The sequence below is a fragment of the Cupriavidus malaysiensis genome (assembly GCF_001854325.1).
Lineage (GTDB): Bacteria > Pseudomonadota > Gammaproteobacteria > Burkholderiales > Burkholderiaceae > Cupriavidus > Cupriavidus malaysiensis.
Window position 1 is genome coordinate 113,204 of record NZ_CP017755.1, and the last position, 55,709, is coordinate 168,912.

The following is a 55,709-nucleotide window of genomic DNA, read 5'->3' on the forward strand; positions in this document are numbered from 1 at the left end:
CGCGGCGAGGCGATCGGCAACGATCAGGCCCGCGTGCGCATGCAACACAACACCGACTACACCAACAGCCGCGGCGACGTGCATGGCGGCGCCATCGCCACCCTGCTCGACTGCGCGCTGTCGTGCGCGGCACGCTCGCACGATCCGGCCCGCTATGGCGTGGTCACCGTCGACCTGACCGTGCATTTCATCGCGCCGGGCCGCGGCGATGTCATCGGACTCGGCTTCTGCGAACGGCGCGGCCGCGCGCTCAGCTTCGTGCGCGGCGAGGTCCGCGACGAGGCCGGCGAGCTGCTGGCGCTGGCCACCGGCACCTTCAAGCTGGTCGAGCGCGCCGCCTGACGGCAGCGCCCGGTCGACCCGCCAACCCATCCGCCGCATCGAGGAACTCACAACATGAATGCTGCACCCGCTGCTTCCGCCGCCATGCCCGGCGCGCTTGCCGGCATCCGCGTGGTCGACCTGTCGCGCATCCTGGGCGGCCCGTACTGCGGGCAGATCCTGGGCGACCACGGCGCCGACGTGCTCAAGATCGAACCGCCGCAGGGCGACGACACCCGTACCTGGGGCCCCCCGTTCAAGGATGGCGTGGCGTCTTACTACTTCGGCCTCAACCGCAACAAGCGCGTGATGACGCTGGACCTGACCCAGCCCGCGGGGCGCGAGGCGCTGCTCGCGCTGCTGGCCGACGCCGACGTGCTGATCGAGAACTTCAAGACCGGCACCATGGAGAAATGGGGCCTGGGCTATGACACGCTGTCGCGGCGCTTCCCGCAACTGGTGCACTGCCGCGTCTCCGGCTTCGGCGCGGACGGCCCGCTCGGCGGCCTGCCCGGCTACGATGCCGCCATCCAGGCCATGACCGGCATCATGAGCATCAACGGCGAGGCCGATGGCGAGCCGCTGCGCGCGGGCCTGCCGGTGGTCGACATGGTCACCGGCCTGAACGCCGCGCTGGGCGTGCTGCTGGCGCTGCAGGAGCGCGGGCGCAGCGGCCGCGGCCAGTTCGTCGAGGCGGCGCTGTACGACTCTGGCCTGTCGCTGCTGCACCCGCATGCCGCCAACTGGTTCATGAACGGCAAGACGCCGGGCCGCACCGGCAATGCGCATCCGAACATCTATCCCTACGACACGGTCGCCACCGCTACCGACCCGATCTTCCTGGCGGTAGGCAACGACCGCCAGTTCCGCATCCTGTGCGAGCACCTGGGCGTGCCGGCACTGGCCGACGACGAACGCTACGCCACCGCCGGCGCGCGCTCGGTCAACCGCGCCGCGCTGAAGGTGGAGCTGGAGCAGCGCATGGCCGGCCGGGACGGCAAGGCCCTGGCCGACACGCTGGTGGCCGCAGGCGTGCCGTGCGCGCCGGTGCTGTCGGTGCCGGATGCGCTGAAGCACCCGCACACCGCGCACCGCGGCATGGTGGTGGAGATGGAAGGCGGCTATACGGGCCTGGGCGCGCCGGTCAAGCTGAGCCGCACGCCGGCCACGTACCGGCATGTGCCGCTGACACCGGGCGAGACGTTCCTGCCGCGGGAGGAATAGGCGGGATGGGATGCGGTCGCGCTGGACGCAGCCACCAGACACGCCAACGCCGTGGGCCAAGCATGGTGTCTTGGCTCCCTCGCCCCGCATGGGGAGAGGGCGGGGGAGAGGGGTGGTTTAGCAAGGCGCCACGCCCAGCGAAGCCAACGGTGTGATCCAGCACGCGAGCACGGAAACGAAGCCGATGGTGTCATCCCACCCGCCACGGTCAGCCAGCGCCTGCCCTCACCCCCGGCCCCTCTCCCGCAAGCGGGAGAGCGGAGCGGCGCGGCCCGGCGCGGCGCGAGCGCGGCCGCGCCGGGCCATGCCGCTTCGAACTCCGGATTCCCTAGCCCGGAATCATCCCCGTCAGCCAGTAGGCCTGCACCATCGTGATGAGGCCCACGATCACCGCGAACAGCAGGCTTTGCTTGACCGTGAAGCGGAACAGCTCTGACTCCTTGCCGACCAGCCCGGTGGCCGCGCAGGCCACGGCGATCGATTGCGGCGAGATCATCTTGCCGGTCACGCCGCCGGTGGTGTTGGCGGCCACCAGCAGCGTGTCGTGCACGCCGATCTGGTGGGCGGTGGTGCTCTGCAGCGAGCAGAACAGCGCGTTGGACGAGGTGTCCGATCCGGTCAGGAACACGCCCAGCCAGCCCAGGAAGGGCGAGAAGAAGGGGAAGGCCGCGCCGGTGCCGGCCAGCAGCAGGGCCAGCGTGGATGACATGCCCGAGTAGTTGGCGACGAAGGCGAAGGCCAGCACCAGGCCGATCGACAGGATGGGGCGGCGCAGTTCCAGCAGGGTCTCGCCGAAGGTGGCCAGCAGCGCGCCGGGCTTCATGCGCAGCAGGACGGCCGATACCAGCGCCGTCAGCAGGATGGCGGTGCCCACGGCCGACAGCAGGTCGAGCTTCAGCACGGCTTCGTAGGGCTTGGGCGAGGCGACGATCGGCGCTGCCTTCAGCACCATCTGGTCCAGCCCGGCGATCTTGAACTTCAGCACCGTGCCGGCCAGCGCGCCGTTGGCGGCGAACAGGGCCTTGAACGGCGCCAGGCTCCACACCGTGACCACGGCGGTCAGGATCAGGAAGGGCGACCACGCGCGCAGCGTCTGGCCGGCGCTATAGGGCGAAGGCGTGCGCGGTCGCGCCGCCTTGCCGCCCAGGCCGCCACCGAAGCCCGCCAGCGCCGCGGCACCGCCGCCGACGCCGACGGTGCCGCCGGCTGCCTGCCGCGCGCTGCGCGGTTGCCACACCTTGAGAAAGGCCGCCAGCGACACCAGGCTGACCAGTGCCGAGGTGATGTCCGGCAGTTCCGGCCCGATATGGTTGGAGGTGAAGTACTGCGTCACGGCGAAGCTGCCGCCGGTGACCAGCGCCGCCGGCCAGGTTTCCTTCACGCCCTTGGCGCCGTCCATCATGAACACCAGCCAGAACGGCACCGCCAGCGACAGCAGCGGCAGCTGGCGGCCGGCCATGGCGCCGATGTGCATGGCATCGATGCCGGTCACCTGGCCGGCGACGATGATGGGGATGCCCATGGCGCCGAAGGCCACCGGCGCGGTATTGGCGATCAGGCACAGGCCGGCGGCGTACAACGGGTTGAAGCCCAGGCCCACCAGCAGCGCGGCGGTGATTGCCACCGGCGCGCCGAAGCCCGCCGCGCCTTCGAGAAAGGCGCCGAAGGCGAAGCCGATCAGCAGCATCTGCAACCGCTGGTCGTCGGTGATGGCCAGCACCGAGGCGCGGATCACGTCGAACTGCCCGGTCTTGACCACGATCTTGTAGAGGAACACCGCCGTCACGATGATCCAGGCGATCGGCCACAGGCCGTAGGCGAAGCCGAAGCCGGCCGCCGCCAGCGCCTGCTGCGCCGGCATGCCGTAGGCGAACACCGCCACGGCGAGCGCCAGCAGCAGCGTGATGGCCGCCGCCACATGGCCCTTCAGGCGCAGCACGGTCAGTGCGAGAAAGAAGAACAGGATGGGAACGGCGGCCGCCAGCGCCGACAGCCAGAGGCTGCCGAGCGGCGTGTAGAGCTGGGTCCAGGGTTGCACAGTAGTCTCCTGAGGGATGGCGATGGATTGGTGGTGGTTGTTTTTGGGGGGCGGTGGCTTTGGCTGCCGTTGTCTTGTCTGGAGCAATCGCTTTGCCGGCGTCTCGTGCCGATCTCGTGTCGGTCCTGTCCTTGCGCGTCGCATCGCGTGCCCGCTTGTTTGCTCCCCTCTCCCGCTTGCGGGAGAGGGGTTGGGGGAGAGGGCAGGCAGGCGCCAGAACGACGGCACTCACTTCGCGCGAGCGCCCGCCCTCTCCCCCGGCCCCTCTCCCACCGGCGTGGGAGAGGGGAGCAAGCCATTGGCTACGCGCGCGGCTTCAGCCCTACTCCGCCTGCCCGCGCTCGCGCAGCAGGTCGGCCAGGCTGCGCTCGGCCGGCACCAGCGGCGCGCGATGCCGCGTCCAGCCCATCTGCTGCGCGGGCGCCAGCGCGCGCAGCCGCGTGGCGGCCCAGCGGAACAGGCGGTAGCGCGACGGATGGGCGAAGGCGCCGCTCCAGAAGCGCCAGATCAGGTGTTCGCCGCGGCGGTACTTCGCGCCCTGGCCGCGCAGCGGGTGTGCCACCTGCTCGTGCGGGTCGCGGTTGGCCTCGGTGCGCAGCCGTACCAGCAGTTGCGGGATCGGGATACGCACCGGGCACACCTCGCCGCAGGCGCCGCACAGGCTCGATGCGGTGGGCAGGTCGGCGGTGGCCTCCAGTCCGAGCAGGTGGGGCGAGATGATCTTGCCGATCGGGCCCGGGTAGGTGGTGCCGTAGGCATGGCCGCCGATGCGCGTGTAGACCGGGCAGTGGTTCATGCAGGCGCCGCAGCGGATGCATTGCAGCGTGGCGCGCAGCTGCGCGTCGGCGTAGGCCTGGCTGCGGCCGTTGTCGAGCAGCACCAGGTGCAGTTCGCGCGGGCCGTCCAGCTCGCCGGCGCGGCGCGGGCCGGAGATCAGGTTGAAGTAGGTGGTGATGGCCTGGCCGGTGGCCGAGCGCGTGAGCAGGCTCGACAGCGGCACGATGTGCTCCAGCCTGGCCACCACCTTTTCCATGCCCATGATGGCGATGTGCACGTCGGGCACGGTGGTGGACAGGCGGCCGTTGCCTTCGTTCTCCACCAGCCACAACGTGCCGGTATCGGCGGCGGCGAAGTTGACCCCCGACAGCCCGATGTCGGCCTCGACGAAGGCCTGGCGCAGCGCGCGCCGGCCCGTCTGGATCAGCTCGTCGACATCCTCTGTGTAGGGCGTGCCGGGAATGTGCTGCGCGAACAGTTCGGCGATATCGCCGCGCGTCTTGTGGATGGCCGGCATGACGATGTGCGAGGGCTTCTCGCCGGCGAGCTGGACGATGTACTCGCCCATGTCGGACTCGATGCAGTCCACGCCGCGCTCGGCCAGGTAATGGTTCAGCTCCATTTCCTCGCTCGCCATCGACTTGCCCTTGATCACACGGCGCGCGCCGCGCGCCTGGGCGATGCCGTGGATGATGGCGTTGGCCTCGTCGGCGGTCTCGGCCCAGTGGACCTGCACGCCGGCGGCGGCCAGCTTCGCCTCGAGTTGCACCAGCAGCTCGGGCAGCCGCGCCAGCGCGTGCTGGCGCACGGCTTCGCCGAGGTCGCGCAGCTGCTCCAGTTCCTCGCCGTCGGGGAACTGCACGGCGCGCTTGCCTTGCAGGAAGTCCATGGCGCCGCGGAAGCTGGCGCGCAGCTTGTCGTCCTCCAGCGCGGCGCGGGCGCGCGCCTTGAAGTCGGCGGCGGGCACGAATTGCATGGGGCGGGCGTTCATTGCGGCTCTCCTTGCGGCGTGGCCGGCGCGGGGGCCTCGTCGACGATCCACACCCACAGCCGGCGCGGGCCGTGCGCGCCGTAGGCCAGGGTCTGCTGGATGTCGGAGGTCTTGGATGGACCCGACACCATCACCAGGTTGGTCGGCATGCCATCGGCCCAGCGCTCGGCCTGCACGGCCGCGTGCAGGTCGGCATGCAGGGTGCGGGCATGGACCAGGGCCACGTGCAGCGGCGGTACCAGCGAGACCGTGCGCGGACTGCCGGCGTCGGGCGCCAGCACCAGCGTGCCGGTGGCGGCGAGGGCGGAGCGCGCGACGGTGAAGCCGGCGTCGATGGTGTCGAACAGCTCGGCCTTCCAGGCTTCGAGCGGCTGCTTGTAGGCGCGGGCCTGCACCGAGGGCGGCAGCGCGCGCGCCAGGGCGGCGCCTTCGCTGCCGGCCGGGTCGAGCAGCAGGCGGCGCACGCCGGCCTCGGCCAGCCGGGTCGCCAGCTGCCCGGGCCAGGAGACGGCGTCGCTGCGCCAGACCTCGGCATGCGAGGCTTCCAGCGCGCGCTGCAGGGTGTCGGCCAGCGCGGCAGTGGATGGTGCCAACGCGGGCCGGCGCGCGGCGTAGTGGGCGTCGATGCGCCGGCTCAGTGCCTGTGCGCCTGCCGCATCTGCCGTAGCTGGCGCCGCGCCGGCCTGGGCCTCGGCGCGGGCCGCGCGCAGGCGGCCGAGCATGCGCTCGCGCGCGCCCTGGCCGGGCTGGGCGTTGCGGGTGGGAGCGGGGGCGCTCATGCCTGCCCCTCCCCGCCGGTGCGGCGCCACAGGAAGCTGGCCAGGTGCTCCACCGGCAGCGGCGCGCCCTGGTGAACGGCGGCATGGCCGATATTGAGCAGGCAGCCGCAGTCGGCCGAGACCAGCCGTTCGCAGCCGGTGGCGCAGGCCGAGGCGATCTTGTCCTGGACCATGGCGCCGGAGATATCGGGGTGCTTGAGCGAGAAGGTGCCGCCGAAGCCGCAGCACTCGCTTTCGCGGGCGTGCTCGACGCGGGTCACGCCCGGCAGCGCGTCGACCATGGCCACGCCGTGCTCGCGCGTACCCATTTCTCGACGGGCTCCGCAGGAGGTGTGCAGCACCACCCGCTCGTGCGGCTGGCCGGCCGGCGCGCGTGCCGCCAGGTCGAGCTTCAGCACATGCAGCAGGAATTCGGTGAGTTCGAACACGCGCTCGGCGAGCGCGCGCGCCTTGGGACCGAGCGCCGGGTCGTCTTCGAACAGCCGCGGCCAGTGGTGGCGCATCATGCCGGCGCAGGAGCCGGAGGGCACCACGATGGGCCAGGGTTCGGCGAACAGGTCGAGCTGGGCGCGCGCCACGGCGCGGGCCTCCTCGGGATTGCCGCTGCTGTAGGCGGGCTGGCCGCAGCAGCTCTGCTGGCGCGGATAGTGGACGGTCAGGCCCTCGCGCTCGAGCAGCCGGACCGCATCGAGCCCGGCCTGCGGCACGAACAAGTCGACCAGGCAGGTGGCGAACAGGTAGACCTGCGCCGGGGCGGCGGGATATTGCCGATGAATCATGTCTCGCTCCGCAAGGCTTGGGCTGCGCCTTTGTCTGAGGGTGGGGACGCCGGCACGCCGGCGCGGCGGACTGCTGCGCGGCGTGTTTGGGCGCATAATTCACGCTTCCGCGCGCCAGTTCAAATTGGTTGGACCAGAGGCAGCGCAGGCGCAGGGGACCAGGGGGAAGCGATGCAGGGAGCGGGGAACGGACCATGGCGGGGATGAGCCCGGCCGGCGGCGCGCGCGGGCGGGTCGAGGCGGTCATGCGCCGCATGGAGACCGCCCTGCTGGACGGCACCTGGGCGCCGGGCACGCGGCTGCCCGCCGAGCGCCAGCTCGCCGAGCAGTACGCGGTGGCGCGCAACACCGTGCGCGAAGCGATCCAGCGGCTGGCCGCGCGCGGCCTGCTGCAGAGCCGGCGCGGCGCCGGCGTCTACGTCACCGACCAGCTGCGCGCCGGCATCGCCTCGCCGTGGGGCCAACTGGTGGCGGACCACCCCGCGCTGCGCGACGACATCCTGGAGTTCCGCCGCGTGCTCGAAGGCGCCACCGCCTATTTCGCCGCGCTGCGCGCCGACGCCGGCGACATCGCGCGCATCCGCGCGCTGCTGCGGGAACTGGAGCGCACCCGCGCCGAGGACGACAAGGCCGCCGAGGCCGATGCCGACGCGCGCCTGCACGACGCCATCGCCCAGGCCTCGCACAACACCATGTTCCTGCACCTGCATACCAGCGTGATCGGCATGCTGCGCGAACACATCACCATCAATGGCACCGGCCTGCGCGAGCAGGACGCCGCCGCCTCCGGGCAACTGCTGCTGCAGCACCGCACGCTGTGCGAGGCGATCTGCGCGCGCCGCCCCGAAGAGGCGCGCACGGCCATGCAGACCCATATCGATTTCGTGCGCAGCCACGTCGAGCGGGACGGCGGCTGAGGCCCGCCGGCCATTTCGCCGGGGGCGATGCGAGCGGAATTGGTCCAACCGCTGGCGCCGCGCGGCGTATGCGCCGCGGGCCCGGCGGCCGATGCCGCCTCAGACCAGCTCGACGGCGGCCAGTTCGCGCTTCAGGTAGGCGTAGAAGATCGGGCCGGCGATCACGCCCGGGATGCCGTACAGGGTTTCCATCAGCAGCATCACGGTCAGCAGTTCCCACGCCGCGGCCTGGATGCGCGCACCGATGATGCGGGCGTTGAGGAAGTACTCCAGCTTGTGGATCACCACCAGGTAGAACAGGGACAGCACGGCGATCGGCAGGGATACCGACAGCGAGGAAACCACGATCGCGGTATTGGAGATCAGGTTGCCCAGCACCGGCAGCAGGCCGACCACGAAGGTGATGACCACCAGCGTCTTGCCCAGCGGCAGGTGCACGCCGAACAGCGGCAGCACCAGCAGCACGTAGGCCGCCGTCATCACCGTGTTGATCAGGGAGATCTGCACCTGCGCGAAGATGAACTGGGCGAAGGCGCGCTGCAGCATGCGCGCCCGCTCCACCAGCGCGGCCGCCAGCGGGCGCCGGTTGGGCTTGGAGATGGCGCGGTAGAGCGCGACCATGGCGCCGATCACGCAGCCCACCAGGATGTGCACCAGCGTGCGCAGCACCTCGGCCCCCAGCTTCTGCGCCATCTGCGCGTGCTCGCGCAGCCAGTGGATCAGCGTGTTGGCCAGCTCTTCCACGCCGCGCGGCAGGGCATCGCTGATCCAGGGCGGCAACTGCCCGCGCGAGCGGTCGATGATGTCGGCCACGTGGTCGAGCAGTCCGTCCAGGGTCCTGCCCTCGCCGCCGATGAAGCGGGCCAGCGCCCAGCCCGCCAGCCCCAGCGCCAGCAGCAGCAGGGTGCTGAGGATGGCGACGGCGAGCGCGTCGTGCTTCTGGTGCAGGCGGGTCAGTTTCGGCGCCAGCACGTCGACCAGCGAATACAGCAGCAGTCCCGACAGCAGCGCCGCCACCAGGTTGGCCTGCAGCACCATCCAGAGCGCCAGCGCGCTGAGCGCGTAGGCGACCGTGCCGACATGGGCCCAGGCCGGCAGCGGGGTGCGCGGCGATGGGGTGGGATCGGGTTCCGTCATGCGTTCTCCAAATGGGGATGGGGTACCGATGTGCCGGCACCGTCTCTCTGCAACGATTGTCGGTGGCGCCGGAGCCGAAGGCAAGGCCGCCCGGCTGGCGCCGCGGGTCGGGTTTGCGCGATGATGTGGCTAGTCCACTGCAGGAGCCGATGTGCCAGCCCAGACACTGCCTGCCCCCGCCCTGTCCTGCGACGCCGTCCGGCCCGGCGCGATGGCCGCGCCGCGCGGAGGCTGAGCGCCATGGCCTTCACCCGCACCGTGGGCCTCGAGCGCCACGTCTTCGCCGACCTCAAGACCCTGCTGGCCAAGGCCGGTCCGGCGCGCTCCGGCGACAGCCTGGCCGGCGTGGCCGCCGCCAGCGAGGCCGAGCGCATGGCCGCGCGCCTGGCGCTGGCCGACCTGCCGCTCGCGCATTTCCTGGCCGAGGCCGTGGTGCCCTACGAGGACGACGAAGTCACCCGCCTGATCATGGACAGCCACGACCGCGCGGCATTCCGCGAAATCGCCTCGCTGACGGTGGGAGACTTCCGCAACTGGCTGCTGCGGCACGAGACCGACGCTGCCGTGCTGGCGCGCGTGGCGCCGGCCATCACGCCGGAGATGGCGGCGGCGGCCAGCAAGCTGATGCGCAACCAGGACCTGGTCTCGGTGGCGCGCAAGTGCCGCGTGGTGACCCGCTTCCGCAATACCATCGGCCTGCCCGGCCGGCTGTCGGTGCGCCTGCAGCCCAACCACCCGACCGACGATCCGAAGGGCATCGCCGCCGCCATCGTCGACGGCCTGCTGTATGGCTGCGGCGACGCCACCATCGGCATCAACCCGGCCTCCGACAGCCTGCCCGCCATCGTGGCCCTGCTGCGCCTGGTCGACGCGCTGCGCCAGCGCTTCGACATTCCCACCCAGTCCTGCGTGCTGACCCACGTCACCCACACGCTGCGCGCCATCGAGCAGGGCGCGCCGGTGGACCTGGTGTTCCAGTCGGTGGCCGGCAGCCAGCGCGCCAATGCCGCCTTCGGCATCGACCTCGCGCTGCTGGCCGAGGCGCGCGCGGCGGCGCGCGCGCTGGGGCGCGGCACGGTGGGCGACAACCTGATGTACTTCGAGACCGGGCAGGGCAGCGCGCTGTCGGCCAATGCGCACCACGGCGTCGACCAGCAGACCATGGAGGCGCGCGCCTATGCGGTGGCGCGCGCGTTCTCGCCGCTGCTGGTCAACACCGTGGTCGGCTTCATCGGGCCGGAGTATCTGTATGACGGCAAGCAGATCATCCGCGCCGGGCTGGAGGATCACTTCTGCGGCAAGCTGCTGGGCCTGCCGATGGGCTGCGACGTCTGCTATACCAACCATGCCGAGGCCGACCAGGACGACGTCGACACGCTGCTGACGCTGTTCGGCGTGGCCGGCATCCACTTCATCATGGGTGTGCCGGGCGCCGACGACATCATGCTCAACTACCAGAGCACGTCCTTCCACGACGCCCTCTACCTGCGCGAGACGCTGGGCCTGCGGCCGGCGCCCGAGTTCGAGGCCTGGCTGCAACGCATGGGCCTGGCCGATGGCAGCGGCCGCCTGCTGCCGCCGGGCAGCCGCCAGCCGTTGCTGCGGCTGGCGCATGAGCTGTGAAAGGCGCTGCGAAGCTGCCCCGATGCGCCCCGATGCGCCATGACAAGCCCCGAGAGGAGCCCACCGTGACCACGTCTTCCCCGTCCGATATCCCGCCTGCCGGCGCAAGCGTACCCATTTCTGCGTCCGCCCCGGAGCCGGGAGCCGCCGGGTCCGGGGCCGCGCCGGACGAAGCCTGGCAGCGCCTGCGCGCCTTCACGCCGGCCCGCATCGCGCTCGGCCGCGCCGGCCACAGCCAGACCACGGACACCGTGCTGGCCTTCGGGCTGGCGCATGCGCAGGCGCGCGACGCGGTGCACGCGCCGCTGGCGCGCGCGGCCATCGGGCAGGCGCTGGAGGCCGCCGGCTTCGCCCGCCTCGACGCGCACAGCGCCGCGGCCGACCGCCAGCAGTACCTGCGCCGCCCCGACCTGGGCCGCCGCCTCGACCCGGCCAGCCGCGCCCGGCTGGCGGCGGCACGCGCCGTGCCGGGGCCCGACGTGGTCTTCGTGATCGCCGACGGCCTGTCCGCCGTCGCCGCCGAGCGCCATGCGCTGCCCCTGCTGCAGGCCGTGCGGCCGCTGCTGCCCGGCTGGCGCTTCGGGCCGGTGGTGGTGGCCGAGCAGGCACGCGTGGCGCTGGGCGATGAGATCGGCGCAGAAATGGGTACGCTTCAGGTCGTGATGCTGATCGGCGAGCGTCCCGGCCTCAGTTCGCCGGACAGCCTCGGCATCTACCTGACCCATGGTCCGCGCGTCGGCCGCACCGATGCCGAGCGCAACTGCATCTCCAATGTGCGCCCGCAGGGGCTGTCCTACGCCGAGGCGGCGGCGCGGCTGGCCTTCCTGCTGCGGGGCGCGCTGGCGCTGGGGCGCTCTGGCGTGGACCTGAAGGATGACAGCGGGCCGGCCCTGCCGCCGCCCGGCCAGAGCTGAGCCGGGCCGGGCGGGCGCGCCGCGCTTCAGTGCCCGGGTCCGGGCGCCGCGTCCGCCGCCTTGCGGACCTTGGCCACCTGGCTGGCGCTGACCGCCGGGGCATGGTTGCCCCAGCTCGCGCGCACGAAGGTCAGCACGTCCGCCACGTCCTGGTCGCTCAGGCGCTCGTCGAAGGCCGGCATGGTGAAGCGGGTCGGCGCCGACACCGTGGCCGGCATGGCGCCGCCGCGCAGCACGATGTGGATCAGCGAGGTGGGATCGGCCGAATGGACGGTCGAACTCAGCGCCAGCGCGGGGAAGGTCTGGGCATAGCCCTTGCCGCTGCTGCGGTGGCATGCCGCGCAGTTGTTGAGGTAGGTGAGCGCGCCGTTGCTGCGGTCGGTGCCGGTGCGCAGCGCCTCATGCGCGGTGCCGTCGTACACCGGGGCCTGGGTCCCGGCCCGGACCGGCGCCAGCGACTTCAGATAGGCCGCGATCGCCGCCAGGTCCGCATCCGTCATGTGCTGGGTGCTGTGCTGCACCACGTCGGCCATGCCGCCGAAGGCGGCGCTGTGGTCGTTGCGCCCGCTGCGGAGCAGGGCCACGATGTCGGCCTCGCTCCAGCGGCCGAGGCCGTCGCCGGCGTCGCTTCGCAGGTTCTTGGCGAGGAAGCCGTCGACCACGGCGCCCGACAGGAAGGCGCGGTTGTCGCCGCCGAGCGCCTTTTCCTGCAAGGCGAAGCCGCGCGGCGTGTGGCAGGCGCCGCAGTGCCCCAGGCCTTCGACCAGATAGCGTCCACGCCGGATCGGATCGTGGTCGGCGGCGGCCGCATCCTTCACGGCTGCCACCGGCGTCGGCGCGAACAGCTTGCGCCAGGCCGCGAGCGGCCATCGCATCGAGAGCGGCCAGCGGATGTCCGGCTTGCGGTTGGGCTGGCTGACCGGCTGCACGCCGTGCATGAAGTAGGCGTAGAGCGCCTGCACGTCGTCGGGGCTTACCTTGGCGTACGAGGGGTAGGGCATGGCCGGGTACAGCGTCGAGCCGTCCTTGCCGATGCCGTGGCGCACGGCCCGGTCGAAGTCTTCCAGGCTGTAGCGGCCGATGCCGGTGTCCGGGTCGGGGGTGATATTGCTCGAGTAGATGGCACCGATTGGCGAGGCCAGCGGCAGGCCGCCGGCGAACGGCTTGCCCTTGGGCGCCGAGTGGCAGGCCGCGCAGTCGGCCGCGCGGGCCAGGTACTCGCCTTGCCGGATCTGCCGTGCCTGTGCTTCATCGCCGGCGCCGGGCGCGGCCAAGGCTGCCGATGTTGCCAGGGCGGCCAGCAGCAGTACTGAGGCCGGCGCATGGACGGTTCGGTATGACATGCTCATCGTCTCCTTACGCCTGCACCAGGGGGCCCGGCTGCTTCAGGTATTGCTCGCGGATGGCCTTGGCGGACCAGTAGGCCAGCGCCGCGACCAGGCCGGTGGGGTTGTAGCCCATGTTCTGCGGAAAGGCGGAGGCGCCCATCACGAACACATTGGAAACGTCCCAGCTCTGCAGATAGCGGTTGACCACGCTGGTGGCGGGATCGCTGCCCATGATGGCGCCGCCGGTGGTATGCGTGGACTGGTAGGCGCGCGTGTCGTAGTGCATGCCCGGCTTGCGGATGGCGCGGAACACCTGCTCGGCCTGCATGGCATGGCCGACTTCCTCCATGCGGTCGCCCATGTAGGCGAGCATGGCGTACTCGTTGGCGTGCCAGTCGAAGGTCATGCGCAGCAGCGGCAGCCCATGGGCGTCGCGGTAGGTAGGATCGAGGTCGAGGCAGGCATCGCGGTAGGCCATCACCGAGCCGGAGATACCGATGGAAAGCAGGCGCTGGTAGGCGTCGGCGACGCCGGCCTTCCAGGCGCTGCCCCAGGCCGGCACGCCGGGCACGGTCGGCGCCTGCTTGATCGGCCGGCCGCCGTAGCGTACGTGGCGGATGCTGGCGCCGCCGAGGAAACCGAGCGGCCCGTGATCGAACTGGTCGCCGTTGAGATCGTCCAGCGCCACGCCACCTGCGCCGGTGCCGACGAAGGGATTGAGCTGCGTTCCCTTGGGCAGCAGCACATCGATCGAGCCATTCATCTGGTAGGCGTAGTTCTTCCCGACCACGCCCTCGCCGCTGCGCGGGTCGTAGGGCTTGCCGATGCCGGAAAGCAGCAGCAGCCGTACGTTGTGCATCTGGAAGGCGGCGACGATGACGAGGTCGGCCGGCTGCTCGATCTCGCGTCCCTGCGCGTCGACATAGGTCACGCCGGTGGCGCGCTTGCCGTCGCGGCTGAGATTGACCTTGGTGACGTAGGCGTGCGTGCGCAGCGCGAAGTTCGGCTTGCGCTGCAGTACCGGCAGGATCGTGGTCTGCGGCGAGGCCTTCGAATACATGTAGCAGCCGAAGTTCTCGCAGAAACCGCAGAAGTTGCAGGGCCCCAGGCGCACGCCGTAGGGGTTGGTGTAGGGCTGCGAGCAGTTCGCCGCCGGCGCGGGATAGGGGTTGAAGCCCGCTTCGCGCGCCGCCTTCTCGAACAGCAGGGCGCCGTAGCTGTTCTGCAGCGGCGGCGTCGGGTACTCGCTGGTACGCCGGCCTTCCTTCGGGTTGCCGCCCGGCTGGATGTGCCCGTTGAGGTTGCCGGCCTTGCCCGAGGTGCCGAACACCTTCTCGGCGAAGTCGAAGTGCGGCTCGAGTTCGTCGTAGCCGACGCCGAAGTCCTGGATCGTCATGCCGGCCGGGAGGAAGCGCTTGCCGTAGCGTTCCTCGTAGTGGCTGCGCAGCCGGAGCTCTTCGGGCAGCACGCGGTAGTGCATGCCGTTCCAGTGGAAGCCGGCGCCGCCGACGCCGTTGCCGAGCAGGAAGGAACCATGCTGCCGGTAGGGCACGGCGACGTCGCCGAGGCCATGGCGGATCGTCACCGTCTCGCGTGCCAGCTCCTGGAACAGCTTGCCGCGCACGGCGTACTCGAGTTCGTCGACGACCTTCGGGTACTGGGCGTCGGTAGGGGTGTCGCGCATGGCGCCGCGCTCGAGCGCCAGCACGTTGAGCCCGGCCTCGGTCAGTTCCTGGGCGAGGATTGCGCCGGTCCAGCCGAAGCCGACGATGACGGCGTCGACCTTGTCATTCTGGATCGCCATGGTTCAGCCTTGCTTGCCGGAGATGGACACCGGTCCGTACGGGTACCGGGTATTGGGCTGGTCGATCCAGTCGGCGAAATCGGCGCGGGCGCCGGGAAAGCCCACCAGCTTCCAGCCGGCCATGTCATGGTTGCCGCCGTGGATCGGATCGGACAGGAAGCCCTCCTTGGCATTGGCCAGCAGCTGGGAGAAGACGGTTCGTGCAGGCACGGCCTCGAGTTCCACCTTGCCATGCTCCATGTCCGCCAGCACCTGCTCCTGCCTGGCGTGGTCCAGGTCGGCGAAGGGCTTGCCGAAGGTCTTGCGGCAATGGCCGTCGCACGCGGCGATGCCGTGGCGGTAGACCTCACGCGGGGTCAGGCTGAGCTGATAGCCCATCTCGGGGGGCTGGCCGGGATGGAACGGTCCCTGCATGTACCACAGCTTGCCGTGGCCGTAGGGCAGCTCCATCTGCCTGTCGACGAACTCGGGAACCCGCGCCTGCACGGCACCCGGGCCGAGCTCGTCGGCGGGGATCAGCCGGTCGAGGGCGGCATGCAGGAAGCGCCATTCGGCGGCGGTGAAATACTTCGGTTCGTAGGCCGCGCCGGCGGCGGCTTCCTGGCGGACGCATCCGGCCTGCGAGACTGCCGTGCCGGTGGCGACCGCGGCAGCAGGCACGATGGCCAGCACCTGGCGCAGGAAGCGCCGGCGTGGCGCTTTTTCCTGGGACATGGGTACTCCGATCTGGTGGGGGACGAGGAGGCGCGCGACGAGCAGCGAGGCAATGTCGCGCGTATGAATAAGGTGGGGATGATGCGGGAGACGTCCCTGGCGGGGACTAGGAATGTTCTCTTGCCATCAGAGAACTGGATGCAATTTCTGTCAGAAGCGATCGGATCCCGCCGGCCCGGCAGGGGGGCGGGCCGGTGCAGGCAGGGAGGGGAACCCGCTGCCGGTGCCGCGCTGGCCTGCGCGTTCCCCGCGCTCGGCAAGCTGCGCGGCTTCGCTTCAGCCGGCGTCGAACACCCGCCCTGGATTGAGGATGCCGCGCGGGTCCAGCGCCTGCTTGAGCGTGCGCATCAGGGCCAGCTCGGCCGGCGTGCGCGAGTGGTGCAGGTAGGGCTTCTTGTGCAGGCCGATGCCGTGCTCGGCCGAGATGCTGCCGGCGAATTCGCCGACCACGCCATAGACCAGGGCCTCGATCTCCGCCTCGGGAAAGCTTGCCGCGGTGGCGCCGGGCAGGTGCACGCTGACATGCAGGTTGCTGTCGCCGACGTGGCCGAAGTTGACCAGCTCGGCCTGCGGCCAGGCGGCCAGCACGCGGGCGCGCAGGCTGTCGGCGAAGGTGCCGATGGACCCGATCGGCAGGCTGACGTCGAAGGCGGCGTTGGGAGCCCAGCGTTGCGGGAACTCGGCCACGGCGTCGCGCAGCGCCCACAAGGCATCGGCCTCCTTCTGGCTGGTGGCCAGCGCGGCGTCGGCGATCAGGCCGGCTTCCAGCGCGGCTTCGAGCAGGGCTTCGAAGGCGGCGCCGTCCTGGGCGGCATCGTCGCCCTGCAGGTCGAGCAGCACGTAGAAGGGGTGGCCGGCCGGCAGCGGGGCGCGCATGCCGGGCACGCGGCCGGTGACGATGCCGTAGTAGTCCGCCCACATGACTTCGAAGGCGGACAGCCGTCCCGACAACCGCCGCTGCGCCAGGCGCAGCAGCGCGACCACATCCTCGTAGCGTGCCAGCGCGCACAGCGCCGTCTGCGTGCAGGCCGGCAGCGGCGCCAGCCGCAGCACCGCGCGCGTGATGACGCCGAGCGTACCTTCGCTGCCGACGAAGAGCTGGCGCAGGTCGTAGCCGGCGTTGTTCTTCTGCATCTTGTTGAGGGCGCTGAGCACGGTGCCGTCGGCCAGCACCGCCTCGAGCCCGAGCACCTGCTCGCGCGCCATGCCGTAGCGGATCACGCGGTTGCCGCCGGCATTGGTGGCGAGGTTGCCGCCGATCTGGCAGCTGCCGCGCGCGCCCAGGTCCAGCGCGAGCAGCCAGCCGGCCTCGCGCGCTGCCTCCTGCGCGGCCTGCAGCGTGGTGCCGGCGCGCACGGTCATGGTGCCGGCCTGGGGATCGATTGCCTCCACGCCGCGCAGGCGTTCGAGCGATAGCACCAGTTCGCCGCCGCGCGGCGTGGCGCCGGCCGCCAGCCCGGTCAGGCCACCCTGCGGCACCACCGGCTGGCCGTAGCGATGGCAGGCGGCCAGCACGGCCGCCACTTCGCCGGTGTCGCGCGGCCGCGCCACCGCGAGTGGCGGCTGTGGATCGAGCGGGGCGTACCAGTCCTTGCGGAAACGCATCTCGATGTCGGCACCGGCCTGCAGGCCGGCGGGGTCGAGGCGGTCCCGCAAGGCCTGCAGCAGCGAGGCGCGGTCGGAGGACATGAGAGTGCTGGGCATGGCGGGCATGGTCGAGGTGGCAGCGGAGGTGGCCGCGCGCCCGGGATGGTCCCATGGCGCGCAGGACGGTCGCAGATGCTAGGCCGCCGCGGTGGTCCGGTTAAGAGCCAATCGGCGCCGGCCGCATGGCGCCACCTCGGGGTGCCGGCCTGGGGCCGCCCTCAGGCCCCGCTCCAGGCCTCCCGGTTGATGGTGGCGGCGCCCAGCACCGGGCGCGGCCGCTGCGTGCGCGCCAGGTGTTCCAGCGCGGGTTCGATCACCTCGGCGAGCTTGTGGAAGGCGGGGCCGATGGTTTCCTCGGGCACGCAGGCGTAGCCCAGCAGCAGGCCCTGCTGCGGTGTCGAGGTATCGCTGTAGTAGCGCGACAGCGGGCGCGCGGACAGCCCCTGGGTGCGGGCCGCCATGCTGATGCCGAGGTCGTCGGTGCCCGCCGGCAGGTGCATCACCATGTGCAGGCCGGCCTCGTGCGTGGAGGTCGGCCAGTCGGCGCCGAAGCGGGTGGCGATGGCCTCGCGCAACAGGCCCTGGCGCTGGGCATAGCGCTGGCGCATGCGGCGGATGTGGGTCGCGTAGTGTCCTTCCTCGATGAATTCGGCCAGCACCGCCTGCTGCACCAGCTGGCCTTCGCGGAAGAGCTCGGACTGGGCGGTGGCGAAGTGCGGGGCGAGCGGCTTGGGCAGCACCATGAAGCCCATGCGCAGGCCCGGGAACAGCGTCTTGGAGAAGGTGCCCATGTAGATCACGCGGTCGTGCTCGTCCAGGCCCTGCAGCGAGGCCAGCGGCCGTCCCTCGAAGCGGAACTCGCTGTCGTAGTCGTCCTCCACCAGCCAGGCGCCGCGCTGGCGCGCGTACTCCAGCAGCATGCGCCGCCGCGGCAGGCTCATCACCATGCCGAGCGGGTACTGGTGCGAGGGCGTGACGAAGATGAAGCGCGGCGGGTCCTGCAGCATGGCGGCATCGGGCGCGATGCCTTCCTGGTCGACCGGTACCGGCAGCGTTTCGATGCCGGCGTTGGTGAGCAGGCTGCGCGTGCCCCAGTAGCCGGGGTCCTCCATCCACGCCTTGTCGCCCGGGTCGGCCAGCAGCCGCCCGATCAGGTCGATGGCCTGGTGGATACCCGTGGTGAGGATGATCTGGTCGGGCTCGCAGCGTACCGAGCGCACCAGGCGCAGGTGTTCGGCCAGCACGCGCTTGAGCGGCAGGTAGCCACCGTTGTGCGCATACGTCAGCAGCTCGGGGCGCGGCGCGCGCCAGACCTTGTTGAGCAGCCGCGCCCAGACCGCGTGCGGGAACAGCGAGACATCGGGCACGCCGGCGACGAAGGCACCCCATTGGCGATCGGATGCACTGGCGTGGGACACGAGATGCTGGCCGCGCCGGGAAAGGGTGAATCGGTTTGGATTTTGCTGCACTGCGGGCACTGGCGTGGTGCCACTTTGCGCCTTACCGTGGTGCAGTGCACTGTGGTCGGGAAAACTATGCGACACGAAGGTGCCACTTCCCGTCGAGGCCGTGACATAGCCCTCGGCGAGCAGTTGCTCATAGGCATAGAGCACGGTGTTGCGCGAGACCCCGACTTCCTTCGCCAGCATGCGCGAAGCGGGCAGCTTGCTGCCCGCCACCAGCGTTCCGGCAAGGATTTCCTGCCGGATGATGTCGTAGAGCTGGCGGTTCATATGCGCCCCGTTTTTATCCACGGCGCCGCCCGCCGGCCGTTCCAGACGCTGCAGCAGCAGTTCCGACAGAATCGTTTCCTTCAAAGTGGCACCTGATGAAATCGGAAATATGGACCTACCTATGGTACCAACCTTGCGTTAATTTTCCAGCGACTTGTTCCTTGCCGTCGCCTGGCGACGGTCCCTCTGATCTTCCCGGGCCTGGCCCGGACAGCCAGTGGAGTCCCCCATGCAAGACGCTGCCAGCCACGCGCCCGCGAGTGCCGTGACGCTGCCCACCGAAGCCATCGCGGCCGCCGTGCGGGCGCTCACGCCGTACATGATCGAGACCCTGTCGCAGCTGGTGGCGGCGCCCAGTCCCTCGGGGCAGGAGCAGCCGGCGGTGGCCGTGATGGAGCGCGCCTTGCAGGACCTGGGGCTGGAGCCGGAGCGCATCTACCTGAACTCCGATTCGCTCAAGCACCTGCCGCTGTTCTCGCCGCCCTGCTGTCCCGACGGCGGCCGCTACAACCTGCTGGCGGCCTACCGCCCGCCCGTGCCGGGCGGCCGCTCGGTGCTGTTCAACGGCCACCTCGACGTGGTCCCGACCGGTCCGGACGCGATGTGGCGCCAGTCGCCCTACGCGCCTTTCGTCGAGGACGGCTGGCTGTACGGCCGCGGTGCCGGCGACATGAAGGCCGGCATCGTGTGCGCGCTGGCCGCCTTCAAGGCGCTGGACGCGCTGGGCGCGCGCCCGGCGGGCGCGGTCGGCTTCAATGCGGTGCTGGAGGAAGAGAACACCGGCAATGGCGCGCTGGCCACGGTGGCGGCGCTGCGCAGCGCGGTGGGCGCGGGCAAGCTGGCGTCCTTCGACACGGTGGTGATCCCCGAGCCGCTGGGCGAGTGCCTGATGAGCGCGCAGATGGGCGTGTTCTGGATGTTCGTCGAGCTGACCGGGCGCCCGGCGCACGCGGCCTACATGACGTCGGGCGTCAATCCGGTCGAGGCCGGCATCGCCGTGATGGCCGGCCTGCGCGAGCTGGAAGCCGAGTGGAACCTGCCGCAGAACCGTCCCGCCGCCTATCGCGAGCATGCCCACCCGATCAACTTCAACCTCGGCCAGATCCATGGCGGCGAGTGGAATTCCTCGGTGCCGTGCACCTGCACGCTGGGCGTGCGCATCGGCTTCTATCCGGACATGGACGTGAACGATGCCAAGGCGCGGGTCGAGGCCTGCATCCGCGCCACGCTGGCGCGCCTGGACAGCAACCTCGACCTTGCCATCCGCTATGAGGGCTTCCACGCGCCGGGCTGCGAGTTCGATCTCGACACGCCCAGCATGGCCGCGCTGGGCGAGGCCCACCGCAAGGTCCACGGCGAGCCGGTGCGGCGCCAGGCCACCACGGCCACCACCGATGCGCGCCACTTCAAGCTGATGCTGGAGACCCCCGTGACCTGCTACGGCCCGGAGGCACGCAACATCCACGGCATCGACGAATCCGTCTCCATCGACAGCATGGTGCGCGTGACCACCACGCTGGCGCAGTTCATCCACGACTGGTGCGGCGTCGAGCCCGCCGGCGTGGCCGGCTGAGGCGCCCCTGAGGCGCTCCTGAGGCGCCCGATGGCGAGCCTTGCCGTCACGCGGGGCCGGGCGGGCATGTCCCGCCGCGGCTTTACCCGGATTCCGACGACTCCGACGACTTCCACGCACCCACTCAGAGGGAACTGAACGATGACATTCCATTCACCACTGCTGAAGCAGCGGCTGGGCGCGCGCCTGGCCTCGATGGCGCTGGCGCTGGCCGGCATCGGTTTCGCCGCGCTGGCGCTGCCGGCCGGCAACGCCGCCGCCCAGACCGTCGGCGGCACGTTGTCCGGCATCGTGCAACCCGAGCCGCCCACGCTGATCAGCGCGATGAACTCGCAGGCGCCGACGCAGTACGTGGCCGGCAAGATCTACCAGAGCCTGCTGACCTACGGCCCCGACCTGAAGCCGCGCCCCGAGCTGGCCAGGTCCTGGAAGATCTCGCCCGATGGCCTGACCTACACCTTCGAGCTGCAGAGCGGCGTGAAGTGGCACGACGGCAAGCCCTTCACCTCGGCCGACGTGGTGTTCTCGGTCGACAAGATGCTGCGCGAGGTGCAGCTGCGCGCGCGCGCCATCATCAACAAGTACATGGAGTCGATCCGCGCGGTCAACGACACCACCGTCGAGATCAAGCTCAAGGAGCCGTTCCCGCCCTTCATCTCGATGTTCGAGGCCGGCACCATGCCGATCATGCCCAAGCACCTCTACGAGGGCACCGACTACCGCAACAACCCGGCCAACCAGAAGCCGGTCGGCACCGGTCCCTTCATGTTCAAGGAGTGGAAGAAGGGCGCCTATATCAAGCTGGTGAAGAACCCCAACTACTGGAAGAAGGGCAAGCCCTACCTCGACGAGCTGGTGTTCTACGTGATCCCGGACTCCGCCTCGCGCGCGGTCGCCTTCGAGAAGGGCGACGTGCAGGTGCTGCGCGGCGGCGACGTCGACAACGTCGACGTCAAGCGGCTGCGCGCCCTGCCCAACGTGGACTACACCACCAAGGGCTGGGAGATGTTCGCGCCGATGTCCAACCTGCTGATGAACACGCGCAAGCCGCCCTTCAACAACGTCAAGGTGCGCCAGGCGGTGATGCATGCGCTCAACCGCAAGCTGATCGTCGACAACATCTTCTTCGGCATGGGCAAGCCGGCGGTGAGCCCGTTCTCGTCGACCACGCTGTTCTTCGACAAGAACATGCCGGCCTACGACTTCAACCTGAAGAAGGCGCGCGAGCTGATCAAGGAGTCGGGCGTCAACGTGGGCCAGTACCCGGTCAAGATCCTGTCGTCGTCCTACGGCGCCAACTGGGACCGTCTCGATGAGTACATGAAGCAGATGCTCGAGCAGCTCGGCTTCAAGGTCAGCATCGAATCGGCCGACGCCGGCACCTGGTCCAGCCGCGTCAGCAACTGGGACTTCGACCTGACCGCCACCTACACCTACCAGTACGGCGATCCGGCGCTGGGCGTGGAGCGCCTCTATGTGACGCGCAATATCGTCAAGGGCACGCCGTTCGCCAACGTGCAGGGCTACAGCAACCCGCAGGCCGATGAACTGTGGGCCAAGGCCGGCGCCACCATGGACCCGGCCGAGCGGCAGAAGATGTACAGCCAGGTGCAGCAGATCCTGACCACCGACGTCGCCGCCGGCAACCTGTTCGAGATCGAGTTCCCCACGCTCTACCGCAAGAACGTGAAGAACCTGGTGACGACCGCGATCGGCCTGAACGAGTCCTTCGACAACGTCTCGATCGAAAAGAACTGAGCGCGGGACGCGCGCGCGGTCACCGCTGCGCGCCTGACCCGCCTCCTCGCCGGGCCGGCTGCGGCCGCGCCCGGCGCGAACGGCAGGTGTCCGCCGTCGCCCCGCCTCGTGCCGGGGCACGGCGGGCACGGGCCAGACCTTGCCGCGTGGAGTGAGCCGTGAACTTCCTCTCCTTCCTTTCCGCCCGCCTTGCCAAGGCCATCGTGGTCGTGCTCGGCGTGGTGATCATCAATTTCTTCCTGATCCGCATGGCGCCGGGCGATCCCGCCACCGTGCTGGCCGGTGAAGCGGGCGCGGGCGACGCCGCCTTCGTCGGGCAGCTGCGCGAGCAGTTCGGCCTGGACAAGCCGGTGCTGACCCAGCTCGGCATCTACCTGAAGGGCGTGGCCACGCTCGACCTCGGCTACTCCTACCGCAACCACCTGCCGGTGCTCGACCTGATCCTGGACCGGCTGCCCGCCACCTTCCTGCTGATGAGCGGGGCCTTCCTCTTCTCCATCGTGATGGGCGTGATGCTGGGCGTGGTGGCGGCGCGCACCCGCTACGAGAACCGAAGGCGCTGGGTCGACAGCGCGGTCATGTCCGGCGCGCTGCTGCTGTACGCGACGCCACTGTTCTGGCTGTCGCTGATGGCCATCATCCTGTTCTCGGTGGTGCTGGGCTGGTTGCCGGCCTTCGGCATGGAAAGCGTGGGCGCGGGCTACACCGGGCTGGCGCGCGCCAGGGACGTGGCCCTGCACATGGTGCTGCCGACCATCTCGCTGGGCTGCTTCTTCATGGCCGTGTACGTGCGCCTGACGCGCGCCTCGATGCTGGAGGTGATGGGCATGGACTTCGTCAAGACCGCGCGCGCCAAGGGCGTGCCGGCCGGCCGCGTGGTGCGCGTGCACGTGCTGCGCAACGCGCTGCTGCCGGTGGTGACCTTCGCCGGCATCCAGCTCGGCCAGATGGCCGGCGGCGCGGTGCTGACCGAGACCGTGTTCTCCTGGCCCGGCATCGGCCGGCTGATGTTCGATGCCCTGCTGCAGCGCGACTACCAGCTGCTGCTCGGCATCTTCTTCGTCACCTCGGCGCTGGTGGTGTTCTTCAACCTGCTGACCGACATCCTCTATCGATTCATCGACCCGCGCATCGCCGTGGGTGCCAAGGGAGCCGCGGCATGAAATCCTTCCTGCTTCGCTACAGCCGCAACTACGGCGCGGTGGCGGGCCTGCTCGTGCTGCTGGCGGTGATCGCGCTGGCCGTGCTGGCGCCGCTGGTCTACGAGGACTCGCCCTGGCTGATGGTGGCCGAGCCGCTGACGCGGCCCTTCACCGATGGGGCCTATCCGTTCGGCACCGACATGCTGGGCCGCGACATCACCGCCGGGCTGGTCTACGGCGCGCGCGTCTCGCTGCTGGTGGGCGTGATCTCCACCGGCGTGGCGCTGGTGTTCGGCATCCTGATCGGCTCGGTGGCGGGCTACTGCGGCGGCCGCGTCGACGATGTGCTGATGCGCTTCACGGAGTTCTTCCAGACCATCCCGCAGCTCGCCATGGCGGTGGTGATCGTGGCCATCTTCAACCCGACCATCTATTCCATCGTCGGCGCCATCTCGGTGGTGTCGTGGCCGCCGGTGGCGCGCCTGGTGCGCGGCGAATTCCTCACGCTGAAGCAGCGCGAGTTCGTGCAGGCCGCGGTGGTGATCGGGCAGAAGCCGCTGCGCATCATCTTCACGCAGATCCTGCCCAATGCCATGTCGCCCATCATCGTCTCGGCTTCCTTCATGGTGGCCACCGCCATCCTGACCGAGTCGGCGCTGGCCTTCCTGGGCCTGGGCGACCGCAACATGATGAGCTGGGGCTTCATGATCGGCGCGGCGCGCACCATGATCCGCGAGGCCTGGTGGATGAGCGTGTGGCCCGGCGTGGCCATCCTGCTGACGGTGCTGTCGATCAACCTGATCGGCGAGGGCCTGAACGACGCCATGAACCCCCAGCTGCGCCGCCGCGGCGAGTAGGAGACCCACGCCATGCATCTGATGCAAGCCAATCCAGGCGCCAACCCGGCCACGCGCGACGGCGCGGCGCCGCTGCTGTCGATCCGCGACCTGTCCATCGCCCTGCCCGCGGGCGGCGACCGGCCCTACGCGGTGCGCGACGTGTCCTACGACCTGCACGCGGGCGAGATCCTCTGCATCGTCGGCGAGTCGGGCTCCGGCAAGTCGATGAGCGCCAACGCCATCATGGGACTGCTGCCGTCCTACCTGAAGCCGGAGCGCGGCCGCATCCTGTTCGAGGGGCGCGACCTGCTGGCGCAGGACGAGGCCACGCTGCTGGGCATGCGCGGCAAGGACATGGCCATGGTGTTCCAGGAGCCGCTGTCGGCGCTCAATCCGGTGATGACCATCGGCGAGCAGATCGCCGAGGTGATGCGCGTGCACCATGCCTATCCGGGCGAAGCCTGCCAGCGCCGCGTGCTGGAACTGCTGGAGTTCGTCGGCCTGCCCGATCCGGCCGCGCTGGTGCACAGCTACCCCTTCCGCCTGTCGGGCGGCCAGCGCCAGCGCGTGGTGATCGCCATGGCGCTGGCGCTGGAGCCCAAGCTGCTGATCGCCGACGAACCCACCACCGCGCTCGATGTCACCACGCAGGCGCAGATCCTGGCGCTGATCCAGCGCATCCAGGCCGAGAAGGGCATGGGCGTGATGTTCGTCACCCACGACTTCGGCGTGGTGGCCGAGATCGCCGACCGCGTCGCGGTGATGGAGAAGGGCGTGCTGGTCGAGGCCGGGCCTGCGGCCCAGGTGCTGAACCATCCGCAGCACCCCTATACGCGGCGCCTGATCGCGGCGGTGCCGCACGGCCGCGCCGGCGACGGTGCCGAGGCGCGGCGCAAGGAGGAGGTGGTGCTCGACGTGCGCGGCCTGCGCAAGACCTATGTCTCCGGCGGCGGGCTGTTCGCGCGCAAGCGCGTGGTGCACGCGGTCGATGGCGTCAGCTTCTCGGTGCGGCGCGGCGAGACGCTCGGCATCGTCGGCGAGTCCGGTTCGGGCAAGTCGACCATCGGCAAATGCCTGCTGCGCCTGACCGATATCGACGGCGGCGAGCTGCATTTCGACGGGCAGGATATCGCCCGCCTGTCCGAGCGCCAGTTCCGCCCGCTGCGGCGCGACGTGCAGATGATCTTCCAGGATCCTTTCGCCTCGCTCAACCCGCGCCATACGGTGGGCCGCATCATCAGCGACGGCCCGGTCGCCAACGGCGTGCCGCCGGCGCAGGCCGAGGCGCGCACGCGCGAGCTGCTGGAGCTGGTCGGCCTGGAGGCGAGCGCCTTCGACCGCTACCCCAACCAGTTCTCGGGCGGGCAGCGCCAGCGCATCGGCATCGCGCGGGCGCTGGCGCTGGAGCCCAAGCTGCTGGTGGCCGACGAATCGGTCTCGGCGCTCGACGTCTCGGTGCAGGCGCAGGTGCTGGCCCTGCTCGATACGCTGCAGCGCAAACTGGACATCGCCCTGATCTTCATCACCCATGACCTGCGCGTGGCGGCGCAGATCTGCCACCAGGTCATCGTGATGCACAAGGGCAAGGTGGTCGAGTCCGGCCCGCCGGACCAGATCTTCGATGCCCCGCAGCACCCGTACACGCAACGCCTGATCGGCGCCATTCCCGGCAAGGAGTGGGACCCGTCGGCGATCCGCGCCGCCGCCTAGGCGACGGCATGCCCCCACCGCCAATCCACCATTCCGCCAATCCAGCCGAACTCGACCCCGACCCTTTGGAGCCTCACAGATGAAGAATGCCGAACTGGTCCGCCGCAAGGACGCCGCCACCCCGCGCGGCGTCGGCGTGATGTGCAATTTCTACGCCGAACGGGCCGACAATGCCGAGATCTGGGACGTCGAAGGCAAGCGCTACATCGACTTCGCCGCCGGTATCGCCGTGCTGAACACGGGCCACCGCCACCCGCGCCTGGTGCAGGCCATCGAGCGCCAGCTCGCGCGCTTCACCCATACCGCCTACCAGATCGTGCCCTACGCCAGCTACGTGGAGCTGGCCGAGAAGATCAATGCGCGTGCGCCCGGCCGCTTCGCCAAGAAGACGGCCTTCTTCACCACTGGCGCGGAGGCCGTGGAGAACGCCATCAAGATCGCCCGCGCGGCCACCGGCCGGCCCGGCGTGATCGCCTTTTCGGGCGGCTTCCACGGCCGCACCATGATGGGCATGGCGCTGACCGGCAAGGTGGTGCCCTACAAGGTGGGCTTCGGCCCCTTCCCGGGCGAGGTCTATCACGCGCCCTATCCCTGCGAACTGCATGGCGTCACGGTGGAGGACTCGCTCAAGAGCCTGCAGCACCTGTTCAAGGCCGACGTCGATCCGCGCCGCGTGGCGGCCATCATCTTCGAGCCGGTGCAGGGCGAGGGCGGCTTCAACGTGGCCCCGCCCGCCTTCGTCGAAGCGCTGCGCGCCCTCTGCGACGAGCACGGCATCCTGCTGGTCGCCGACGAGGTGCAGACCGGTTTCGGCCGCACCGGCAAGCTGTTCGCCATGGAGCACTACGGCGTGGTGCCGGACCTCACCACCATGGCCAAGAGCCTGGCCGGCGGCATGCCGCTGTCGGCCGTGTGCGGCCGCGCCGAGGTGATGGACGCGCCGGCGCCCGGCGGCCTGGGCGGCACTTATGCGGGCAACCCGCTGGCGGTGGCCTCGGCGCTGGCCGTGCTGGACGTGCTGGAAGCCGAACAGCTGCCGGCACGCGGCGCGCTGCTGGGCGAGCGGCTGGTGGCGCGGCTGCAGGCCCTGCAGCCGCGCGTGCCGCAGATCGCCGAAGTGCGCGGCCTCGGCGCCATGGTGGCGGTCGAGTTCCGCCAGGCCGACGGCAGCCCGGACGCGGCCTTCACGCGCGAGGTGCAGAACCGCGCGCTGGAGCGCGGCCTGCTGCTGCTGTCGTGCGGCGTGTACGGCAATGTGATCCGCTTCCTGTTCCCGCTCACCATTCCCGACGGAGTGATGGAGGAAGGACTGGATATCCTGGCCGACGTGCTGACGCGCTGACGCCAACCGCACCGGAGCAAGCAGATGACGAGAGCCCAGGCAGTGCCGACCGTGCAGGTCGACAACGAACGCGTGACGGTGACCGAATGGCGCTTTGCGCCGGGGGCCGAGACCGGCCATCACCGCCACGGCTACGACTATGTGGTGGTGCCGATGACGAGCGGCCCGCTGCGCCTGCAGACACCGGCCGGCGAAGTCACCAGCCAGCTGGTGGCGGGGCAGGCCTATTACCGTCCGGCAGGGGTCGAGCACAACGTGATCAATGCGCACGAGGGCGAGTGCGTCTTCGTCGAGATCGAGATCAAGCGCCCGCCCGCCGATGGGGCGGCATCATGAGCGAGGGCGCAGCGACCGCAGCGACCGTGGCGACCGCAGCGGGCACGGCGCCGCTGCGCGAGCGCAATGGCGGGCAGATCCTGGTCGAGCAGTTGCGCATCCAGGGCGTCAAGCGCGTGTTCCTGGTGCCGGGGGAGAGCTACCTGCCCTGCATCGATGCGCTGCACGACCACCAGGATGCGATCCAGCCCATCGTCTGCCGCCAGGAGAGCGGCGCCGGCTACATGGCGGAGGCCCACGGCAAGCTGACCGGCGAGCCCGGCATCTGCTTCGTCACGCGCGGGCCCGGCGCCACCAATGCCAGCATCGCCGTGCATACGGCCTACCAGGACTCGACGCCGATGATCCTGTTCGTCGGCCAGGTGGGCAACGACTTTGCCGAGCGCGAGGCCTTCCAGGAGATCGACTACCGCCGCATGTTCGGCCAGATGGCCAAGTGGGTGGCGCAGATCGACCGTACCGAGCGCATCCCCGAGTTCATCGCGCGCGCCTTCGCGGTGGCCACCAGCGGGCGTCCCGGCCCGGTGGTGCTGGCGTTGCCGGAGGACACGCTGTGGGGCAAGGCCAGCGTGCCCGACATGCCGCGCTACCAGCGCGCGCGCAGCGCGCCGGCACCGGCTGCGCTCGATGCGCTGCAGACCCTGCTGGCCGGCGCGCGCCGGCCCTTCCTGCTGGTCGGCGGCTCGGGCTGGACGGCAGCGGCGCTGCGCGACCTGGAGACCTTCGCCGAGCGCTTCGACCTGCCGGTGGGCGTGGCCTGGCGCCGGCTGGAGTGCTTCGACAATCACCATGCCAACTATGCCGGCCATGTCGGCTGGGGCATGGACGATGCGCTGCGCGCGCGCATCCGCGACGCCGACCTGCTGATCGCGGTCGGCACACGCATGGGCGAGGCGACCACCGAGGGCTACACGCTGGTGCAGAGTCCGCTGCCGCGGCAGACCCTGGTCCACGTCTATCCGGATGCCGGCGAGCTGGGGCGCGTCTTCCGCGCCGAGCTGCCGATCGCCGCCGACGTGGTGTCCTTCGCCGCCGCGGCGGCGGCCCTGCGCCCGGCCGCCGAACCCGCCTGGCGCGGCCTGGCGCGCGCCGCCCATGCCGGATTCCTGGCCCACCAGCAGGCCCGGCCGGCGCCGGGGCCGCTCAACCTCGACCGGGCGGCCTGCGTGGTGCGCGAGCGCCTGCCGCGCGATGCCTGCCTCACGGTTGGCGCCGGCAACTATGCGCTGTTCCCGCACACCTACTACCGCTTCCAGGGGCCCGGCACCAGCCTGGCGCCGACGGTGGGCTCGATGGGCTACGGGCTGCCGGCCGCGATCTCGGCCAAGCTGGAATACCCGCAGCGCACCGTGGTGTGCTACGCCGGCGATGGCTGCTTCCAGATGAACCTGCAGGAGCTGGGCGTGGCGATGCAGTACCGGCTCGGCATCGTGCTGCTGGTCTTCAACAACGGCATGTGGGGCACCATCCGCGCCCACCAGGAACGCGAGTTCCCGGGCCGCACCATCGCGCTGGAGTTCGACAACCCCGATTTCGCCGCGCTGGTGCGCGCCTACCGGGGCCACGGCGAGGTGGTGCAGAGCGACGCCGAGTTCGGCCCGGCGCTGGAGCGCGCGCTTGCCTTCGCGCAGGAGCACAGCCTGCCGGCGCTGATCGAGATGCGCTACGAAGCGGATGGCATCGCTCCCGGACAGACCTTGTCCGGCATCCGTGCGGCGGCGCTGGCGCAACGGGCGCCGGCCGCCGTGCCCTGAGGCGCACCGCCCGGCACCGTGCGGTGCCGGGCGGGCACCTGCCATGGCGCGGGCCGCCGCCGGCCCGCGCGCTTACCAAGAGAACACCACAAGATGCGCGCTTTCTTCTCGGATGACCAGTTGTTGCACCAGCCGCGCCAGTTCATGCGCGCGGGACGGCTCTGCGAGCCGACCGACGTGCCCGCGCGCGCCGCCGCGCTGCAAGGCGCGCTGGCCGGCCGCGGCATCGCGCTGGCGGCGCCGCCGGACTACGGTCGCGCGCCGCTGGAAGCCGTGCACAGCCCGGCCTACCTCGACTTCCTGGAGCAGGCCTATGCCGATTGGCAGGGCCTGGCCAAGCCCGGCTTCACTCCGGGCATCGAAGTGCTGCCCAACCTTTCGCCCTACCACAACGGCCGCATCGAGCAGGGACGCCGCCCGCCATGCCCGGCGGATTCGGTGATCGCGCGCGCCGGCTACTATCTCGGCGACCTGAGCTGCCCGCTCGGCCCGGACAGCTGGCGCGCCATCCTGCGCTCGGCGCATAGCGCGGTGGCGGCGGCGCAGCATGTGTGCGAGCCGCAGCACCGCTGCGGCCTGGCCTACGCGCTGTGCCGCCCGTCGGGCCACCACGCCCACAGCGACCGCGCCGCCGGCTTCTGCTACGTCAACAACTCCGCCATCGCCGCCGAGACGCTGCTCAAGCGCTTCGGCAAGGTGGCGGTGCTGGACGTGGACGCCCACCACGGCGACGGCACCCAGCAGATCTTCTACCAGCGCGCCGATGTGATGACGATCTCGCTGCATGCCGACCCGTCCGGCTACTACCCGTTCTACAGCGGTTACGCCCACGAGCGCGGCTACGGCGCCGGCTACGGCTACAACCTCAATTTCCCGCTGGCCCACGGCACCGAGGACGCCGGCTTCCTGGCCGCGCTGGACAGCGCGCTCGACGCCCTGCGCGACTACCGCCCGCAGGCCCTGGTGCTGGCGCTGGGCTTCGACACCTATATGCACGACCCGATCAGCGTGCTGCGCCTCGGCATGGACGCCTACCGCGGCATCGGTGCGCGCATCAATGCGCTCGGCGTGCCCGCCGTGGTGGTGCAGGAGGGCGGCTACGAGGTCGACGCCATCGGCCTGGCGCTCGATGCCTTCCTGTCCGGCTTCATGCCGGTGGCGGCCTGAAGCAGCGGGCCGGGGGCGCGGAGCGCTCCGGCCCGGCACAGAACCACAGCAGGGGCGCCGGCCCGGCGCCCGATTTGGAGCCCCTTCATGACGAATCTGCAGATCAACGGACAGCGGCTGTGGCAGTCGCTGATGGACCTGGCAAGGATCGGCGCCACGCCCAAGGGCGGCAATGCGCGCCTGGCGCTGACCGCGCTCGACGGGCAGGGGCGCGACCTCGTGTGCGGCTGGATGCGCGAGGCGGGCCTGACGGTCACGGTCGACCAGGTGGGCAATATCTTCGGCCGCCGCGCCGGGCGCAATGCCGCGCTGGCACCGGTGATGACCGGCAGCCATATCGACACCCAGCCGACCGGCGGCAAGTTCGACGGCTGCTTCGGCGTGCTGGCGGGCCTGGAGGTGATGCGTACACTCAACGACCACGGCATCGAGACCGAGGCCCCGCTCGAGCTGGCGATCTGGACCAATGAAGAGGGCACGCGCTTCGTGCCGGTGATGATGGGCTCGGGCGTGTTCGCCGGCGTCTTCCCGCTGCAGACCGCGCTGGAAGCCACCGACGCCGAAGGCAAGCGCGTCGGCGACGAGCTGCGCGCGATCGGCTACGCCGGCGCGGCCGAAGTGGGCGGCCGGGCGCTCGGCGCCTATTTCGAAGCGCATATCGAGCAGGGGCCCATCCTGGAGGAGCAAGGCAACGTGATCGGCGTGGTGACCGGCTCGCTGGGCCTGCGCTGGTACGACGTGACGGTCACGGGCATGGAGGCGCACGCCGGCCCGACGCCGATGCCGATGCGGCGCGATGCGCTGTTCGGCGCCACCTTCCTGATGCAGGAAGTGGTGCGCATCGGGCGCGACTTCGCCCCGCACGGGCGCGGCACGGTCGGCGTGGTCAACGTGCATCCGGCTTCGCGCAACGTCATTCCCGGGCAGGTCCGCTTCACCGTGGACCTGCGCCATGAGGATGCCGCGCAGCTCGCGCAGATGGACGCGCGTTTCCGTGCCGCCTGCGAGGCGCTCGCCGCCGGCGACACCACCGGCACCGCGCTCGACGTGACGGTGCAGGACGTGCAGTATTTCGCGCCCACGCCGTTCGCGCCGGAACTGGTGGCGCAGGTGCGCGCGCAGGCCGCCGCGCGCGGCTACGCGCACCAGGACATCGTCACCGGCGCGGGCCACGACGCCGTCTACATCGCCGGCGTGGCGCCGACGGCCATGATCTTCGTGCCGTGCAAGGACGGTATCAGCCACAACGAAGTGGAAGATGCCCGGCCCGAGCACCTGGCGGCCGGCGCCGACGTGCTGCTGGGCGCGATGCTGGCGCAGGCCGGGTCATGAGCGGCGCGGCGCGCGGTGCGCCGGCCGAATGGCGCACCGGCGCCTGGATCTTCCTGTGCGTGGTCGCATTGTTCGCCACCGTCGATGCCACCGCCAAGCACCTGGTCGGACGTTATCCCGCGCCCTTCCTCAATGCGGTGCGCTATGCGGCCACCTTCGCCGTGGCGCTCGGCATGCTGGCGGTGCGCGGCCGCGCGCGCTGGTGGGACACGCCGCACCGCGCGCTGCTGGTGGTGCGCGGCCTGATGCTGGCAGTGGTGGGCACCTGCTTCATGACCGCGTTGCTGTGGATGCCGCTGGCCGAGGCCACGGCCATCTACTTCATGGCGCCGCTGCTGGTGGTGGCGCTGTCGCCCTGGGTGCTGGGCGAGCGCGTCGGCGCGCGCCAGTGGCTGGCGGTGGTGGCGGGCTTCGCCGGCATGCTGCTGATCGTGCGCCCGGGTGGCCGGCTGCCGGCGCTCGGTACCGCGCTGATGCTGGCCGCGGCGCTGGCCTATGCGCTGCTGCAACTGCTGACGCGGCGCATGGCGGGCCGCGTCGACGCCGGTGTGCAGTACGGCTTTGCCGCGGTGATCTGCCTGCTCGCCACCGGCGTGCCGGCACCCTTCTTTCCGCCGGCGGCCTGGCCGGGCCTGGCCGACTGGTGCGCGATGCTGGCCATGGGCCTGATGAGCGCCGCCGCGCAGGTGCTGCTGATCTTCGCGCTGCAACGTGCGCCGGCTTCGACGCTGGCGCCGCTGAACTATTTCCATCTGCTGCTGGCGCTGCTCTACAGCGCACTGTGGTTCGGTCGCTGGCCCGACGGCGTGGCCCTGGCGGGCATCGGCCTGATCATGGCCGCGGGCTTGAGCCTGACGCTGCCGCGGCGTACTTCCCCGTCACTGCCAGAGATGGCGCGTCGATGACACCCCGCGGGCCCGGCCCCGGGTCCGTGGACCGCCGGAACGGCGCGTGCGGACGGCGTCGCCGCGTGGCGGGGATGGCACGTTGCTTGCGGCGCATGCCGCAGCGCCGCCGCGGCGCACCGTCCGGGCGCAGCGCCCGGCGTGCCGCGGCGGGCGACCCCATCCGCGGGCGGGCATGGTGCCGGCCCCACGCCAGAGGGAGGTTTCCATGTTTGCATGTCTCGCATCCGCCCGTGCCCTGCCGCGCGGCCTGTGCCGCGCCGGCGTTGCCGCGCTGATGATCGCCGCGTCCGGCGCGGTGCCGCCCGCGTCCGCGCAGGTGGCCAAGGAATGGCCGAGCCAGCCGGTGCGCATCATCGTGCCGTTCCAGGCAGGAGGTGCCACCGACCTGATCAGCCGCTATCTCGGCACCGGTCTCGGCCAGATCTTCCAGCAGCCCTTCGTGGTGGAGAACCGGCCGGGTGCCGCCGCCATGATCGGCAGCGACCTGGCGGCGCGCGCGCCATCCGACGGTTACACGCTGCTGATGTCGGGACCGGCCTCGATGGTGACGAACCGCTTCCTCTACAAGAAGCTGAGCTACGACCCGGACGCCTTCGAGAAGGTCGCGGTGGTGGCCGACACGCCCAATATCCTGCTGGCCAGCCCCGCGCTGCCCTTCCGCACCTTGCCGGAAATGATCGCCTACGCGAAGGCCAATCCCGGCAAGCTGACCTATGCATCCTTCGGCACCGGCACGACCTCGCATATCGCCGGCGAGATGCTCAAGGCCGAGGCCGGCATCGACATCGTGCACGTGCCCTACAAGGGCGCCGCCGAGGCCTTGCCCGCACTGCTGTCAGGCCAGGTGTCGCTGTACTTCGACACCATCATGACCGGGTTGCCTTACGTGAAGGCCGGCAAGCTGCGTGCGCTCGGTGTGACGCGGCGCGAGCGCTCGCCGATGGCGCCGGACGTGCCGACCATTGCCGAGCAGGGCTATCCCGGCTTCGATATCGCGCCGTGGTACGGCATCGTCGCGCCCAAGGGCACGCCGGCGGCGGTGGTCGGCAAGCTCAATGCGGCCGTCAACCGCCTGCTCAAGGAGCCGGGTTTCCGCGACAAGCTGGCCTCGACCGGTGCCGAGCCGCGCGGTGGCAGCGTGGCGGACTTCCGCGCCATGATCGACGCGGAGGTGCCGCGCACGGAGAAGCTGGTCAAGCAGTCAGGCGTCAGCCTGCAGTAGAGGCGGCGGCGCGCGCCGGCCCATCGGCCGCCATGGCGGTTCGTGGCGGCCCGGTGTGGCTGGCGCAGGGGCGTGGTGGCGCCTACATCATGCGGCGCGCGAAATGCCCGATCTCGGCCTCGCCCATCAGGTCGAGGAAGGCATCCATGCTCATGTGCACCAGGTCCTGGTGGTTGCCCGACTCGAAGTACACGTCGGGATGCTTGAGCAGCGTGTCGTCCATATAGGTGCGCATGCCATAGGCCATCGCCACCGGCGGGATCGCGCCGAGTTCGCAGTCCTTGAACACCTCGCGGATCTCGTCTTCGTGCGCCAGGACCAGGTCGCGGCCGGTCTGCTCGCACAGGGCGGCGATCTGCAGGTGGTGGCTGGCGGGTATCACCGCGGCCACATAGCCCTGGCTGTCTTCCAGCAGCAGGGTCTTGGCCAGGCGGTCTCCGGGAACGTGCGCCGCTTCGGCAGTGGCCATGCTGCTGAGCGTGTAGGGATGGTGGAGCAGGTCGTAGGGGCTGTGCCTGTCGGTCAGGCAGTGCGCCAGGGTGCCAGCCAGTGCCATGATGTGTCTCCTGGCGGCCGTCGCGCGCCGGCGGCGGCCGCATGGCGCAGGGCGAGGGATCGTCCTTGTGCTTCCCTACTATAGTGCCTGCGAGCATGCCCGCGAGGCGCCCGCGGGACGGGGACGGGATGGGGGCGGGATGGGGACGGGACCGGGCGCGCGGCATCGGCGCCCCCCCCCCGCGGGCTTGCTCAGCCGGCGGAGGACGTGGCGGTGCCCGGGTGCGGCCAGACGGCCTGCAGCTCGCTCTTCAGGAAGTTCATCAGGTAGCGCGTGGCCAGCGTCTGGTAGCGGTTGGGCATGGTCAGCATGTACAGCCGGCTGCCGAACACGCTGACGCGGTAGCCCGGCAGCAGCGGGCGCAGCGCGCCGTCGGCCAGTTCCGCGCCGATCGCGTAGAGGGGGAAGATGCCGATGCCCAGGCCCGCCACCACCGCCTCCTTGAGGAAGGCGAAGTTCTCCGAGCTGAGGGTGGGCTCCAGCGCCACCTGCTCGCGCGCCGCGGCGCCGCCGTCGCCGCGCACGCCGAATGCCTTGAGCTTCTGCCCGACCGGCGAGGCGCACACGATGGCATGGGCCTGCAGGTCTGCCAGCACGTGCGGGGCCGGATGGGCGTCGGCATAGCCGGGCGAAGCGCACACCACCCAGTCGACCGCGCCGATCTCGGTGGCCACCACCGAATCCGGTGGGGTCGAGATGATGCGCAAGGCCACTTCCACGTCCTCCGACACGAGGTTGTGGATGCGGTTGTCGAACACCACGTCGAGCACGATGTCGGGGTAGCGCTGCTTGAAGCGGACCAGCAGCGGCGACAGCAGCGAGTGTCCCAGGCCGGTCGGCACCGAGAGCCGTACATGGCCCTGCAGGCTCTTGCCCAGGTTGCTGATCAGCGCGGTGGCGGCAGCGACTTCGCCGAGGATGTTGCGGCCGTGCTCGTACAGCCCGGCGCCCACCGGCGTCGGCTCGACGTGGCGCGTGGTCCGCCGCAGCAGCTGCACGCCCAGTTCTTCCTCCAGGGCGCGCAGGTGGTAGCTGACGTTGGCGCGCGTCATCTTGAGCTTGCGCGCGGCCGCGCTGAGATTGCCGGCGTCGACGATGTCGACGAACAGGCGCAGGGCGTTGAGGTCCATCGGAGGTAAGGAGGGGGAGGGAGCAGCGGCGGCGGCGAGGACGCCGCCGCTTTGTCAAATAATATTATCCATTCTGTCCAATCGATGGTGGATTGTCAAAGCGCGTGGTCGGCGTACCATGATGGGCTACTTTGTCGTAATGGATTGACCGGAGAATCGCCATGGCCCTGGATGCCGAATCCTTCTCGCTGCTGCGCGCCTCGGTGCAGCGTTTCATCGACGAGCGCCTGAAGCCGGCCGAGGACATCCTCGAAGAAACGGACGAGGTGCCGGCCGAGATCGTGGCCGACATGAAGGAGATGGGCCTGTTCGGCATCTCCATTCCCGAGAATTACGGTGGCATCGGCCTGTCGATGTCGCAGGAGTGCGATGTGGTCTACGACCTGGGCCACACCGCCTTCGCCTTCCGCTCGGTGTTCGGCACCAACGTCGGCATCGGTTCGCAGGGCATCCTGATGGATGGCACCGAAGCGCAGAAGGAGGACTACCTGCCGCGCATCGCCAGCGGCGAGCTGATCATCTCGTTTGCGCTGACCGAGCCGAACGCGGGCTCCGACGCCGCTTCGCTGCAGACCAAGGCCGAGCTGGATGGCGACCACTATGTCATCAACGGCACCAAGCGCTTCATCACCAACGCGCCGCGCGCCGGCGCCTTCACGCTGATGGCGCGTACCGGCGGCAGCGGTGCCTCGGGCATCTCGGCCTTCATCGTGCCGGCCGACACCCCGGGTATCTCGCTCGGCAAGCCTGACAAGAAGATGGGCCAGCGCGGCACCAAGACCTGCGACGTGGTGCTGGACAACGTGCGCGTGCCCGCCGCCAACATCATCGGCGGCGTGCCGGGCGTGGGGTTCAAGACCGCGATGAAGGTGCTCGACCGCGGCCGCCTGCACATCTCGGCGCTGGCCTGCGGCATGGCGCACCGGCTCATCACCGATGCCGTGGCCTATGCCAAGGACCGCAAGCAGTTCGGCCAGCCGATCGCCGACTTCCAGCTGATCCAGGCCATGCTCGCCGACAGCCAGGCCGAGCTCTACGCCGGCCTGTCGATGGTGCGCGACTGCGCCCAGCGCTACGACGCCAAGACGCCCGGCAAGAGCGATCCCGAAGTCAGCATGCTGGCCTCCTGCACCAAGATGTTCTGTACCGAGATGGTGGGCCGCGTGGCCGATCGCGTGGTGCAGATCCATGGCGGCGCCGGTTATATTGCCGAGTACAAGGCCGAACGCTTCTACCGCGACGTGCGCCTGCTGCGCCTCTACGAGGGCACCACGCAGATCCAGCAGTTGATCATCGCCAAGCAGCTGTTGCGCGACTGAGGCGCCGTGGGCACCGTCAAACCCGCCGGTGCGGCGCAGCGCACCACCTTGCGCGCGGTCGTCGCCACCTATCGCGGCGCGGTGCCGGCGTATACGCTGATCGCCACGCCGGCCATGCTGCAGGCCCTGTGCGAGCCGCACCTGCCGGCCCGCGCGGTCGTCGACCCGAGGGCCCGTGCCCACCGCGAGATGCTGCGCGGCTACGTGCGCGACAGCCGTATCGCCTTGCCCGGCGCGGTGGTGGTGGCAGTGGCCGGCGGTCGTATGCGCTGCGAAGCCGACCACCTCTATGTGCTGGAACTGGAGCCGGAGGCCGGCGACCGGCTGATCGTGCTGGACGGTGCCGAGCGCCTGGCGGAACTGGCGCGCAGCCCTTGGGGCGCATGCCAGACCTATGTCTCGGCGGTGCCTTGGCAGGGAGGTGTCGCCCGCGAGGCGGCTGCGGCCGTGGCCGTGGCGTGCGACGGGGGGATGGCCGCGATGCTGGCACAGATGCGCGCGGCCGGAACCACGCCGGCGGTGGCCGCGCCACCGCCCGGCGACGATGCAGGCATGGCCGCGGCGGTCCGCTCGGCCGCGGCACGCTGGGCCAACGCCGCGCGCGTCTGGCACTGATTTCGCGCAGGACCCGGCGCGTCGGCCGGAGACGGCCTGCCGCGCCTGCCATGCCTGTCACGCGCATGCCTGTGGGCGGCGGCGTGGGTGCCGCTGCCTGGCCGCATTGATCCGCTGCGGGCCGCAGCCGGGGTTTGCCGGCAGGCCGGCCGCCATGTGGAAAGAATGGAATCGCGGGATGCGGTGGCTGCGCGCCGGACCGCCTGAGCACCGGCGGTGCCGGCCGTCTCGCCAGCGCAGCCGCATGTCGCGGCGCTGTCAGATCTTCAGAACCTTCCCTTGGATCACCGCATTGGGTCACCGGCCTCAGCCGGGGCCGAAGCTATGGCGGCATCGCGGCGCCCGCCGCATCACTCCGGCCAGACGGCGTCCACGTCGCGCAGCAGGTGGCCGGCCAGGATGTAGTCGCCGAGGCGGCTCGCCTTGGCTTCGAGCTCGAGCAGCTCGCGGTCGGCCAGCGTGCCCAGGTCGAACTGGCAATAGAGATTGCGCTGCCGGAAGGTCGACTTGGGCCGCGCCAGCCCTTCGACCAGGGCTTCACGGGAACGAACGGCGATGCTCTCCTGCCCGCGGTACTGCACCTTGATGCCGCGCTTGTCCCCGAGCCTGCCGAGTTCGACGGCATCCTGCCATCCGGTTTCATAGTCCAGCTCAAGCGCCAGCACGCCTTCGGTGGCGAGAAGCCGGAGCGCTTCCGCCTTGCTGCCAGCTCGCACGATCGACATCCACACCTCTTGTATCGACTTATACTGTACGAATATACAGGCAATGCCGGGGTGCCGGCAAGGACTGCAGCCTGCCGGCCGCCGCACGGCGCCCGCCGTGCCGGAGACCGGCCGTGTTCCATCCTCCTCGGAGTCGTGTGAAGAACGGCGCCGGGGCGCCATCCGCCGCCCCATTCTAGCGGTGGCGGGTGCAGTCGATGTGACACCTCCCCCATTGGTCGGGAATGCAAGGCGCAGGTCCGAATCCAGCCAGTTTCCGCCGCGCGGGAGGGTAGGATGAGGCCATGGAACTCGATCCCGACACCTGCTACAAGGCCATTGCCTCGCGCGACCGCCGCTTCGACGGGCGCTTCTTCGTCGGCGTCTCGTCGACCGGGGTGTATTGCCGGCCCATCTGCGCGGTGCGCACGCCCAAGCCGCAGAACTGCAGCTTCTATGAAAGCGCCGCGGCCGCCGAGAAGCATGGCTTCCGCCCCTGCCTGCGCTGCCGGCCCGAGCTGGCGCCGGGGCACGGCCTGGCCGATATCTCGGGGCGCCTGGCACAGGCTGCGGCCACCCTGATCGAAGAGGGCCAGATGGCCGAGAGCGGGGTGGCCGGGCTGGCGCAGCGTGTCGGTGTCAGCGAGCGCCACCTGCGCCGCCTGTTCGAGGCCCAGTTCGGCGTCTCGGTACTGGAATACGCGCAGACTCAGCGCCTGCTGCTGGCCAAGCGATTGCTGACCGACACCGTGATGCCGGTGACCGAGGTGGCGCTGGCCGCCGGCTTCGGCAGCGTGCGCCGTTTCAACGATGTGCTGAAGGCCCGCTATGGCCTGACGCCCCTGGCCATGCGCAAGCGCGCCGCCGACGCGCCGGCGGACCAGTTCGTGTTCGATCTCGGCTACCGGCCGCCGCTGGCCTGGGAGGCCCTGCTCGGGTTTCTCGCCGCGCGCGTGGTGGAGGGTGTCGAGGCCGTCGACGGCGGCGCCTACGCGCGTACCCTGGCGGTGTCGAGCGGCCGCCGCACCCACCTCGGCTGGTTGCGTGTCGAGCACGTGCCGGCGCGCTCGGTCCTGCGCGTGACGCTGTCCGGTTCGCTGGCGCATGCGATCCCGCAGGCGCTGGGCAAGGTCCGCCGGCTGTGCGACCTGGGCTGCCGGCCGGACGTGGTCGACCGCCACCTGGGCGTGCTGGCCGACGACCTGCCCGGCATGCGCCTGCCCGGCGCGGTCGACGGCTTCGAGATCGCGGTGCGGGCGGTGGCCGGGCAGGTGGTCTCGGTCAAGCAGGCCCGCGTCATGCTGGCGCGCCTGGCGGCGGCACACGGCCCGCTGCTACCCCAAACCCATGGGCCGCTGCAGCGCTGCTTCCCGGATGCCGCCACCCTGGCCGCGCTGCCGGCGGGGGCGCTGGCCGCCTGCGGCGTGCCGCCGGCCAAGGCGCGCGCCATCCAGGCCATCGCCGCCGAGGTGGCGCAGGGCCGGCTGCTGCTGGAGCCGCCGGCCGAGCCGGAGCAGACCGTGGCCCGCTTGTGCGCGCTGCCGGGCGTCGGTGACTGGACCGCGCAGTATGTCGCCATGCGCGCGCTCGGCTGGCCCGATGCCTTTCCCGCCACCGACTACGCGCTGCGCAAGGTGCTGGAGGCCGATGGCGTGCGCGCCGTCCAGGCGCACGCCGCCCAGTGGGCGCCCTGGCGCGCCTATGCCGCCGTCCACCTGTGGCGCCGCTATGAGGAGAGCAAGCCATGATCAGCCATCGTCTCATCGCCAGCCCGCTGGGCGACATCCTGCTGCGCGCCGACGGCGCACGGCTGACCGGCGCCTACTTCTCCGGCCAGAAGTACCACCCGGCCGGCGTGGTGCCGACGGCCGCGCCGCCGGCCGCATCGGCCCGCCTGTTCGAGCAGGCGGCGGACGAGCTGGCCGACTATTTCCGCGCCGGCGCGCCGCGCTTCACCGTGCCGCTGGGGCTGGTCGGGAGCCCGTTCCAGCGCCGCGTGTGGCAGGCCCTGCTGGCGATCGCGCCGGGCAGCACGCGCACCTATGGCGAGATCGCGCGGGAGCTGGGGCTGGCCGCGGGGCATGCGCGCGCGGTCGGGGGCGCGGTCGGGCGCAATCCGCTCTCGGTGCTGGTGCCCTGCCATCGCGTGCTTGGCGCCGACGGCAGCCTGACCGGCTATGCGGGCGGCGTGGAGCGCAAGCGCTTCCTGCTGCGGCTGGAAGCCGATGCCGCGGCGGCGCGGTCGCCGTTGCTGCATGCGGCCGCGCTGGCCGCCGCCTGAGGTGGCCTGAGATGGTGCGGGCGGGGCAGCCTGCGCCGGCAGGGGCGACGGCCCCGGACGCGGCCGGCCGCGGCGAGCCGGGCGCCGCCACGGTGCGCCTGTTCGTCGCCGTCGACGTGCCGCCGGCACTGGCGGCAGCGCTGCTGGCGACGCTGCCGCGCGACGCCGCCGTCCGCCCGGCGCCGGTGGCGCAGGTCCATCTGACCTTGTGCTTTCTCGGTGCTTGTGCGGCGCCGGCGGTCGCGCAGGTGGAGCACGCGCTGGCCGGTGTGACGTCGCCCGCCTTCACGCTGGTGCCGCGCGATGGCGGCCGCTTCCGCGGCCGCCAGGGCAGTGTGCTCTGGATCGGTGTGGCGGATCCGGCGCCGCTGCGGGCGCTGCACGAGGCGGTGCGCTCCGCGCTGCGCGAGGCGGGGCTGTCCTTGCCGCGCGAGCGCTTCCTGCCGCACCTGACCGTCGCCCGCTGCCGGCCTGGCGCGCCGGAACCGCTGCTGCAGGCGTGGCTGGCCGCGCGGCGCGGGGCTGCCTGGCCGGCCGTCGAGGTCGGCCGCTTCCTGCTCTATGCGAGCGAACTGTCTCCGGGCGGCGCGCGCCACCATGTCTTGCGGGCCTTCCCGCTGGCGCCTTCAGGCCAGCTTGCTGAACCCGAGCGCCAGCCCCAGGCTGACCAGGGCTGAGCCGATGCAGCGGTCGAGCAGGCGGGCATGGCGGAGCAAGGCCACGCGCAGTGCCGGCGCGGCGAAGCAGCAGGCCACCAGGCTGAACCACGCCAGGTGGGCGGCCGACATGAACAAGCCATAGCCGAACTGCGCCGGCAAGGGGGTCTGCGCGTCCACCACCTGGGTGTAGGTGCTGACCACGAACAGCGTGGTCTTGGGATTGAGCGCATTGGTCAGGAACCCCATGCGCAGTGCCGCGCGCGCGGGCAGGGCTTCCGGCTCCTGCCGTACCGGCCCGGCGGGCGGCGGCCGGCGCCAGGTCTGGATGCCGATCCACACCAGGTAGGCCGCGCCGAGCAGCTTCACCACGTACAGCAGGCCGTGCGCGTGCTGCATCAGCAGGGTCACGCCGAACATGGTGTAGAAGACGTGGACCTGCACCCCGAGCGCGATGCCCAGCGCACCCAGCAGGCCCGCGCGGCGGCCGTGCCGGTAACTGTTGCGGACCACCATGGCGAAGTCCGGCCCTGGGCTGACGACAGCCAGCACGGTGATGGCGGCGACGGCGAGTACCTCGGTCGTTGAGCTCATTCTGCTAGTTTTCCTATCCTGTTTCGTTGCCGGCCGGACACCCGATGTCTAGCCATCTGTCGATATTCTGTTGACAATCCGGCCGAAGAAAAAGCGAGTTATCCTGCGCCTGATACGTGAGGAAAACTGACATGAAAGAGGGCAGGTCGGTGCACTGGCTGGGAGCCATCCGCTTCTTCGAGGCGGCGGCGCGGCATGGAAGTTTCGTGCGCGCCGCCGAGGAACTGCACCTGACCCACGGGGCGGTCAGCCGGCAGATCCGCCAGCTCGAGGAAGTGCTGGGCACGCCCTTGTTCGAGCGCCGCAACCGGGCTGTGCACCTGACCGACGCCGGACGCACGCTCCAGGCCGCGGCCAGCCAGTCGCTCGAACTGCTGGCGGCGGCGGCCGAACGCATCCGCGCCGGCAGCCGTGCGCGTGCCCTGGTGTTGTCCTGCGAGCCGACCATCGCCATGCGCTGGCTGATCCCGCGTCTGCCGCTGCTGGCGGCCAGCCACCCGGACATCGAGGTGCATCTGCTGGCTGCCGGCGGGCCGATCGATTTCTCCCGCAGCGGCGCCGACCTGGCGTTGCGGCGCAATGATTTCCCCTTCGACGCCCGCCTGCACGTGGCGGAGGTGGTGCCCGAGTGGGTGGGGCCCGTTTGCCGGCCGGACCTGGCCGCCGGCTTGGCGGGCGAGGGGGCGCCGCCGCCGCGCCTGCACACGCGCACGCGGCCGGATGCGTGGGCGGCCTGGCAGCGGGCCTCGGGGGCAACGCTGCGCCCGGGTGCAGAGGCCTGGTACGAACACTTCTACCTGAGCCTGCAGGCCGCCGCCGCGGGTCTGGGCTGCGCGCTGGCCTCGCGCCTGATGGCGGCCGACGAGCTGGCCGACCGCCGCCTGGCGGCCCCCTTCGGCTTCGTTCGCGACGGCTCGGCCTACTGCCTGCTGTCGCCGCGCCCGATCGACGGGGATCCCCGCCGTGCTGCCGTGCTCGACTGGCTGCGGGCGCAGGCCCATGCCTGCCAGCCGGCCGCGGCGGGGCTGGCCGAATAGCCGATGCCGGTCGCGGCGTGATTCCGGCACCTCTTTGCTCAAGTTTTGCTCCGGGCGGCCGAAGGCCTAGTGAGGCCTTGCGCGGGGACGGGAAGCACGCTTAACATGCGGGCGCCCATCTCCTTCGCCCGGCTGCGACCCCTCCGGCGCCGCGTCCCCAGGTCCGTGCGCCGTCGAATTCCTAGTGTTTGCGTGAAGTCATGAACTTTGAAGATTCCTCCGAGCCGTCCCAGGCCGAACTCGAACAGGCCTCGGATGAATCGAGCCCGATGTCTGACGAGCGCTACCGGCTCACGCATCCCTCCCAGATCGGCACCGTGCTGCGGGATCTCGCCTGGCAGAAGTGCATCGTCAATGTGCACGCACGCAGCGGCCATGACCTGGTGACGACGGTGTTGCACGTCGATCCCGCCGCGCGCAGCTTCGTCTTCGACTGGTCCCGCTCGGAGACCGAGTGCGAGGCCCTGCTGGAGTCGAGCGAGAATGCGTTTTCCGCCTCGCTGCGCGGCGTGCCGGTGAACTTCGTGATCGGCAAGCCGGCGGCCACCGATTTCCAGGGCGGGCCGGCCTTCGTCGCCAGCTTTCCCGAGAAGCTCTACCACTTCCAGCGCCGCCGCCATTTCCGCGCGCGCACGCTGGTCACCAAGGGCTATAGCTGCGAATTGCGGACACCGAAGGGCCAGGTGATGAAGCTGGACATCGCCGACCTGTCGCTGTCCGGCGTCGGCCTGCGTTCCAAGGCACTGGGCGTGGAGCAACTGCCATCGGGCGCGGTGCTGGAGAAGTGCGTGCTCGATTTCCGCGAACTCGGCAAGCTGACCGTCAACCTGCAGGTCGTCGGCCATTGGGCCGTATCCAGCCAGAACGGCGGCATCTATCACTTCGGCTGCGCTTTCTCCTCGCTCGACGGCCGTCTCGAGAACTTCCTGCAGCGTCTCGTGTTCCAGCTCGAACTGGCGCACCGCGGCTGAGCCCGCCCAGGCTCGCGCCGCTCTCCTTCGGGGAGCGGCGACCTTGCGCCGTTCAGGCGGCGATCAGCTTGCCGATCGCCGCGGCCGCCTCGCGCATCGGCGGCAGCAGGCGTCCCACCATCTCTGCTTCCGTCACCTGCTCGGCGCGCACGCTGACGCTGATGCCCGCCAGCACGGTGCCCGAGACCGAGCGCACCGGCACCGCGATGGCGCGCAGGCCGGGTTCCAGCTCCTCGTCGATCAGCACGAAGTCCTGCTCGCGCGCGTGGACGAAGCTCGCCTCCAGGTCGGCCCGCGCCACCTTGGTCTGCATGGTGCGGGGACGCAGTTCGGCCCGGGCGAAGAAGGCCTCGAGCGCCGCCGGGGGCTGGTGCGCCAGCAGCAGCCGGCCGATCGAGGTGCAGTAGGCCGGCAGGCGGCTGCCCATGCCGAGCGAGAAAGTGAGCACGCGCTGTACTTCGGAGCGCACCAGGTAAAGGATGTCCGTGTCGTCGAGGATGGCCAGCGCGCAGGTTTCACGGATGGCTGTGCTGAGTCCGTCCAGGATCGGCTGTGCCAGCGAGACCAGCGAGGTGGACGAAAAATAGGCGTGGCCCAGGTGCAGCACGCGCGGGCGCAGCGCGAACTGGCCATCCTGCTGGCTGACATAGCCAAGCTGCTCCAGGGTATAGAGGCAGCGCCGCACCGAGGCGCGCGACAGCTGGGTGCGCTGGGCCACCTGCGAGATGGTCAGTGGGCGCTTGCGCTCGGAGAAGGCCTCCAGCACGGTCAGGCCGCGGGCAAGCGAGAGCATGAAGTTGGGGTCGCCGGCAAAGCCCGCGAGCTGGTCGCTCGCGGGTTTGGCGGCGCGGACGGTGTCGGCCAAGGCTTGGCCGATGCCCAGGCGGCGGGAAGATTCCATGTCCTGTCATGCGCTGTTCGATAATCGCGCAATGGTAAACCGGCTGGTCCGGCTCGGCCAGCCTTTCGCCGTCCCGGAATGACCTGGCGCACGAGGATTGGCCGCTGTCGGGCGGCCAGCACGTCCGCGGCCCCCCAAAAAAAACCGCCGTCAGCGAGGACGGCGAGTGTAAGGGGGGCCGCCGGGATGGGGAGCCCGACGGCTTTTGCAGCATAGATGTCGCATACAAGACATTAAATACAACTTTGGGAGGGACTGAATGTGATGCCGGCTGGGATCGGGGCGCTCGCGCCGTCCAGCCGCCCGGCGCACCGCCGACTAGAATGCAAGCAGTGCTCAATCCCGGTTGGATGAGGGCCGCTGCATACTGGCTGCATTGTGGAGATGACGGCCGCCAATCGCGGCCGGAGCGGTTGGCGCGGGCGGTCTGCCCGGTCCTCGTGCCGGCCCGGGTGCTGCGAGCCCGGAGTTCTCGTGTACGGTTATTTTTTCTGCCAGACGGCCGCGGGGCAGTTCTCGCTGATTCCGCGCGAGCGCGACTGGATGTTGATGCTGGGAAACGGTGTGATGGGGCGTTACCCGGACGCGCAGGCGGCCGTGGATGCTCTGTGGGGCGGGTGCCTGTCCAGCGACGGTGAGGTGCTGGATGCCGGTGCGCTCGGCGTACCGCCCCGCGCGCAGGAGTGGCTGTTCCACATCCTCAGCCGCTGAGTCCGAGCCACCCGGGCCGCGGCTTTCCGGTGGCGCCAGGCGATGCCCGGCCGCGCTGCGGCGCCGGCCGCGGCGCAGTCGAATACCGATCGGTGCGGGCGGCAGCGATGCCGCCTGCGGCTTTGACCTGCCGAATCCGGCATGACGAGGGGAGGCGCGCCATGGGTAGACTAGTCGATTGGACGCGGACGCACACCAGCCGCTTTTTCCCGATCTCGGCCCAGTACACGGGGGAGGGCGGCAGCCAGGTGCGCGTGAGTTGGCTGGCCCTCTCGTCCGCGCGCGACGGCCAGCGCACCTGCGCGGCGGCGCTGCAGTTCGACCAGGATGTCATCGATGCGCTCTATCTCGCTACGCCCGGCGAGCTGGAGCGCATCGGCTGCCGCCTGGCGGACCTGGTGCAGCGCTGGCTGAGTATGGAGGACGTGGCGCGCATGGGCGGCGAGCCGGTCGTCATCCCGGTCGGTGAGCGCCTGTTGGAGCACTGATGGAGCACTGATGGAGCACTGACCGGCGGCGCGGGCGCCCAAGCCGCCGGTCGCCGCCTGCCATTGCCTGCCGCCGCAGGCGCAGGGCGGTATACTGGTCCGGTCTCCATTGTCCCCAGCGCCGCTGGCCGGCCGAATCGCCGCGCGGCGAGTCCCTACCGTGCCAGACCATCCTGCCGATCGCGATCCCCGTCCCGTGCCGCCCGAGCGCCCGGGCGACAACGAATGCTGCCAGAGCGGCTGCGATCCCTGCGTGTTCGATTTCTACGCCGACGAAATGGAGCGCTACCGCGCCGAACTTCGCGCCTGGGAAGCACGCCATCCCGAGCACGCCGCGCACCCGGCCGCCTGACCCATCCCAGAGGCCTGCGCCGATGACCGCGCTGCGCGATTTCCTGCTGCGCCACCCCCGGCTGTTCGTGCTGACGGGGGCCGGTATCAGCACCGATTCCGGCATTCCCGGCTACCGCGACGAGCAGGGCGCCTGGCAGCGCACGCCGCCGGTGCTGCTGCAGGATTTCCTCGGCTCGCATGCGGCGCGCCAGCGCTATTGGGCGCGCAGCATGGTCGGCTGGCCGATCGCCGCCGGCGCGCAGCCCAATGCGGCGCATCACGCGCTCGCCACGCTGCAGGCGCAGGGCAGGGTGGCCGGGCTTGTCACGCAGAATGTCGACGGGCTGCACCAGCGCGCGGGCAGTGCCGGCGTGATCGAACTGCACGGCACCATTGCCAGCGCCTCCTGCCTGGCCTGCGGCGAGCGGCACGAGCGCGCGGGCATCCAGCGGGAGCTGGAGACGCACAATCCGGACTGGCTCGGCCTGCAGGCCGAGGCCGCGGCCGACGGCGACGCCCATCTCGAGTCCGAGCATTTCGGACGGTTCCGCGTGCCGGCCTGCCGCCGCTGTGCCGGCGTGCTCAAGCCCGACGTGGTCTTCTTCGGCGATTCGGTGCCGCGCGAGCGCGTCCAGGCCGCCACGCAGGCGCTGGAGGCGGCCGACGCGGTGCTGGTGGTCGGCTCTTCGCTGATGGTCTATTCGGGCTATCGCTTCTGTGTCTGGGCCGAGCGCATGGGCAAGCCCGTGGCGGCGTTGAACCTGGGCAGGACGCGCGCCGACGCCATGCTTTCGCTCAAGGTGGCCGAGCCCTGCGGCCCGGCACTGACCGCGCTGGTGGCAGCGCTCGCCGCCACGGCCTGAGCGGGCCCTGTGCCCGCTGTGTCGTTGCGCGGGTTGCAATCGCTCAGCGCGGCTTGATCTGCACGCGGATGCCGTCGTCGGAGACCGTGATCGCGCCCGGTTCGACCTCCTGCCCGCCGACGTGGAGCTGCTCCGGCGTGAAGGTGTAGAGCGGATAGTCCTGCAGCAGCTGGCTGGCCGCGGCCGCGCCGATGGCGTTCAGCGGTTCGCGATACTGCGGCGGCAGCCCGGCGACCTGTACCTGCTGCAGCGTCGGCTGGTCGAGCAGCACCGCCCGCCGCGCGGGATCGTAGCGGATGCCGCTGGTGAGCGCGAGCGAGCCGTCCACCGGTGGCCCCCCCAGCACGGTGTTGGTGAGCCGCGCGTCCACCAGCGTGGTGACACGGTTGGCGCCGGCGTCCAGTGTCAGGCGCGGATGGCTGAGCTGCACGCTGAGCAGTTCGCCATAGCGCAGCGTGGCGGGGAAGCGCTGTGCCAGCGCCCGCTGCAGTTCCTCGCGCGTGAAGGTGTACTCGCCGGTCCAGATGTTGTAGCCGGCCAGGGCCGCCGGCGCCGTGGCGCAGGCGGCAGCGGCCGTGGCGGCGGCGAGGGCGCGCAGGGCGAGGCGGCGCATGGGCCGCTGCGGCGTTTCCAAGGGGGTGGACATCACGGGCGGTGGCGGGGCGGCAAAGGGTTTCGCCAAAGGGTTTCGCGATACCCCGTCTGACCGCGGCGCGGCGCGCGCGTTCCGTGCCGCGCGGCCCGTCGTCCCGGCCGCCGGCGCGGCGGGCCTCGGTTCAGTAGTGCGGCGGGATCTCGTGCTGCGGGCCGGCATGGTCGGCGCCGCCGCCTTGGCGCACCTGCTGGTAAAGGGCGCGGAACTGCTCCTGCAGCGATGCGATCTCCTGCTGCTGCCGCGCCACGGTCGCGTTCAGCGCTTCCAGCAGGTCCTCCTGGAAGGCCAGCTTGATCTCCAGTTCGGTAAGGCGGGATTCCATCACGCGTTCTCCGTTCTCCAACTCACGTCGCCGTGCGGGCGGGCATTGTAGAACAACGGACGCGTGCGCGCTCCGCGTCACCCGGCGGAGCAGGTGCGCGGGCGCCGGCCACGCTCAGGGCGTGTCCGGCGCGACCAGCACCATCCACGATACGCCGAAGCGGTCCGCCACCATGCCGAAGGCCGGCGAGAAGAAGGTACGCCCCAGTGGCATCAGCACCTGGCCGCCGTCGCCGAGCGCATCGAACAGCTTGCGCGCGGCGGCTTCGTCCGGCGTATTGAGCGACAGTGCGAAGCCCTGGAACGCGGGCTTGCCCTCGCAGCGGCCATCCGAGCCCATCACCGTGGTGGCGCCGATACGCATGGCCATATGCATCACCTTGTCGCCTGCGGGGGGCGCCTGCATGCAGCCGTTGCCGGCCTGCGGCTCAGGATTGTCCTGGTAGCGCATCATGGTGATCAGTTCGGCGCCGATGGCGCGCTGGTAGAACGCGACCGCCTCTTCGCAGCGGCCCTCGAAGAACAGGTAAGGCTGGACTTGCATGGGGATCTCCTGGAGCGCACCGTTACCGGTGATGGCCATCGGTGCGGTTTTGTGTACGGCGTACACAAAGATAGGCGTTGATGTGGCGATTGTCCACATTGGCGCGCATGCGGTTACAACTTGCGCAGCTGGGCAGGCCGGGGCGCTTCCACTAGACTGGCGTGCCGCGCTGGCGCTGCCATCACATCGCCGAGGCACCGGCCTGCAGCAGGAAGGAGACAATGTGCGCTACGAACTGACGGACCTGCGCCTGTTCCAGGCGATCGCGCAGGCACAGAGCCTGTCGAACGGCGCCGCGGCCGTGCATATCACGGCATCGGCCGCGAGCTATCGCTTGAAGAACCTGGAGCACGCGCTGGGCACGCCGCTGTTCGTGCGCAGCGCGCGCGGCATGGAGCTGACGCCTGCCGGCGAAACGCTGCTGGTGCACGTGCGCGAGCTGCTGCTCGGCGTCGAGCGCATGCATGGCGAAGTGGGCCGCTTCTCGTCCGGCCTGCGCGGGCATATCAAGCTGCTGGCCAACAGCAGCTCGCTCAACGGTTTCATCATCCCCAGCGTGAGCCGCTTCCTGAGCGCGCATCCCGAGGTCAACATCGACCTGGAAGAGCGGGCCAGCGAGGCGATCCTGGCTGCTGTCGCAGCGCAGGAAGCCGACATCGGCATCCTTGCCGCCGCCGTCGACACGCCGGGGGTGCGCGCGTCGCGCTATGCGGTGGACGAACTGATCCTGGCGGTGCCGCCGGGCCATCCGCTGCTGCGCCTGCCGGGGCTGGCCGCCGGCATCCGCTTCGGCGCGGCGCTCGGGTTCGATTTCGTCTGCATGAGCCGCGCCAGCAGCAACTACCTGTTCTTGCGCGAGATGGCCCAGCGCGAAGGGCGCAGTCCCAACGTGCGGCTGCACGCGCATGGTTTCGAGGCGGTGCTGGCGCTGGTGGAAGCCGGCGTCGGCCTGGCCCTGGTGCCGCGCAGCGTCGCCGCCGAGGCGCTGGCGCAGGTGCGCGTGGGCGCCGTGCCGCTGGCCGAGCCATGGGCCCGGCGCGAACTGAGCCTGATGGTGCGGGCCGACGGCAGGCTGCCGGCTTTCACCGCGGCCTTTGCGCAGTTCCTGCTGGACGATCCGCGCGTGGCGGCTACGCGCGACGCGCCGGCTGCGTCCACGCCCGCCTGAGGCCGGCAGCGGCCAAGCGGGCGTCATGCCGCCGGTGCGGGCGTCAGCGCTTGCGCTGCAGGAAGCCCTGCATATGCTGCTGGGGCTCGCCGGTGTCGAAGGCGCTGCCGAACTCGGCCACGCTGCGCGCGATCGAGGTGTCGACCGGGGCGTCTTCCCATTCGCGCAGCAGCCGCTTCTGCTGGCGCAGCGCGGTCGGGCCGAAGCCCGCCAGCAGCGTGGCCAGCTGCGCCACCGCCTCGTCCAGCCCGGCCAGCGGCACGACCTTGTGCACCAGTCCCCAGGACAAGGCCTCGGCGGCGTCGCAAGGCTCGCCGGTCAGCAGCATCCAGGCCGCGCGCGCGTTGCCGATCAGGCGCGGCATCAGCGCGGCATGGATCACCGACGGAATGCCCACCTTCACTTCCGGCATGCCCAGCCGCACGTCGTCGGCAGCGATGCGCAGGTCGCAGGCGAGCGCCAGTTCCAGGCCGCCGCCCAGGCACCAGCCCGGCATGCGCGCGATGACCGGCGCGGGGAAGTGACGCATGGCATCGCACAGGCCGCGCAGGCTGCTGATGAAGCGCTCGGCGCTGGCGCGGTCGAGCGCCGCCATCTCCTTGATGTCGGCGCCGCCGATCAGGCCCTTGTCGCCGCTGCCGCGCAGGACCAGCACGCGGATATCGGGATCGGCGGCCAGGGCCGTGACCGCCGCGGTCAGGGCGCGGATCACGGGTGTGCCGAGGATGTTGAGCGAGCCGGCGCCGCAGATGGTCAGGGTGGCGACGCCTTGCGTGTCGATCGCCACGCTGGCGTGGCGGGCGACTTCCTGTTCCGGCAGGTCCTGCGGATCGGGTGCGGTCGATGAAGTCGCTGCGGGGGTGGCGGTCATGCGGGTCTCCTTGGATGCTGCCCGACCCCGGCCGGGCGGGCAGCGGATGCCGGTTGGCGATGGCGCTGCGTCATTGCAGCTTGGCGAAGTGGATATCCTCGACGATCTTGCGCCAGCGCGCATTCTCCTTGCGCACCAGCTCGGCGAACTCCGCGCGCGAGGTCGGGCTGGGCAGCGCGCCCTGCTTCTCGATGGCGGCCACCACGTCCGGCCCGGCCAGCACCTGGCGCGCCGCCTGGTTGAGCTGGTCGAGGATGGGCCCCGGCACGCCGGCCGGCGTGCCCAGGCCGAACCGGCAGGGCGATGAAGGCATGCAGGTCCTTGGCGGCGAAGGCGGGGTTGACCACCAGCACGCTGGGCACGTCGGCCAGATTGCTGATCGGCGCGAAGTCCTTGACCGGGTCGTAGGGGTCTTCTGGTAGACGTCGGGGTTGAGCGCGTGCGAGCTTTCCACCGCCATCACCGGCATGTCGGCTCCGTGTCGATGAACCGTGCGGCGGAGTATAGGGAGCGCCCTCGGCGGCGGGCCAGTCGAGAGTTTTGAAGCGGGCGTTCGCGCGATTCGAACGCCCTGTGGTGGGCGCGTGGCGGGCGTGTGGCGACCTGGCCCGGGGGAAGGAGCCGGCGCGGGGAAGGCGCATGGCCGGCGGCGCGAGCCACGCAGCCGGCCGCCCCTGTTTGGCGCTCCGCCGCGTCCGTGTCACAATTGCGGATTGGCATCCGAAACCGGCTGCTCGCGTTGCCTGGTCCCGCCCGGGGCCGGAAAGCCGGCGTCTGCGCCGCACGGCGGCGGGAAACGCGCCGCAAGAGCCGACAAACTCACACCATCATTGGCGATGACTACCATTCTGCAGCACATTCCGACCGGCCAGCGCGTCGGTATCGCCTTCTCGGGCGGCCTCGACACCAGCGCAGCGCTCCTGTGGATGCGCCAAAAGGGCGCGATTCCCTATGCCTACACGGCCAACCTGGGCCAGCCCGACGAGCCGGACTACTCGGACATCCCGCGCCGCGCCAAGGCGTATGGTGCCGAGGATGCGCGCCTGATCGATTGCCGCCAGCAACTGGTGGCCGAGGGCATCGCCGCACTGCAGTGCGGCGCCTTCCACATCTCCACCGCCGGCGTCACCTACTTCAACACCACGCCGATCGGCCGCGCCGTCACCGGCACCATGCTGGTGGCCGCGATGAAGGAGGATGGCGTCAACATCTGGGGCGATGGCAGCACGTTCAAGGGCAATGACATCGAGCGCTTCTACCGCTACGGCCTCCTGACCAACCCTGGCCTGCAGATCTACAAGCCGTGGCTGGACCAGACCTTCATCGACGAGCTGGGCGGCCGCAAGGAAATGAGCGAGTTCCTGATCGCCAACGGCTTCGACTACAAGATGTCGGTGGAGAAGGCCTACTCGACCGACTCGAACATGCTGGGCGCCACGCACGAGGCCAAGGATCTCGAGCACCTGAACGCCGGCATCAAGATCGTCGAGCCCATCATGGGCGTGCCGTTCTGGCGCGATGACTGCGCCATCAAGGCAGAGGAAGTCACGGTGCGCTTCGAGGCCGGCCAGCCGGTCGCGCTGAACGGCCAGACCTTCGCCAATGCCGTCGAGCTGCTGGCCGAGGCCAACCGCATCGGCGGCCGCCACGGCCTGGGCATGAGCGACCAGATCGAGAACCGCATCATCGAGGCCAAGAGCCGCGGCATCTACGAGGCCCCGGGCCTGGCGCTGCTGTTCATCGCCTACGAGCGCCTGGTGACCGGCATCCACAACGAGGACACCATCGAGCAGTACCGCGACAACGGCCGCCGCCTGGGCCGCCTGCTGTACCAGGGCCGCTGGTTCGACCCGCAGGCCATCATGCTGCGCGAGGCCGCGCAGCGCTGGGTGGCCAGCGCCATCACCGGCGAAGTGACCATCGAGCTGCGCCGCGGCAATGATTACTCGCTGCTGAACACCACCTCGCCGAACCTGACCTACAAGCCGGAGCGGCTGACCATGGAAAAGGGCGAGTCGATGTTCTCGCCGCAGGACCGTATCGGCCAGCTGACCATGCGCACGCTGGACATCGTCGACACGCGCGAGAAACTGGTCAACTACACCAAGGGTGGCCTGCTGACCGGCGGCGACGCCGGGCTGCCGCAGCTGGAAGACTGAAGCATGGGCGGCGGGCCGGGCGGCATGCCCGTTCCCGCGCGCTTGCCCGGCGTCCGCAGGGAGGCCGGGCCGACGCCGCCGGCAGGCTTGCCGGCGGCGTTTTGTTTTTGCCGGCCATCGACCCGTTTCCCTTCCCGTTCCTTCGCCCTCGCCCTCGTCCCGATCCCATGACCACCCCCGCCAGCGACCCGCGACCGGCCGAGCCGGACTTCACGCCCGACGAACAGGCGGCCTTCTACCGGCTGGCGGCGGCGCGGCGCGACATGCGCCATTTCATCGCCGGCGCCCGCGTCGACGAGGCGGTGCTGCGCCGGCTGCTGGAGGCCGCCCACCGCGCGCCGTCGGTCGGCCTGATGCAGCCCTGGCGCTTCGTGCGCATCGTCGACGCCGGCCTGCGCGAGCGCATCGCCGGCCTGGTGGAGCAGGAGCGCCAGCGCACGGCCCAGGCGCTCGGCGCGCGCGGCGAGGCTTTCCTGAAGCTCAAGGTGGAGGGTGTGAGGGACTGCGCCGAGCTGCTGGTGGCGGCGCTGGCGCCCGACGACGGTACCGTGTTCGGGCGGCGCACCATGCCGCGCGAAATGGCGCTGTGCTCGGCCGCCTGCGCCATCCAGAACCTGTGGCTGGCGGCCCGCGTGGAGAACCTCGGCATGGGCTGGGTCTCGATGTTCGAGCCGCAGGCCCTGGCCGCGCTGCTGGGCATGCCGTCCGGCAGCCAGCCCATCGCCATCCTGTGCCTGGGCCCGGTCCATGCCTTCTACCCGGCGCCGATGCTGGAGCTGGAGGACTGGCGGCACGGCCGCCCGCTCGACGCGCTGCTGTCCACCGACGGCTGGGGCGGCTAAGTCCACTGCACCAGAGCATGCGCCCCCGAGCGGCGGTGCTTTCTCTGACGCAGCGGACTAGCGCCCGCGGCCGCGCGTGCCGGCGCTCAGCGCGCCGCGGTGATCCACGTCGCGATCGACTGCACCACCTGCGGTTCGATCCCGTTGTAGCCGTGCGAGGCCATGGCCTCGCACGGATCGCCCTGGTTACTGCCGCCGCTGACCACCACCAGCTCCTTGCGCGGCGCGGCCGTGAGCCGGTCCATCAGCATGCCGGTATCGGCCACCGGGCACAGCTTGCAGCCGTCGTCCTTGTGGTGCACCACCAGCACCGGTAGCGCCAGCCTGGCCAGTTCCATCTGCGGCACCGCGCGCCCGCGCTCCTCGCGCAGGATGGTCGAGGTCAGCACGATGCCGTCGGGGCCGCCGCCGTCCGCCAGGCGGATGGCGATCGCCGCCACCGACTGCGTGCCGCGGCTGGTGCCGACCAGCCATACCGGCACCTTGGCATGCTCGCGCACCCAGGCGATCACCGCGCGCGCGTCGGCCGCGTGTTCCGCACCCTGCCGGAAGCCGTTCAGGTAGGGCGGGGACAGCCGGTCGCTGGGGGCGTCGACCACCGCCACCGCCAGGCCGGCCGCGGCGAAGTCCTGGCGCGTACGCACCACGAAGTTGCCGGCGCCCCAGCCCATCGAGCCGTTGGGGAAGATGCGCAGGCCGCCGTGGCCGCCCGCGTAGAGCACCACGGCCGCCTTCGGCGCCGCCGGTGCGAGGTAGAGGAAGCGCTGGGTCACGCCGGGGCGGGTGGGGATGTCTACCACCTGCTCGGGTACCTGCGCGCGCGCCGCGCCGGCACTGGCGCAGGCCAGTCCGGCCAGCCAGGCGAGGCGGGCCAGCCAGGCGAGGGCGGCCGCGCGCAGCGGGCGGGACTGGCGAACTGCCTGGCCAAGGGGGGCGGGAGCGGCGACGGGACGGTCGGCAGCAGACATGGAAGACCTCGGCTCGGGAGATGGTCGGCACGCAGCGCGGGCGTGCTTCCCAAGATAGCCCGCTCCTGCGGCGCCGGCAATGCCGCCGTGGCGGCGGCGCGGCGGATCGCCCCGCCCGCGCCTCCTGCAGGCGCGCCCGGCTCGCGGCACAATGCCAGTCGCGGCGGCCGTCTGCCTGTCGTGCACGCCGCGCATTCCCGAACCCCTCTCCAGCACGAACCTGCCATGCCCGAATCGAACATGCCATACCGGCGCCTGGGCGCCAGCAACCTGAAGGTGTCGGCCCTGTGCCTCGGCACCATGATGTTCGCCGACCAGACCGACGAGAGCGAAGCCTCGCGCATCGTGGCCAGCGCGCGCGAACACGGTGTCAACTTCATCGACACCGCCGACGTGTACAGCCGCGGCGCCTCGGAACAGATGGTGGGCCGCCTGCTCACCGGCGACCGCGAGCGCTGGGTGCTGGCCAGCAAGCTGGGCAACGCCATGGGCGCCGGCCCCAATCTTTCGCACTATTCGCGCAGCTGGATCCTGCGTGCGGTAGAGGACAGCCTGCGCCGCCTCGCCACCGATTACCTCGACATCCTCTACCTGCACCGCGACTATGAGGGCGAGAACCTCGAGGAAGCGGTGCGTGCCATGGGCGACCTGGTGCGCGCCGGCAAGATCCGCTACTGGGCCTTGTCCAACTTCCGCGGCTGGCGCATCGCCGAGGTGGCGCGCCTGTGCGAGCAGCTCGGCGTGCCGCGCCCGGTCTGCTGCCAGCCCTACTACAACCTGCTCAACCGCATGCCGGAGGTGGAGATCCTGCCGGCCTGCGGCCACTACGGCCTGGGCGTGGTGCCCTACAGCCCGATCGCGCGCGGCGTGCTGACCGGCAAGTACCTGCCGGGCCAGCAGCCGCCGGAAGGCACCCGCGCAGGGCGTGCCGACCGTCGCATCATGGAGACCGAGTTCCGCCAGGAGTCGCTCCTCATCGCCCAGCAGCTCAAGGCGCATGCCGAGGCACGAGGACTGACGCTGGGGCAGTTCGCCACGGCCTGGGTGCTGGCCAATCCGCTGGTCAGCGCAGTCATTGCCGGGCCGCGCACGCTGGCCCAGTTCGAGGACTACTTCGGTGCGCTGGGCGTGGCGGTATCGCCGCAGGAAGAGGCGATGGTCGATGCGCTGGTGCGTCCCGGCCATGCCTCCACGCCCGGCTACAGCGACCCCA

52 protein-coding genes and 1 pseudogene (2 of these 53 running past the window's edge) are annotated in these 55,709 nt (G+C 70.7%); 32 read left to right on the forward strand and 21 right to left on the reverse strand.

Annotation, left to right across the window (positions count from 1 at the left end; translation table 11 throughout):
- Positions 1-342, forward strand: partial view of a PaaI family thioesterase gene (locus tag BKK80_RS20405; protein WP_071017542.1) — the 3' portion only. 99 nt of this gene lie to the left of the window's left edge; the window shows 342 of its 441 coding nt (coding positions 100-441); its start codon lies off the left edge, out of view; the stop codon is at positions 340-342.
- A 54-nt stretch (positions 343-396) separates the two neighbouring features.
- Positions 397-1,545 carry a CaiB/BaiF CoA transferase family protein gene (locus tag BKK80_RS20410; protein ID WP_083384324.1) on the forward strand — a complete coding sequence of 383 codons (1,149 nt, stop codon included), beginning with the start codon at positions 397-399 and terminating at the stop codon, positions 1,543-1,545.
- Positions 1,546-1,873: 328 nt separating this feature from the next.
- Here BKK80_RS20410 and BKK80_RS20415 read toward each other — a convergent pair whose 3' ends face one another.
- The 4 genes from BKK80_RS20415 to BKK80_RS20430 all read right to left on the reverse strand — a co-directional run bounded on the left by BKK80_RS20415 (position 1,874) and on the right by BKK80_RS20430 (position 6,909).
- Positions 1,874-3,583 (reverse strand): lactate permease LctP family transporter, encoded by a 1,710-nt coding sequence (locus BKK80_RS20415; RefSeq protein ID WP_071017540.1) that lies wholly within the window; start codon positions 3,581-3,583, stop codon positions 1,874-1,876.
- A 322-nt stretch (positions 3,584-3,905) separates the two neighbouring features.
- Entirely contained in the window at positions 3,906-5,351 is a 1,446-nt protein-coding gene (locus BKK80_RS20420) for a LutB/LldF family L-lactate oxidation iron-sulfur protein (protein WP_071017538.1), read from the reverse strand.
- On the reverse strand, positions 5,348-6,130 hold the full coding sequence (locus BKK80_RS20425; protein WP_071070997.1) for a LutC/YkgG family protein: 783 nt from the start codon (positions 6,128-6,130) through the stop codon (positions 5,348-5,350). The genes BKK80_RS20420 and BKK80_RS20425 overlap by 4 nt, the downstream gene beginning before the upstream one ends.
- Positions 6,127-6,909, reverse strand: coding sequence for a (Fe-S)-binding protein (locus BKK80_RS20430; protein ID WP_071071000.1), 783 nt, complete (start codon positions 6,907-6,909; stop codon positions 6,127-6,129). Before BKK80_RS20430 ends, BKK80_RS20425 begins: the two co-directional genes overlap by 4 nt.
- 194 nt (positions 6,910-7,103) lie before the next feature.
- Here BKK80_RS20430 and BKK80_RS20435 point away from each other — a divergent pair, with 194 nt between their 5' ends.
- Entirely contained in the window at positions 7,104-7,826 is a 723-nt protein-coding gene (locus BKK80_RS20435) for a FadR/GntR family transcriptional regulator (protein WP_231908189.1), read from the forward strand.
- Positions 7,827-7,925: 99 nt separating this feature from the next.
- On the opposite strand, the gene BKK80_RS20440 is transcribed toward BKK80_RS20435, so the two are convergent.
- Positions 7,926-8,963 (reverse strand): AI-2E family transporter, encoded by a 1,038-nt coding sequence (locus BKK80_RS20440; protein WP_071017533.1) that lies wholly within the window; start codon positions 8,961-8,963, stop codon positions 7,926-7,928.
- A 240-nt stretch (positions 8,964-9,203) separates the two neighbouring features.
- On the opposite strand from BKK80_RS20440, the gene BKK80_RS20445 reads away from it, so the two are divergent.
- On the forward strand, positions 9,204-10,586 hold the full coding sequence (locus tag BKK80_RS20445; RefSeq protein WP_071017531.1) for an ethanolamine ammonia-lyase subunit EutB: 1,383 nt from the start codon (positions 9,204-9,206) through the stop codon (positions 10,584-10,586).
- 116 nt (positions 10,587-10,702) lie between these two features.
- Complete coding sequence (gene eutC / locus BKK80_RS20450) at positions 10,703-11,500, forward strand: ethanolamine ammonia-lyase subunit EutC (protein ID WP_418235927.1); 798 nt, start codon at positions 10,703-10,705, stop codon at positions 11,498-11,500.
- Between the two features lie 26 nt (positions 11,501-11,526).
- On the opposite strand, the gene BKK80_RS20455 is transcribed toward eutC, so the two are convergent.
- From BKK80_RS20455 to pdxR, 5 genes are all read right to left on the reverse strand, one after another.
- Positions 11,527-12,843: a cytochrome c gene (locus BKK80_RS20455; RefSeq protein WP_071073157.1), complete on the reverse strand. Its 1,317-nt coding sequence runs from the start codon at positions 12,841-12,843 to the stop codon at positions 11,527-11,529.
- A 13-nt stretch (positions 12,844-12,856) separates the two neighbouring features.
- The gene (locus BKK80_RS20460; protein ID WP_071071002.1) at positions 12,857-14,632 is read right to left on the reverse strand and encodes a GMC family oxidoreductase; all 1,776 of its coding nucleotides are present in this window, start codon (positions 14,630-14,632) and stop codon (positions 12,857-12,859) included.
- 3 nt (positions 14,633-14,635) lie between these two features.
- On the reverse strand, positions 14,636-15,346 hold the full coding sequence (locus BKK80_RS20465; RefSeq protein ID WP_071071005.1) for a gluconate 2-dehydrogenase subunit 3 family protein: 711 nt from the start codon (positions 15,344-15,346) through the stop codon (positions 14,636-14,638).
- 276 nt (positions 15,347-15,622) lie between these two features.
- The gene (locus BKK80_RS20470; protein WP_236903903.1) at positions 15,623-17,050 is read right to left on the reverse strand and encodes an FAD-binding oxidoreductase; all 1,428 of its coding nucleotides are present in this window, start codon (positions 17,048-17,050) and stop codon (positions 15,623-15,625) included.
- 161 nt (positions 17,051-17,211) lie between these two features.
- Positions 17,212-18,810, reverse strand: a complete 1,599-nt coding sequence (gene pdxR, locus BKK80_RS20475; RefSeq protein WP_198173398.1) for a MocR-like pyridoxine biosynthesis transcription factor PdxR — start codon at positions 18,808-18,810, stop codon at positions 17,212-17,214.
- A 145-nt stretch (positions 18,811-18,955) separates the two neighbouring features.
- Between pdxR and BKK80_RS20480 the strand changes: the two genes are divergently transcribed.
- The 12 genes from BKK80_RS20480 (at position 18,956) to BKK80_RS20535 (ending at position 33,809) form a co-directional block, all read left to right on the forward strand.
- Positions 18,956-20,299 (forward strand): ArgE/DapE family deacylase, encoded by a 1,344-nt coding sequence (locus BKK80_RS20480; RefSeq protein WP_071071009.1) that lies wholly within the window; start codon positions 18,956-18,958, stop codon positions 20,297-20,299.
- Between the two features lie 195 nt (positions 20,300-20,494).
- Positions 20,495-22,057 carry an ABC transporter substrate-binding protein gene (locus BKK80_RS20485; RefSeq protein WP_071021964.1) on the forward strand — a complete coding sequence of 521 codons (1,563 nt, stop codon included), beginning with the start codon at positions 20,495-20,497 and terminating at the stop codon, positions 22,055-22,057.
- 158 nt (positions 22,058-22,215) lie between these two features.
- Positions 22,216-23,220 carry an ABC transporter permease gene (locus tag BKK80_RS20490; RefSeq protein WP_071017524.1) on the forward strand — a complete coding sequence of 335 codons (1,005 nt, stop codon included), beginning with the start codon at positions 22,216-22,218 and terminating at the stop codon, positions 23,218-23,220.
- Entirely contained in the window at positions 23,217-24,056 is an 840-nt protein-coding gene (locus BKK80_RS20495) for an ABC transporter permease (RefSeq protein WP_071017522.1), read from the forward strand. Before BKK80_RS20490 ends, BKK80_RS20495 begins: the two co-directional genes overlap by 4 nt.
- A 21-nt stretch (positions 24,057-24,077) precedes the next feature.
- On the forward strand, positions 24,078-25,748 hold the full coding sequence (locus BKK80_RS20500; protein WP_071040367.1) for an ABC transporter ATP-binding protein: 1,671 nt from the start codon (positions 24,078-24,080) through the stop codon (positions 25,746-25,748).
- A gap of 79 nt (positions 25,749-25,827) precedes the next feature.
- A complete protein-coding gene (gabT, locus tag BKK80_RS20505; RefSeq protein WP_071017520.1) occupies positions 25,828-27,090 on the forward strand; it encodes a 4-aminobutyrate--2-oxoglutarate transaminase in 1,263 nt (420 codons plus the stop codon).
- Positions 27,091-27,114: 24 nt separating this feature from the next.
- A complete protein-coding gene (locus BKK80_RS20510; RefSeq protein ID WP_071017518.1) occupies positions 27,115-27,426 on the forward strand; it encodes a cupin domain-containing protein in 312 nt (103 codons plus the stop codon).
- Positions 27,423-29,180 (forward strand): thiamine pyrophosphate-binding protein, encoded by a 1,758-nt coding sequence (locus tag BKK80_RS20515; RefSeq protein ID WP_071071011.1) that lies wholly within the window; start codon positions 27,423-27,425, stop codon positions 29,178-29,180. Before BKK80_RS20510 ends, BKK80_RS20515 begins: the two co-directional genes overlap by 4 nt.
- A 93-nt stretch (positions 29,181-29,273) precedes the next feature.
- Positions 29,274-30,347, forward strand: a complete 1,074-nt coding sequence (locus BKK80_RS20520; protein WP_071071013.1) for a histone deacetylase family protein — start codon at positions 29,274-29,276, stop codon at positions 30,345-30,347.
- Positions 30,348-30,434: 87 nt separating this feature from the next.
- Positions 30,435-31,679 carry a Zn-dependent hydrolase gene (locus BKK80_RS20525; protein WP_071017511.1) on the forward strand — a complete coding sequence of 415 codons (1,245 nt, stop codon included), beginning with the start codon at positions 30,435-30,437 and terminating at the stop codon, positions 31,677-31,679.
- Positions 31,676-32,584: a DMT family transporter gene (locus BKK80_RS20530; RefSeq protein ID WP_071017509.1), complete on the forward strand. Its 909-nt coding sequence runs from the start codon at positions 31,676-31,678 to the stop codon at positions 32,582-32,584. Before BKK80_RS20525 ends, BKK80_RS20530 begins: the two co-directional genes overlap by 4 nt.
- Positions 32,585-32,861: 277 nt before the next feature.
- Entirely contained in the window at positions 32,862-33,809 is a 948-nt protein-coding gene (locus BKK80_RS20535; protein WP_071021959.1) for a Bug family tripartite tricarboxylate transporter substrate binding protein, read from the forward strand.
- A gap of 82 nt (positions 33,810-33,891) precedes the next feature.
- Here the strand turns inward: BKK80_RS20535 and BKK80_RS20540 are convergent, their stop codons facing one another.
- Together BKK80_RS20540 and BKK80_RS20545 are read right to left on the reverse strand one after the other, a co-directional pair.
- A complete protein-coding gene (locus BKK80_RS20540; protein ID WP_071017507.1) occupies positions 33,892-34,365 on the reverse strand; it encodes an aminoacyl-tRNA deacylase in 474 nt (157 codons plus the stop codon).
- A gap of 191 nt (positions 34,366-34,556) precedes the next feature.
- Complete coding sequence (locus BKK80_RS20545; protein WP_071017505.1) at positions 34,557-35,495, reverse strand: LysR family transcriptional regulator; 939 nt, start codon at positions 35,493-35,495, stop codon at positions 34,557-34,559.
- Positions 35,496-35,656: 161 nt separating this feature from the next.
- Between BKK80_RS20545 and BKK80_RS20550 the strand changes: the two genes are divergently transcribed.
- Complete coding sequence (locus BKK80_RS20550) at positions 35,657-36,814, forward strand: acyl-CoA dehydrogenase family protein (protein WP_071071015.1); 1,158 nt, start codon at positions 35,657-35,659, stop codon at positions 36,812-36,814.
- A gap of 6 nt (positions 36,815-36,820) precedes the next feature.
- Positions 36,821-37,429, forward strand: a complete 609-nt coding sequence (locus tag BKK80_RS20555) for a hypothetical protein (RefSeq protein WP_071017502.1) — start codon at positions 36,821-36,823, stop codon at positions 37,427-37,429.
- Positions 37,430-37,779: 350 nt separating this feature from the next.
- On the opposite strand, the gene BKK80_RS20560 is transcribed toward BKK80_RS20555, so the two are convergent.
- Positions 37,780-38,154, reverse strand: coding sequence for a PHA-granule associated protein 4 (locus BKK80_RS20560; protein WP_071017500.1), 375 nt, complete (start codon positions 38,152-38,154; stop codon positions 37,780-37,782).
- A 284-nt stretch (positions 38,155-38,438) separates the two neighbouring features.
- Here BKK80_RS20560 and BKK80_RS20565 point away from each other — a divergent pair, with 284 nt between their 5' ends.
- The 3 genes from BKK80_RS20565 to thpR are packed head-to-tail and all read left to right on the forward strand — an operon-like array spanning position 38,439 to position 41,091.
- The gene (locus BKK80_RS20565) at positions 38,439-39,881 is read left to right on the forward strand and encodes a DNA-3-methyladenine glycosylase 2 family protein (protein ID WP_071071017.1); all 1,443 of its coding nucleotides are present in this window, start codon (positions 38,439-38,441) and stop codon (positions 39,879-39,881) included.
- Positions 39,878-40,414: a methylated-DNA--[protein]-cysteine S-methyltransferase gene (locus BKK80_RS20570; RefSeq protein ID WP_071017497.1), complete on the forward strand. Its 537-nt coding sequence runs from the start codon at positions 39,878-39,880 to the stop codon at positions 40,412-40,414. The genes BKK80_RS20565 and BKK80_RS20570 overlap by 4 nt, the downstream gene beginning before the upstream one ends.
- Positions 40,415-40,425: 11 nt before the next feature.
- The gene (gene thpR / locus BKK80_RS20575; protein WP_084545669.1) at positions 40,426-41,091 is read left to right on the forward strand and encodes an RNA 2',3'-cyclic phosphodiesterase; all 666 of its coding nucleotides are present in this window, start codon (positions 40,426-40,428) and stop codon (positions 41,089-41,091) included.
- Here thpR and BKK80_RS20580 read toward each other — a convergent pair.
- Positions 41,041-41,664, reverse strand: a complete 624-nt coding sequence (locus BKK80_RS20580; protein WP_071017495.1) for a LysE family translocator — start codon at positions 41,662-41,664, stop codon at positions 41,041-41,043. The genes thpR and BKK80_RS20580 overlap by 51 nt on opposite strands.
- Positions 41,665-41,795: 131 nt before the next feature.
- Between BKK80_RS20580 and BKK80_RS20585 the strand changes: the two genes are divergently transcribed.
- Positions 41,796-42,701: a LysR family transcriptional regulator gene (locus tag BKK80_RS20585; protein ID WP_157903289.1), complete on the forward strand. Its 906-nt coding sequence runs from the start codon at positions 41,796-41,798 to the stop codon at positions 42,699-42,701.
- Between the two features lie 200 nt (positions 42,702-42,901).
- Positions 42,902-43,672 (forward strand): flagellar brake protein, encoded by a 771-nt coding sequence (locus tag BKK80_RS20590; protein ID WP_071039206.1) that lies wholly within the window; start codon positions 42,902-42,904, stop codon positions 43,670-43,672.
- Positions 43,673-43,724: 52 nt separating this feature from the next.
- Here the strand turns inward: BKK80_RS20590 and BKK80_RS20595 are convergent, their stop codons facing one another.
- Entirely contained in the window at positions 43,725-44,573 is an 849-nt protein-coding gene (locus BKK80_RS20595) for an IclR family transcriptional regulator domain-containing protein (RefSeq protein WP_071017490.1), read from the reverse strand.
- Between the two features lie 474 nt (positions 44,574-45,047).
- Between BKK80_RS20595 and BKK80_RS20600 the strand changes: the two genes are divergently transcribed.
- From BKK80_RS20600 to BKK80_RS20615, 4 genes are all read left to right on the forward strand, one after another.
- Positions 45,048-45,284, forward strand: coding sequence for a hypothetical protein (locus BKK80_RS20600; RefSeq protein WP_071017488.1), 237 nt, complete (start codon positions 45,048-45,050; stop codon positions 45,282-45,284).
- A gap of 161 nt (positions 45,285-45,445) precedes the next feature.
- Complete coding sequence (locus BKK80_RS20605) at positions 45,446-45,772, forward strand: hypothetical protein (RefSeq protein WP_071017487.1); 327 nt, start codon at positions 45,446-45,448, stop codon at positions 45,770-45,772.
- A gap of 160 nt (positions 45,773-45,932) precedes the next feature.
- Entirely contained in the window at positions 45,933-46,124 is a 192-nt protein-coding gene (locus BKK80_RS37510; protein WP_232346447.1) for an oxidoreductase-like domain-containing protein, read from the forward strand.
- Positions 46,125-46,146: 22 nt separating this feature from the next.
- On the forward strand, positions 46,147-46,968 hold the full coding sequence (locus BKK80_RS20615; RefSeq protein ID WP_071071019.1) for an NAD-dependent protein deacetylase: 822 nt from the start codon (positions 46,147-46,149) through the stop codon (positions 46,966-46,968).
- Positions 46,969-47,011: 43 nt separating this feature from the next.
- Here BKK80_RS20615 and BKK80_RS20620 read toward each other — a convergent pair whose 3' ends face one another.
- The 3 genes from BKK80_RS20620 to BKK80_RS20630 form a co-directional block, all read right to left on the reverse strand.
- Positions 47,012-47,581, reverse strand: coding sequence for a DUF1439 domain-containing protein (locus tag BKK80_RS20620; RefSeq protein WP_071017482.1), 570 nt, complete (start codon positions 47,579-47,581; stop codon positions 47,012-47,014).
- Positions 47,582-47,744: 163 nt separating this feature from the next.
- Positions 47,745-47,945: a SlyX family protein gene (locus BKK80_RS20625; protein ID WP_071017480.1), complete on the reverse strand. Its 201-nt coding sequence runs from the start codon at positions 47,943-47,945 to the stop codon at positions 47,745-47,747.
- Between the two features lie 114 nt (positions 47,946-48,059).
- Positions 48,060-48,488 carry a VOC family protein gene (locus BKK80_RS20630; RefSeq protein WP_071017478.1) on the reverse strand — a complete coding sequence of 143 codons (429 nt, stop codon included), beginning with the start codon at positions 48,486-48,488 and terminating at the stop codon, positions 48,060-48,062.
- A 223-nt stretch (positions 48,489-48,711) separates the two neighbouring features.
- Here BKK80_RS20630 and BKK80_RS20635 point away from each other — a divergent pair, with 223 nt between their 5' ends.
- The gene (locus tag BKK80_RS20635; protein WP_071071021.1) at positions 48,712-49,656 is read left to right on the forward strand and encodes a LysR family transcriptional regulator; all 945 of its coding nucleotides are present in this window, start codon (positions 48,712-48,714) and stop codon (positions 49,654-49,656) included.
- A gap of 43 nt (positions 49,657-49,699) precedes the next feature.
- Here the strand turns inward: BKK80_RS20635 and BKK80_RS20640 are convergent, their stop codons facing one another.
- Both BKK80_RS20640 and BKK80_RS35695 read right to left on the reverse strand, forming a co-directional pair.
- Positions 49,700-50,527 (reverse strand): enoyl-CoA hydratase, encoded by an 828-nt coding sequence (locus tag BKK80_RS20640; RefSeq protein ID WP_084545671.1) that lies wholly within the window; start codon positions 50,525-50,527, stop codon positions 49,700-49,702.
- A 70-nt stretch (positions 50,528-50,597) separates the two neighbouring features.
- Positions 50,598-50,990: pseudogene (locus BKK80_RS35695) on the reverse strand (tripartite tricarboxylate transporter substrate-binding protein); the annotation flags it as partial.
- Between the two features lie 373 nt (positions 50,991-51,363).
- On the opposite strand from BKK80_RS35695, the gene argG reads away from it, so the two are divergent.
- Together argG and bluB are read left to right on the forward strand one after the other, a co-directional pair.
- Positions 51,364-52,686, forward strand: coding sequence for an argininosuccinate synthase (gene argG, locus BKK80_RS20650; RefSeq protein ID WP_071017472.1), 1,323 nt, complete (start codon positions 51,364-51,366; stop codon positions 52,684-52,686).
- Positions 52,687-52,853: 167 nt separating this feature from the next.
- Complete coding sequence (bluB, locus tag BKK80_RS20655) at positions 52,854-53,528, forward strand: 5,6-dimethylbenzimidazole synthase (protein ID WP_071017470.1); 675 nt, start codon at positions 52,854-52,856, stop codon at positions 53,526-53,528.
- A gap of 86 nt (positions 53,529-53,614) precedes the next feature.
- Here the strand turns inward: bluB and BKK80_RS20660 are convergent, their stop codons facing one another.
- Positions 53,615-54,496, reverse strand: a complete 882-nt coding sequence (locus tag BKK80_RS20660) for an alpha/beta hydrolase (protein WP_205683734.1) — start codon at positions 54,494-54,496, stop codon at positions 53,615-53,617.
- Positions 54,497-54,721: 225 nt separating this feature from the next.
- On the opposite strand from BKK80_RS20660, the gene BKK80_RS20665 reads away from it, so the two are divergent.
- Positions 54,722-55,709, forward strand: the 5' portion of a protein-coding gene (locus tag BKK80_RS20665; protein WP_071017468.1) for an aldo/keto reductase. The gene runs 44 nt beyond the window's last position; 988 of the gene's 1,032 nt are visible here — the first part of the coding sequence; its start codon is at positions 54,722-54,724; the stop codon falls past the right edge of the window.

What these genes read in the sequence shown, in the direction of transcription:
- BKK80_RS20410 (WP_083384324.1), top strand. Translation starts at nt 397, where the DNA reads ATGAATGCTGCACCCGCTGCTTCCGCCGCCATGCCCGGCGCGCTTGCC.
- BKK80_RS20420 (WP_071017538.1), bottom strand. Translation starts at nt 5,351, where the DNA reads ATGAACGCCCGCCCCATGCAATTCGTGCCCGCCGCCGACTTCAAGGCG.
- BKK80_RS20425 (WP_071070997.1), bottom strand. Translation starts at nt 6,130, where the DNA reads ATGAGCGCCCCCGCTCCCACCCGCAACGCCCAGCCCGGCCAGGGCGCG.
- BKK80_RS20430 (WP_071071000.1), bottom strand. Translation starts at nt 6,909, where the DNA reads ATGATTCATCGGCAATATCCCGCCGCCCCGGCGCAGGTCTACCTGTTC.
- BKK80_RS20435 (WP_231908189.1), top strand. Translation starts at nt 7,104, where the DNA reads ATGGCGGGGATGAGCCCGGCCGGCGGCGCGCGCGGGCGGGTCGAGGCG.
- BKK80_RS20440 (WP_071017533.1), bottom strand. Translation starts at nt 8,963, where the DNA reads ATGACGGAACCCGATCCCACCCCATCGCCGCGCACCCCGCTGCCGGCC.
- BKK80_RS20445 (WP_071017531.1), top strand. Translation starts at nt 9,204, where the DNA reads ATGGCCTTCACCCGCACCGTGGGCCTCGAGCGCCACGTCTTCGCCGAC.
- BKK80_RS20455 (WP_071073157.1), bottom strand. Translation starts at nt 12,843, where the DNA reads ATGTCATACCGAACCGTCCATGCGCCGGCCTCAGTACTGCTGCTGGCC.
- BKK80_RS20460 (WP_071071002.1), bottom strand. Translation starts at nt 14,632, where the DNA reads ATGGCGATCCAGAATGACAAGGTCGACGCCGTCATCGTCGGCTTCGGC.
- BKK80_RS20465 (WP_071071005.1), bottom strand. Translation starts at nt 15,346, where the DNA reads ATGTCCCAGGAAAAAGCGCCACGCCGGCGCTTCCTGCGCCAGGTGCTG.
- BKK80_RS20470 (WP_236903903.1), bottom strand. Translation starts at nt 17,050, where the DNA reads ATGCCCAGCACTCTCATGTCCTCCGACCGCGCCTCGCTGCTGCAGGCC.
- BKK80_RS20480 (WP_071071009.1), top strand. Translation starts at nt 18,956, where the DNA reads ATGCAAGACGCTGCCAGCCACGCGCCCGCGAGTGCCGTGACGCTGCCC.
- BKK80_RS20485 (WP_071021964.1), top strand. Translation starts at nt 20,495, where the DNA reads ATGGCGCTGGCGCTGGCCGGCATCGGTTTCGCCGCGCTGGCGCTGCCG.
- BKK80_RS20495 (WP_071017522.1), top strand. Translation starts at nt 23,217, where the DNA reads ATGAAATCCTTCCTGCTTCGCTACAGCCGCAACTACGGCGCGGTGGCG.
- BKK80_RS20500 (WP_071040367.1), top strand. Translation starts at nt 24,078, where the DNA reads ATGCAAGCCAATCCAGGCGCCAACCCGGCCACGCGCGACGGCGCGGCG.
- gabT (WP_071017520.1), top strand. Translation starts at nt 25,828, where the DNA reads ATGAAGAATGCCGAACTGGTCCGCCGCAAGGACGCCGCCACCCCGCGC.
- BKK80_RS20510 (WP_071017518.1), top strand. Translation starts at nt 27,115, where the DNA reads ATGACGAGAGCCCAGGCAGTGCCGACCGTGCAGGTCGACAACGAACGC.
- BKK80_RS20515 (WP_071071011.1), top strand. Translation starts at nt 27,423, where the DNA reads ATGAGCGAGGGCGCAGCGACCGCAGCGACCGTGGCGACCGCAGCGGGC.
- BKK80_RS20520 (WP_071071013.1), top strand. Translation starts at nt 29,274, where the DNA reads ATGCGCGCTTTCTTCTCGGATGACCAGTTGTTGCACCAGCCGCGCCAG.
- BKK80_RS20525 (WP_071017511.1), top strand. Translation starts at nt 30,435, where the DNA reads ATGACGAATCTGCAGATCAACGGACAGCGGCTGTGGCAGTCGCTGATG.
- BKK80_RS20530 (WP_071017509.1), top strand. Translation starts at nt 31,676, where the DNA reads ATGAGCGGCGCGGCGCGCGGTGCGCCGGCCGAATGGCGCACCGGCGCC.
- BKK80_RS20535 (WP_071021959.1), top strand. Translation starts at nt 32,862, where the DNA reads ATGATCGCCGCGTCCGGCGCGGTGCCGCCCGCGTCCGCGCAGGTGGCC.
- BKK80_RS20540 (WP_071017507.1), bottom strand. Translation starts at nt 34,365, where the DNA reads ATGGCACTGGCTGGCACCCTGGCGCACTGCCTGACCGACAGGCACAGC.
- BKK80_RS20545 (WP_071017505.1), bottom strand. Translation starts at nt 35,495, where the DNA reads ATGGACCTCAACGCCCTGCGCCTGTTCGTCGACATCGTCGACGCCGGC.
- BKK80_RS20550 (WP_071071015.1), top strand. Translation starts at nt 35,657, where the DNA reads ATGGCCCTGGATGCCGAATCCTTCTCGCTGCTGCGCGCCTCGGTGCAG.
- BKK80_RS20560 (WP_071017500.1), bottom strand. Translation starts at nt 38,154, where the DNA reads ATGTCGATCGTGCGAGCTGGCAGCAAGGCGGAAGCGCTCCGGCTTCTC.
- BKK80_RS20565 (WP_071071017.1), top strand. Translation starts at nt 38,439, where the DNA reads ATGGAACTCGATCCCGACACCTGCTACAAGGCCATTGCCTCGCGCGAC.
- BKK80_RS20570 (WP_071017497.1), top strand. Translation starts at nt 39,878, where the DNA reads ATGATCAGCCATCGTCTCATCGCCAGCCCGCTGGGCGACATCCTGCTG.
- thpR (WP_084545669.1), top strand. Translation starts at nt 40,426, where the DNA reads ATGGTGCGGGCGGGGCAGCCTGCGCCGGCAGGGGCGACGGCCCCGGAC.
- BKK80_RS20580 (WP_071017495.1), bottom strand. Translation starts at nt 41,664, where the DNA reads ATGAGCTCAACGACCGAGGTACTCGCCGTCGCCGCCATCACCGTGCTG.
- BKK80_RS20585 (WP_157903289.1), top strand. Translation starts at nt 41,796, where the DNA reads ATGAAAGAGGGCAGGTCGGTGCACTGGCTGGGAGCCATCCGCTTCTTC.
- BKK80_RS20590 (WP_071039206.1), top strand. Translation starts at nt 42,902, where the DNA reads ATGAACTTTGAAGATTCCTCCGAGCCGTCCCAGGCCGAACTCGAACAG.
- BKK80_RS20595 (WP_071017490.1), bottom strand. Translation starts at nt 44,573, where the DNA reads ATGGAATCTTCCCGCCGCCTGGGCATCGGCCAAGCCTTGGCCGACACC.
- BKK80_RS20605 (WP_071017487.1), top strand. Translation starts at nt 45,446, where the DNA reads ATGGGTAGACTAGTCGATTGGACGCGGACGCACACCAGCCGCTTTTTC.
- BKK80_RS20615 (WP_071071019.1), top strand. Translation starts at nt 46,147, where the DNA reads ATGACCGCGCTGCGCGATTTCCTGCTGCGCCACCCCCGGCTGTTCGTG.
- BKK80_RS20620 (WP_071017482.1), bottom strand. Translation starts at nt 47,581, where the DNA reads ATGCGCCGCCTCGCCCTGCGCGCCCTCGCCGCCGCCACGGCCGCTGCC.
- BKK80_RS20625 (WP_071017480.1), bottom strand. Translation starts at nt 47,945, where the DNA reads ATGGAATCCCGCCTTACCGAACTGGAGATCAAGCTGGCCTTCCAGGAG.
- BKK80_RS20630 (WP_071017478.1), bottom strand. Translation starts at nt 48,488, where the DNA reads ATGCAAGTCCAGCCTTACCTGTTCTTCGAGGGCCGCTGCGAAGAGGCG.
- BKK80_RS20640 (WP_084545671.1), bottom strand. Translation starts at nt 50,527, where the DNA reads ATGACCGCCACCCCCGCAGCGACTTCATCGACCGCACCCGATCCGCAG.
- argG (WP_071017472.1), top strand. Translation starts at nt 51,364, where the DNA reads ATGACTACCATTCTGCAGCACATTCCGACCGGCCAGCGCGTCGGTATC.
- bluB (WP_071017470.1), top strand. Translation starts at nt 52,854, where the DNA reads ATGACCACCCCCGCCAGCGACCCGCGACCGGCCGAGCCGGACTTCACG.
- BKK80_RS20660 (WP_205683734.1), bottom strand. Translation starts at nt 54,496, where the DNA reads ATGTCTGCTGCCGACCGTCCCGTCGCCGCTCCCGCCCCCCTTGGCCAG.